We start from the raw sequence: 54,774 nt of genomic DNA, 5'->3' as shown, positions 1-54,774 counted from the left end.
ACTAAAATGTCTAAAGTGATCTAAAGTGCCTAAAGTTAAGGAATTCTGGCAATTAAATGAAAAACCCTGAGGACTATGCCCTAGCGCGGTCTAACCACCGCACCCAAGACACAAAGATCTCTTTTATCCAAAGGCCATTGCCGAATAACGAACGACGGCTCGGCAGAGCCTGCTGTGTTCTGATCCTGAATCTTTCTTTCAGGATCAGAACGAACCCATCAAGACCTCTTCGCGTCCTTTGCGCCTTCGCGGTTCACCAAAACTTCTTCGCACGTTGCGTAGAAGTTACAGTCAAAGAGTCTAAGGCGGCCTAACCGCCGCAACCAAAAAGGTATCGGTGCAACCCCCGGAAACTTTTAAGGGTGCGTGGGGTCTATTTCTCCCGCCCAGGAGGCGGGAGAAAAACCTGCAACAGCTAAGACCGGCCTACGCATGCGTGTGGTGAAAGGGAAGAGCAGCGGGACATTGTGGGTGGCTCGCCCGATAACCGGTTGACAGGGGAGAGCAAAGGGGGGTAAAGGTTCTCTTCTGTGAGAGATGGTTTTTACAAAAGATAAACGGCTGGAGAAGCCGCTATCGGGAGCGATTTTTAAAATTACGGTATGAATAGAGAGGCGGGGCTATGAAGGGCCGGTTGCACATCAGCGGCACGTATGTCTTTGTTTTTTTGCTTGCGGCCGCAGTCGGACTTGCGTGGATATTTCCGGATCCGGGGGCCAGAGGGGGGTGGCTGCATACAGGGGTTACCACGCGGGTGGCGGTCTTCCTCATTTTTATGATGCAGGGGCTGTCGCTCCCGACTCAGGAGGTCAGGAAAGGACTGGCCCGATACCGTCTGCACGCGGCCATTCAGGTGTTTATCTTCGTGTTCATTCCGGTGCTGGTGTATGCCGGTCTGCTGCTCTCACGTCGTCTCTTTCCCTACGATCTTTGTGTGGGATTTCTCTTTCTGGCCGTGGTCCCCACTACCATCTCCACATCCATCGTGTTCACCACCGAGGCCGGCGGCGCCAGTGCCGTGGCCCTGTTCAATGCCTCCCTCTCCAATATCCTGGGCGTATTCATCGTCCCGCTGTGGGTCTCCCTCCAGGTGTCTCAGAAGACGCCGATCCCGCCTCTGGACTCCCTCATTTTCAAGATCATGCTCATTATCCTCCTCCCCTTTGTGTTGGGCCAGGTGGTCAGGAGATGGGTGAAACCCTGGGCCGACGCCCATAAGCGGCACATGTCCAAGGCCAGCATGGGACTGATCCTGCTCATTGTCTATGCGGCCTTCTGCAACTCGGTGAAGAGCGACATATGGCAGTCATTGAAGGCCCACGAAATCTCCCTGGCGTTTTTTTCCACCCTCCTCCTCCTCATCCTGGTGATGCTGGCCGGCCGCATCTGGTGGAAGACGGCCGGATACGAAAGGGCGAACGGCATCGCCTTTTTCTTCAGCGCCACCCAGAAGGCCATCTCCACGGGTGTGCCGATGGCCTATGCCATCTTTGCATCCACCCGGATATCGGTTGCCCTGGTCATCCTCCCGCTCCTCTTTTACCATCCCCTCCAGCTCCTGTTGGGGAGCCTCATTGTGGGGAGGTTCAGCAGGACATCAGCGTCATTGCGTTCGGTGGTCTGAAACAGATAGAAAGAGCGCCTTTGCCCGGGCTTGGTATTCATATGGGGGCAACGTGCTCCGCGGAGTTCCTGAAGTTTACAACGGGGGGGACCAGCGGCTGGTGGCGCCGTCATAGGACCAGCAGCCTGGAAGGGCCTTTCGGGAGGTGTAATGGGGGTTTTCCGCCCATAGCAGCATCTGTTCATGGGCATCATTTAATTTTTTGAACGCTTCTTCGTCTCCTCCCGCATCCGGGTGGTGCACCTTTGCCATCTTCTTATAGGCCGACTTGATCTTGACCATGCGGCCATCATCAGACAAATCGGTCCTCTCGAGTTTTAACATCTCCAGACACTTGGTCTCCTGCCTGGACAACCTCGGAAGGGATTTCCTGCCCGGCCGGATGCTGCTGGGTTGAATACTCTTATTGTGATTCCGGTTCACGAGACAGAGGGATGCATAGCTCCGTGACCCGTTGTTCTTGACGATATCGTGCCACTCCTGGCCGAACTGAAGCACCAGGTTTTTTAAGTCTTCGGCGGGCTTATTCCCTTTGATGCGCCTGGAAATAAATCTGGAGACGCGCTTGGACCAGATCGGAAACACATCCAGGATTACCCTATCGTCTGTGAAGGAAAAGGCCGCATATCTGGCGTTGACCGCCCTGAGCAGTCCCTTTGAAAGGGAGAGAACCCACTGAATGTAGTCCCTGCATTCTTTTGAGCAGTAACGCCTTCGGGCATCTATATTGGGTTTACCGCAGGCCAGGCATGTTTTCGTCCTTACCCGGGTCTGGTCCCTGACCGGTTTCCTGCCGGTTACCTGCGCTGCAGAGGTGGTCATAAGATTAATCCCATACATTCTTGCTTGATCCACGATTCGGTCCCTGTGGTGAAACGCGTTCTCTTTATACCGTAAATCGGGCAGCTGATCAAGGAAATCCTCACGGCGATTCCGGTTGGGAAAGGGTCTGGGATTACGGATTCCCGGACCCCATCTAGGTCTCTTCCGGCGTAAACGATACCACTTGATCAATACGGGAGGCGCCGCAAAATACCATGACCAGCCGATCCACGCCCAGGGCGATACCCGCTGCCTCCGGCATATTCTCGAGGGATTGCAGGAACCGTTCCGGCAAGGGATAGGCCTTTTTCCCCGCCGCCGCCCTCTGTCCCCGCTCCGCCTCAAACCTGGCCCGCTGCTCTCGAGGATCATTCAACTCTGAAAACCCGTTGGCCAGTTCCATCCCGGCAATATAGAGTTCAAACCGCTCGGACAGGGTCGGATCATCGGGGTTGAGCCTGGCCAAAGCGGCCAGAGGTGCGGGATATTCGTACAGGAAGGTGGGCCGAAGGTTTCCCAGACGGGGTTCGATCTCCTCCACCAGCACCTGATCAAAACATCCTTTCTCAAGTGCCTGGTCAGGGGAGAGACGGGCGTATCGATCAAAGGCCGCCCTGACGGATAGACGTTCCCACGGGGGTGAAAGGTCGATGTCTCTTCCCAGGTATGAGAGGTGCGCTTTCCCGCTGAGGCGTTGGGCCAGAAAACGGATCAGGGCCTCGCAGTCATCCATGAGGACCCGGTAGTCGCCCCCGGTCCTGTACCATTCAAGGAGTGTAAATTCAGGGAGGTGGAGATCCCCCCGTTCTCCTTTTCTGAAGCACCTGCTGATCTGGAATATCCGGGGAAGGCCGGCCGCCAGTAACCGCTTCATGCAGAGTTCGGGGGAAGGATGGAGAAAACGACCGTCCGCCTCGACCGCCTCGATATGTATTTCCGGGGCCGGGGCGGAGATGAGCTGGGGAGTTTCTATCTCCAGATAGTCCTGGTCGATAAAAAAGGTCCGGATCCATTGGACCACTTGCGCACGTACCCGGAGATTTTGTATCCGTCCGGCCAGCCTCGTTCCTTCACTGGGCCACGGGTCACTCTTTGACCCGGGTGACATATTCACCGGTCCGGGTATCGATGGTGATCTTCCCCCCCTCCTCGACAAAGGGGGGCACCCTGAGCACATAACCGGTCTCCAATGTCACCGGCTTGGTGTCGCCGGCAACGGAATCTCCCTTGGCCCAGGGGTCTGCCCGGGTAACGGTCAGGTCGACAAAGTTGGGGAGGGTAATCCCGATGGGCCGTTCCCCGAAAAAGAGGATATCCACTTCCAGATTATCTATCAGGTAGTTCTTGGCATCACCGACCTGCTTTTCAGAGAGGACGGACTGTTCGTAATTCTCAACGTCCATGAACCAGTATTCATCTTCCTGGTTGTACAGATACTGCATCCTCCGTTCGCTGAGGTCGGCCTGTTCAAAGGTATCGCCCGAGCGATAGGTGGGGTCGATGATAACCCCGGTGATCATATTCTTCAATTTACAGCGGTACAGGGCCTGACCTTTGCCGGGCTTGACGAACTGAAATTCCGTCACCACATAGGGTTCATGGTCAATCTGTATCTTCAGCCCTTTTCTCAAATCACTGGCAGCGTACATGTTCTGTTTCTCCGATGGTTAATGCTTGAATGCCCTCTGTCCGGTAAAGACCATGGTTACCTGGGGATCGGCCTGGTTGCAGGCCTCGATCACCTCGAAGTCCCTCAAAGACCCGCCGGGCTGGACAATGGCCCGGATTCCCTGCCGGATGGCCACATCCACCCCGTCCCTGAAGGGGAAGAAGGCGTCCGAGATCATGCTGGCGCCCATAAGGCCCCCTTTGGCTTCCCTGGTCTCCTGATTGATCTCCTCTACAAGGGCCCGGTCCTTCTCGCCCGTCTCCGCCATCATTTCCAGTTCCTTGAAGGAGACGCCGTGCCGTTGATGGCATACGGCGTCGGCATACTTGGTGTAGGCCTTGTAAATGGCGATTTCGGCAACCCCTACCCGGTCCTGCTCCCCGGTCCCGATGCCGACCGTGGTCCCGTTCTTGACGTAGATGACCGAGTTGGATGTCACGCCCTGTTCCACCTGCCACCCGAAGAGCATATCGGCCAATTCGCCCTCAGTCGGCGGTCGTTCAATGGCATAGGGCTTCCCCTCATGCTGCGTGGTGGCAAGGGTGAAGTCTTCTGCAGATTGGATCCGATTCAAGGGGGATTGCTGCACGATGATTCCCCCGTCCATGAGGCTCTTGAAATCCACGAACCGCTGCCGGGCGTACTCGGAGATCCGGTCCATCCGGGGAACGCGGAGAATGCGCAGGTTGGCCCGTTTGGACAGGATCGCTACGCTCCCTTCCTCAAAATCGGGGGCTGCCACCACCTCCAGGTAGTTTTCCGATACCCGCTCGGCGGTGGCCCGGTCCATGGGACGGTTAAAGAGGGCGCACCCCCCGAAGGCCGCAATCCGGTCGGCGGTGTCGGCCTTTGTGTAGGCGTCCACAAGGGTCGCGCCATAGGCCACGCCACAGGGATTGTTGTGTTTCACGATCACCACCGCCGGGCCTGAAATCAGGTACTTCATGATATTGAGGGCATTGTCCACATCGGTCAGATTGATCTTTCCGGGATGCTTGCCACTCTGGAGCATATCCGCTTCTGAAATGGCGGACACCAGGCCTTCCCCGGGGCCGATAAACCGGCACCCGGCCATTTCGAGGTTGCCGTCCGAAAGTTCATAGAGGGCCGCCTCCTGGCCGGGGTTCTCCCCATAGCGAAGGCCCTTTTCAATGAGTTGGCCGTTCGGGTCGGGGATCTTCCACGCCCGTTTGCGGTAGGTCAGGGTCTGATCCCCGAAAGAGATCCGCATCTCTGAAGGGAAATGGTCATCCATGACCGTCCGATACATCTTCTTTAATTCATCACTCATGTCTCATCTCATCCTTTGCCCGGGGAGCAGGGAGCAGAGAGCAAGGAGCAGGGGGCCTTTTGATCCCTGGTCTTTGCGCTTCCCTCTGGGCCGTCATCTGTTGCGCTTTTCAATATATGCATAGGCATTATGATTGTGTATGGATTCAAAGTTCTCGGATTCCACGGAAAACCATGTAATATTGGGGTCATTCCCCAGCTTCAGCGAGATTTCCCTGACAATATCCTCGACAAACATCGGGTTCTGGTATGCCTGCTCGGTCACATATTTTTCATCTTCCCGCTTGAGAACAGAGAACACCTCGCTGGATGCAGATTTCTCCACCAGCTGGATCAGGTCCTCTATCCACACGAATTTCTTGAATCTGACCTTGAGCCGGACCTCCCCCCGCTGGTTGTGGGCCCCGAAGTCGCTGATTTCTTTGGAACATGGGCAGAGGGTGGAGATGGGGACATGAACCCCGATCACCAGATCGCTTCCCTTGTTGACGGACCCCTTGAAGGTGCACAGGTATTCCATCAGCCCCTCAGCGCCGGTCACGGGTGCGCGTTTGTTGATAAAGTACGGGAAGCTGATTTCCATATGGGCGCTCTCGGCGTTCAGCCGGGTTTTCACCTCCTCAAGGATATCGGAGAAGTTCTGGAGTGATATCCGCCGGCTGTTCTCATTGAGAATTTCTACAAAGCGGCTCATGTGGGTGCCCTTGTAGTAACGGGGCAGACTCACGTACATGTTTATCCGGGCGACGGTCTGCTGTTCTCCCTGATCCTTGTCGAGCACCGTAATGGGATACCGGATCCCCTTGACGCCGACCTGATCAATATCGATGTTCCTGTAGTCCTTGTGGTTTTGAATGTCTTCCATGATTCGTAATGGTTACCTGACATGCTGCCGACACGGGAAACTCGCTTCTGCAGTTTGCGGGAATTGTCCCTTTCCCCCATCAGGATTGCTGTCCGGAGGAATGCACAAGGATTTAAAGGAATAAGATCCGAATGCCGTGAAGGGCGCACGCCGGTTCTCCGGAGAGCGGAAGCGGTCGCCTTGCAAAAGCCTCGACCTACGCCCCCCATGGTGATTGATATGGGAAAAGGTAAGTCTCACCAAACAGATCGAAAGTGTTTCAGCAGTCATGTACTATAGTGACCCTGAAGACAAAGTCAACAGGAAGTTGACGCTTCTCATGCCAAATAGTCCTTCAACTTTTCCTGGAGCGAATCGGGCCAGACCTCATCAAAGAGAAACGCCCTGATCTCTGCCTTGCTAAGTCCCCGCAGGATTTCCCCGGGCAGTTCCCTCAGTGCCTCCATCCTTCCGGGTAACGGTTCCTTTTGAGTATTATCTTGCTTATCCGCCGGCATTATATCTTCTCCGTTTGCGATCCAGTTAATTCTGAGGGAGTTCCTCCAGCCATACCTTCTCATTGAACCAATGATTCTTGAGGGCATCCAGAACCCCACTGGCCTCTATCATCATCAGAAAGTTTTCCACCCAGTTGATCAGGAGCGCGTCTTCAGGCATGGCAATGCACAACGGCTCAAAGGTGAGACGTACATCCGCTGCGGTGAGGCCGTTATCCTTGTTGCGAAATGCGGTGAGGGCGCAGAAAGGGTAATCCGCCACCACCACATCCACCTGGTCCTTCAAAAGCATTTGAACGGCCGCATCATAGGATTGGGTCGCGATAAACGTGGCCTCGGGTGCCGCCTCTGTAACCATCTCCTGACTGGTGGAGTTTTTGAGCGAGGCGATTTTAATGTTTTTCTGGTTAAGACCCTTGGCATCTTCGATTTTGGCCACTGTTCGTGTCTTGGTGAGGATGCCTTTTCCGGAGACATAGTAGGGTCCTACAAATGCCACTTTCAGATTCCGTTCCGGGGTCACGGTCATGCCCGACATGACCATGTCCACCTTTCCCGCCCGAAGCGCGGGCAACAGCTCAGCAAACGGCATGCTGACCATGTTCAGCGTGACCCCCATGTTGGTGGCGATCAGTTCGGCAAGCGCCGCATCCATGCCGATAATCTCCCCCGCCTTGTTCTTGGCGTTCAGGGGCGGCTGGTTCCCCGTAAGCCCTACGGTGAGTTGGCCCTTCTTCAAGATGCGGTCCAGCGCCGGTCCGGCCAATGCCGTCGCTATCAACGTCAGTGTTAACACCATGGCCAGCGCAACAGCGAAAATACCTCTTTTCATGCGGACTCTCCTTGCTCTTAGGGATTTCGCCCTGATTGGTCACGCCGAGGCGTGATTCATTTCCTTTCTCATCTTCCACTTTTCCATCATTCCAGAACCATGGCCCTGACAGCAGTCCATACCAACAACCTCATGCTTACACGCCTTGGCACAATGGAAATCCGAGACGTGGATGATGCAGGGCTTATCACAGGGATGTCTGCAGGTTCCGGCATGAGGCGCAAGGCATCAGGCAGAAGCACAATATGGAATGGATCCGACACGTGCCGAAAATCCGGGAACCGATACCCGGCAAAGGGCCGGGACCTGGAACTTAACACCAATCCTTTCTGATTGCAATCCCAATAGAGGCGCAAAGCGCAAGACCGGCCGCAAAAGACCCGCGGTCAGGCGTCAGATGTCGGAGGTCGGAACAGCATCCCCCTCGTTCCATCCAGGGCCGGTCCTGCTGAAGACGGAATTTCCGCTTCCCTGCAACAGGTATCCGGCATCCAGTCCCCAGCCTACCCCAGATAGGCCTCTTTCACCCGGTCATTTTGGAGGAGGGCAGCGGCCTTATCCTCCAGCACCACCCGGCCCGTCTCGATGACATACCCGTAATTTCCCAATTCCAGGGCCGCCTGCGCATTCTGTTCCACCAGAAGGATGGTGAGCCCGTCATCCCGTATCTTCTGAATAATGTGCATGATATGGACCACCACCAGGGGGGCCAGTCCCAAGGAAGGCTCATCCAGGAGGAGGAGTGAGGGCGTCCCCATCAAGGCCCTTGCCATGGCAAGCATCTGCTGCTCCCCACCCGACAGGGTCCCGCCCAACTGGTCGCGCCGTTCCCTCAGGATGGGGAAAAGCTGGAAGGCATTTTCCATCGACCTTGCCACCGCTTGCCGGTTGCGGCGGAGATACGCCCCCAGCATCAGGTTTTCCCTTACCGTCAGATCGGCGAAAATGCGCCGGCCTTCCGGGACCTGGACCACCCCTTTTTGTACAATCTCTTCGGGCGGCAGTTTATCGATGGGGTCGTCCCTGAACCGTATCCTGCCGGACGAGACCGGCTGTATTCCACTGATGGTCATGAGAAGGGTCGATTTGCCGGCCCCATTGGCCCCGATGAGACAACAGATGGTTTTTTCGCGAACCCTCAGGGAAACCCCTTTGAGGGCGTGTATCTTCCGGTAATGACTGTGAACGTCTTCAAGCCTCAGCATGGGTCGCGCCCCCGCCTAAATAGGCCTCTATGACCTTTGGATTGCTTCGAATCTCGTCAGGGGTCCCTTGGGCAATAAGCCTGCCGTAATCGAGGACGTAGATATGGTCGGCCAGGTTCATCATGACCCGCATATCGTGTTCGATGATCAGTACGGCAATTCCCTTTGCTCGGATTTGGAGGATCAGATCAATCAAGCGGGCGGATTCCCGCGCGTTCATCCCTGCTGCCGGCTCATCCAGGAGGAGGAGTTTCGGCCGGGATGCCAGGGCCCGGGCGATCTCCAGGCGGCGCTGCTCGCCATAGGCCAGGGCCCCGGCCAGATCAAAGGCCCGCGCTTCCAGGCCCACAAACCGGAGGCATTCAAGTGCCTCTTTTTCGGTGACCGCCTCCTCGTCCCGCATTCCCCTGGTCCTGAAGAGGGCGCCGGGGACACCGGACCGCATTTGAACGTGGCGCCCGATTTTCACGTTGTCCAGGACGCTCAGATTGAAAAAGAGGCGGATATTCTGAAATGTCCTGGCCATCCCCAGGCGGCAGATGGCATCGGGACTCAACCTGAACCCGTAAAGCTGCCGTCCCTGACGCGATCCCAACTGGATCAGGAGGTAGATGCTGAACGTTCCTGCGGCAAGACTCCACGGCCAGGAAAAATAGTCCAGAGGGATGCGGGTCCCCATCAGAAATACCGGGGAAGACGGCCGGGTCAGCCACCAGACGGAAAAGCCCAGGTCCGACAGGAGAAAGACGATCATAAGACTCCAGGCCCATATCTGAAACCGCATGAGCCCTCGAATGAGTAGAAATCGTATGGCCAGAATAAAGAGGCCCAAAAGCACCAGTTCCAGCTTGTACAGGGCATCGGGCAGGAAGAATGACCAGAAAAGGGGAAGCCAGATCACCCCCAATGCCATAAAGAGGATGGCGCATTGCCGGATAAGTTTCGCCTTTGCCTCTGAGACCTGGGGGAGAATAGGTCTGGCCTGAAACTGGATCTGCCCCCGGGTCGGATGATAGAGGCCCGCAAAACAGTTGAACAGGGTCGTCTTTCCGGCCCCGTTGGGCCCGATGATCCCGACGATTTGACCGGGTCGGGCCTCGAGGTTGATATCTCTCAAGGCCGAGAGCCCCCCGAAAGACTTGGACAGGTGTGTGGCCCTGAGCACCGGATTCATATCTTGAGACGCTCCTTTGCGAGCCCTGCCTTTCTGGCCTGGGCCCGCTCAAAGGGGATGAGGCCTTCCGGCCGCCAGCGCATCATGAGGACCAGAACCAGCCCGTAGATCAGATACCGGGCGCTGAACAGGCCCTGGGGCAGGACCGCCCGCAGCACCTCGGAGAGGGGGATCAGTATCAGCGCCCCCAGCATGGTCCCGGCAATGCTCCCCATTCCCCCGAAAACGATCAGGCAAAGGATCAATATCGATTCCCAGAACTTGAACATGTCCGGGTGGATGAATTTGAACCATTTGGCATAAAAGGCCCCGCCCATGGCGCCGATAGAGGCGCTGATGGCAAAGGCCGTGACCTTGTACCGGATTAGATTGACGCCGCAGCACTGGGCCGCGATCTCATCCTCCCGTATGGCGAACCATGCCCGTCCGAGCCGGGAATCCTGGAGCCGCGTCACCACCACCAGGACGATCATGAGCAGAAACAGGATGAGATAGAAAAACTCCCAGTCGCGGGTGAGGAGATGGCCGAAGATGGAAGGGGGAGAGATGCCGGGAAGACCCATGGGGCCCCGGGTGAGCCAGAGTTCGTTCCGGATGACCAGCACCACCAGTTCGGAAAACCCGAAGGTGACGATGGCGAAGTAGTCTCCGGTAAGGCGGAGGGTGGGTGCGCCCAGGAGGATCCCCCAGATCGCCCCGTTGAGCGCGGCCAGCGGGAGGATCGCCCACAGGCCCAGATCAAAGTGGATGGCCAGAAGTCCTGAGGTATAGGCCCCGATCCCGTAAAAACCGACGTATCCCAGATCCAGGAGCCCGGTGAATCCGGGGACGATGTTCAGACCGAGTGCCAGGATCATGTAGAGGACCGCTGTGGTCAATATCCTGACGATGTAATTGGTCGACCCGCCCAGGGGGAGCCAGGGGAGGAGAACGGCCAAAAGGACCAGGGCCAGGAAGAAAAGGCGGGGCTTTTGTGCGGGAAGTCCAAGACCCATCACACCTTCTCCCTGATCTGCCTGCCGATAAGGCCGGACGGCTTAAAGAGGATGACCGCTATCATGACCGCGTAGGAGATGCCGTCGCGGTATTCCGATGAGATATACCCGGCCCCGATCACCTCGGCAATGCCCAAGACGCCCCCCCCCAACATGGCGCCCGGAACGCTGCCGATTCCCCCTAAAACAGCGGCTGCAAAGGCCTTGATGCCGGCGATGTAGCCCATGGTCGGGAAGATGGCGTTGTAGTAGAGGCCCACCAGTATCCCGGCCATTCCGCCCATGGCCGAACCGATGGCAAAGGTAAAGGAGATCACCCGGTTGACACTGATCCCCATAAGGGCCGCGGTGGTCTTGTCCTGGGAAACGGCCCGCATGGCCGTGCCGATCCTGGTCCTGCGAATGGTAAAATGGAGAATCGCCATGCACACCACGGTGATCGAAAGGATGAACACCTGAAGCCAGGACACGGTGACATCCCCTATGCTCCATGCAGCCTTGGAAAATACGCCGGGGAGCACCTCCCGGGGATAGGATTTGATCTGGGAGCCCCAGATCATGAGGGCCAGATTCTGAAGAAATATGGACATCCCGATGGCCGTGATGAGGGCAGCCAGGCGCGGGGCCTTTCGCAGGGGGCGGTAGGCGACCACATCCAGGATAATCCCGAAACAGGCGCAGATCATGAGGGTCAGGACAAATGCGGCAAAAAAGGGGAGACCGAGGATGGTCACCAGGGTATAGGCCAAGAAAGCGCCCAGCATGTAGATCTCGCCGTGGGCGAAGTTGATCAGCTGGATGACCCCATAGACCATGGTGTATCCCACGGCAATGAGGGCATACACCCCGCCCAGGGTAATGCCGTTCACTAGCTGCTGGAGAAAAAGACTCGACTGATCGAGAAGATTTTCCACCGCATATCCCCTGGCAACGGCCTTCAGGTCATGCTAAAAAGGAATACTGAATAAGGAATACTGAATGCTGAAAAAAGGGCAGGTCGCTGCCAACCTGCCCCCTGAAGTGTACCATGTACGGATCACTGTAACTGCTTTTCAGCGCTGACCCATTTTCCGTTCTTGATTTCCTTGACAAATGCATCCTTGAGACAGTCGCCGTTCTCGTCAAAATAGGTGTTGCCGGCAACGCCCTGATATGCCTTTTCCTTTGAATCGATACCGGCCAGGTAATCCCGGATCTTGACCCTGTCCGGACCTACAGCCGCTATGGCCTGGGCCGCAATCCCCACCCCGTCGTAGGCGTTGGCGGCAAACCAGTTGGGCTCCTTGCCATACTTCTTCTTATAGGCCTCGATAAAACCGGCGGCCCGGGGCCCTGCCTTATCCGGTAAAAAGGGCGTTGTGACAAAAAGGCCTTCTGCATCCGGATTTTTCAGCATCAGGTCGTCATCGAGCCCGTCGGCCCCGAAAAAGGCCACATCCTTCATGCCGAGGCCCCTCGCCTGTGAGACAATGAGCGTTCCCTGGGGGGCATACCCGGGGATAAAGATGGCATCGGGCTTCATCCTTTTGAACTTGGTGAGCTGGGGCTTGAAATCGGTGGTGTCCGATGTGTAGGCCTCTGTGCCCAGGATCTTGATGCCCAGACGCTTGGCCTCCTTCATAAAGGCCTGCATCAACCCCATGGAGTAGTCGTTGACCTCGTAAAAGACCGCCATTTTCTCGAACCCTCTGGCCAGATGGGCATATTTGGCCAGAAAGAGTCCCTGGAAATCATCCTTGTAGACATTCCGGAAATAGAACGGGCTCATTTTTCCGATGCTGATATTGGTGGAGGCGGGCGATATGGCAGGAAGTTTTGCGTCCCGGTATATGGGAAGGGCCGCCAGGGTGGCGGAACTGCAAAGATGCCCGATGACGATCGGGACCTGCGGGTCATTGGCCAATTTGGTGGCCACGGTGGCCGCCTCCTTGGGATCGCACAGCTCATCCTCCAATACGATGTCGACCTTCTTGCCGTTAATGCCTCCCGCCGCATTGATTTCTTCCCCCTTCAAAATCGCCGCATTCTTGATCCCCTCGCCAAATGAGGCCAACTGGCCGGTAAAGGCCGCGGCAACGGGGATTTTTATGGAATCCGCCCACGCGACCCCGGTCAACAGGAACCAGGCGATTAAAAAACAGACGCATCTTTTCATGGTATCCTCCTCTTGGGATTTTGGATTGGCATCGACAGTTGGAAACAAACCCAAAAACAGTCATTCGTCTACGCTTTTCTCTTACGCACGCTATCCTTGATCCGGTTGATATGACCTCGGCCCATGCCCTTGACCTCGCACCCCAACTCGAAATACCGTTCGATTTTAGCGTCGTCCAGGATTCCGAAGCAGTCCACCACCGCCAGGGGACCGCCGGCCATTTTGACCACCTCTTCCGGTTGGAGTTCCAGATAGGGCCGGTGCCTGACCGCCAGGACCACTGCATCGGATCCCTTGAGCGCGGTTTCCAGGTCAGGCGTCATGGAGAAGTCGGCCAGGTGTTCCTGGTTGCGGAAAAAACGCGACCAACTGGCGCCCACGGCCGGGTAAGATTCCTGTTTTTCCAATTCCCACCAATGTGTTACATAGGGGTCATGGGCCCGGACATCAGCCCCCATTTCGGTCAGTTTTCGAGCTACGATCTCGGAGCCGCTGTATCGGGTATCCCCTACATCCTCCCGGTAGGACACCCCGAGAAGGGCGATCTGGGAGGCGGCCACGATGCGTCCCATGTTTCTCAGGGCGTCGCGCACCAGCTGGGCCGCATGGAGGGCCCTGGTGTCGTTGATATTGATGGCCTCAGGCGTGATTTTGAAGATGTCGTTCTCGAACCCCATCAGGTGCTTATAGGCCCAGAGACCCAGCCCTCCGTCCTTGGGAAGGCAGTACCCGCCGATGCCGGGTCCTGGAAAGAGGATGTTGTTGTGGGTGGGCCGGACCTTGATGGCATCGATGACCTTGACAATATCCACCCCGTTGGTCTCTGCAAAGAGGCTCCACTCGTTGAGAAAGGCCAGTATGGTGGCCCGGTAGCTGTTTTCCACGATCTTGCAGGTCTCGCTCTCAATGGGCCGGTCGAGTACGGTCAGGGGGAATTTTTCCACATTGAGAACATCGGAGAGAAAGCGGGTCACCCGTTCCCTGCTCTCCGGGTCGATGCCGCTGCATACACGCCAGAAGTCCCTCACCGACCGGACATATTCCTTGCCCGGCATAACCCTTTCGAAACTGTGGGCCAGCCGCGGTTCTTCATTGATTCCCCGGGCCTTGAATCCCTTCTTGATCAGGGGATAGGCCACATATTCGGTGGTCCCCGGGGGCACGGTGGTCTCTATGAGGACCAGGCAATGGGGAGAAATCCGTTTGCCGATAATCTTGAAGCTGTCTTCAAGGGCCCCTATCTCTGCATAGCCCTTTCTCAGATTGCCCAACTCCTCCTTGAGAAAATCGCATTGCACATCCACGATCAAGACGTCCGCCATTTCGAGGGCATCATAGGTGAAGGTGGCGGTGAGGGTTTTCTTCCGGGTGACGCATCGTTCGATCAGCGGGGCCACCTCAGGGTCCTCTGCCTTCACCGGAGAGACGCCGCGATTGAAGAGCGGGATTTTCCAGAAACTTCGAGGACTCGGCCGCTGCATGCCGATGACGAATTTGTTGGGGTTTCCGGTTTTGCCGTCTACTGAATCGGCCACCACGCCTGCCATGACCGCCCCCACGAACCCGAGGCCCATGACCACCACGATCTCGAAACCCTCCTGGCGCCGGGCATCCACGATCGCTTTCAGTCTATCGTGTTCCAGCGCATAATCTTCTTCCTGGGGAAGCTTGAATCGCTCCCCTTCCGGGCTGACGGAATATTCCATGAAACAGCTGCCTCCTTATGCTCCATCGTCTCAAAAACCGTTACCAAAGATGTGCGACATCCGGGCTCGTACGGGTGGCTCGTTGCGGACCGGCCTTCTTACCTTCCCACCCTCTCCACCCTCTTCATTCCTCTTAACCCGGATCGACCTCGCCTTGTGTGCGGACATTACCCGCGGATCAGCGGGATGGCGTGACGATTACTCGGCCTCTCTGACCAGCCGAAAACCGGTGGTCTGGTACCTGCTGGCGGGGTGACTGAAATTCCTGTTGGCACATCGGCATCTCTCCCAGTGCCCGTACCAGCTCCCGCCTCTTCGCACCCTTACAGATCCTGACCGGGGTCCCTGGGGATCCACCACCGACCCTTGGGGGTACGGGCCGTACCAGTCCTGACACCATTCCCAGGCATTTCCCGGCAGGTCGTAGAGACCCCACGCATTGGGGGCATAACTCCTGACAGGCGCAGGATCGTCTGTGGACAATCCCCTTGATTTTACATATTTTAAGCAGTCGCCCGCTTTCAGGCTGTTATTGGCATACATGGCTTTACTGCAATCGATGGTGTCGCCCCAGCCATAGACCGAGTCGCTCCCGCCTCTGCATGCATATTCCCATTCCGCCTCTGTGGGGAGCCGGTAGACGCCTTCCTTGCGGGCATTCAATTTCTCCAAAAATGCCATGCAGTCATCCCACGAGATTTTTACCACCGGCATGTCGTCGGAACCCTTCTTCTTGAAAAATAATGGACTTCCCATAATGGCCCGCCATTGTTTCACGGTCACTTCGGTCGTCTGCATGTAAAAGGGTCTGCTGAGGGTCACCTCGTGGGGTGTCTCGTTATCCTTTCGGCCCTCTTCATCCGGGGGGCTTCCCATGGTGAAGGTTCCTGCCGGTATCCGCACAAAGTTCATTCCCAGAGAATTGGTAATGCTTTTCTCCATTGCAGAAACATGGCAGGGTAACAGGGAAACCAGGATGCCGGCAAGAACCGGTATCCAGACTTTTTCCGCATATTTCAAAATCACAGCCATGACCTGTAACCCCCTTAATGTTGAAGCTTGAACCCGCGAGCCCCGCCCCAGGGACCGGGCAAAGGCAGGTCGGAGACGAAGTGCCTTCAAAGACCGCGCGCAAGGAAGACCGGATGAATGCAATAATCCCTTTGAGTAGAATAAGATAGCAAAAAAAGCCGACAAGGGGAAGTGAAAAATAGCCGGCTAGAGCATCCTTGCGATGTCATCGAAGCATTGCCGGATGCGGTCCCTGGTCCGTGCGAGATTTTCCCAAAGGATCCTCACGGTTCCCGGTTCGATAAACAGGCTCTGGTTGATCTCCATCTGAACCGCGAATTTTCCCCTTTGCGCCAATGTGCGACCGTAGTGGGTGGTGATGAACCCGGCGGTATAGGGATCGTTCAAAGCGACGGAAAATCCGGCGCTCACAAAGATCCGTCTCATCAGGTGCAGGATCTCCACAGGGCAGGTCGTCGGTCCCAGGGACGGGGTCCCTTCGCCGTTATGATCCCCGTTGTTGCTGAGCACAATGTCTTTCCGCTTCCGGCCTGCGTCCGGGGCCTCGGAAGGACCTATGCCGTTGAGGGAATGACCGTCCAACAAACCTCTGATATGATCCTGCTCCAGGGCCTCTTTCAACCGGAGGTGATACGGCCGGTAGTATTTGTTGAGGCGCTCATCTATTTGTGCTGCATGGGGGGCCATGCCCGGGCGATAGACCTGCCGGCCGGAATAGTCGATCCTTGCAACGACCCCTTTGGCATCCATCCGCGAGGGGTCCCGGTTCAGATCCACCACCAGCCTGCTCCAGCGGGCCCACAGGATATCCGTGGCGTCCAAAGATCCAAAAATCTCTCGCGTTCCTGAGTCCACGGAATCCTCGATGTCCTCTTGGTTGAGGGCAAGGGCCGGTTTTATCTCATCGGGAATCCGGTCGGAGCAGTGGGGGATGGATATGACAAATGGGAGGCTCATTACATATCTCCTTTCTGGATGCCGGAGCCTGATACCCGCAGCAGATGTCAAGCGCATGTCGGATAAACAGATTAAGGGCAAATTTCTTGATATCCGGCTGGAGCGATTATCTAACCGAAAATCCGGACCGGCTCAACAATAATCATTCATTGAGATGATCTTTGTCTACTTTCCCATCGCTTTGCAATACTAAAATTATGACGGGATTTTTGGGGGCATCTGACGCCCCTTTTTTAGACTTCGCCGGTCCTTTTGCTTTTCTTGACAGAATATTACGCATGATTTATCTTTTTAACCAGTGCGTTTCTCTGATTAAGACGCTGTTATTGCTGTTTATTCTAAGGCGGCCTGACGACCGCAACCAAAACGGCTGCGTACTGTCCCGTCATTCCGGCATGCCCTTAGCCGGAATCCAGTCCGCCGTATCTCCGGATTCCGGCTGGAATCGTGCCGGAATGACGGAAGGCTAAACGTGCAAAAGAAGGATGGCCACATTTTCTTGTTTTTCATGACAGAAGACCAGGTACTGATGTGCCGAAATTGATCGTTGGGGCCGGGAGGGCTTCCCGGCGCTGAATTGCTGCGGACATCTTTACGCTGCTCTGTAGATCGGCAGTAATGATGGACAGATGAATTTTCCCTTGCCTTAACAACCGGATGGAAAGGAGAGGATGTGATGTCAGATGACTATTACACCGCTTTGGGGGTTAGTAAGGGGGCCGACCTCAAGAAGATCAAGAAGGCGTACCGGGAAGTGATAAAGAGGTATCATCCGGATGCGACCGGTTCCACGGAGAATGTGGAACGGTTCCTGGAGATCAGAGAGGCCTATGAGACACTGGGCGACGAGGCCAAACGAAAGCGTTACGATCTGGAGTTGGGAAAAGAACCTTCCCGCAGGGGAAGTGAAAGGACCGCCGGGATCATTCATCACAGGCGATCCTTTTTTGATGAAATGGAGACACATTTCTCTTCCACCGATGAGTTCTTTGAAGGATTCATCCCCGGGTTCTTCCACCCGGAAAGAGGGAAAACAAGAGGCAAGGATCTCTATTTTGAGGCCGTTCTCTCCTCGGAAGAGGCGAGAAGAGGGGGACTTTTTCCCATAACCGTTCCTGTTACCGAACCCTGCCCGAGGTGCATGAAAACAGGATATGTGGATGCCTTTTTCTGCCCGGTGTGTTCAGGCGTGGGGCGGGTGACGTCTGAAAGGACGTTTTCTTTGAACATCCCCCCCAATGTGCAACATGGAACCGAGTTAAGTGTGTCCATGGAAGACATCGGATTAAAGGATGCGGTTCTGTATATCCGGGCGGTCATCGATCCTTTTATGTAACCTTCGGGGGGGGCGGGTAACCGGCCGCCCTCAACCCCGCGCGTTCAGCAGCCCGCAGACCGCGTTCCTTGCCGGGCCCAGGCTTATTTCCGGGCTCCCCGGGTCTCTTTGGTAAAGAAATAGAGGAGTCCTGCCAGGAGGCAACAGCAGGCACACAGGACAAAGGAGGTCATGAAGGCCTCCGGTCCCCGGGATGCCTCAGGGTAGAGGGCCTGCATGAACATCCCCAACCCCTGAAGAAAGAAGGCCGGGCCGATCATGGTAAAAAAATTGATCCCGGTCATGGCGGTCCCGGCCATGTCTATCGGCATGTTCTCCCTGATGTGCACGTACATCAGCAATCCGGAGGCCCTGATCAGCCCGAACGCAAAGAACAGGATCAGAAGGACCCCGAATCCCGTTCCCACCGGAAGTCCCGCCAGGATGAACAGGATTAACACGAGTGTCAGAAGACCCCCGGTGACCACCCATTTTCGGGTCTTCAGGATCCTGTCGGACATCGCCCCCCACAACGGCCCCCCGGCAATGGCCCCCAGGTTCATGAGAAAAATCAGATGTCCCGTGTCCATATCGCTCTGGCCCATCACCTCCATGAGATAGGGACCGGCCCAGAGGGTCTGAAAGGCGCCATAGACCCCGTAGCTCACAAAGGCCCCGATGGAGATGATCCAGTAGTCCCGTGTCTTCAAAAGGAGGGTCAACCCGGAGAAGACCTTGTCCGGGCCGGAGGGCGGAAGGTCATGGTGTGCGGAAGGCGCATCCTGAGGCATATCCCTTACCACCAGATACAGGGCCATGACGAGAACCAGGTTTATTGCCGCAATGATCATAAACGAGTGCCGCCAGCCGATGGCATTGACCAGGAAGACCAGGGGGGAGGTGGCCGCCATGTTCCCCAGGGTGCCGATGGAAAATACCACACCGGTGAGGGTGGCAAAGGAGGACGGAGCGAACCAGACCGTCAGAAGCTTGAGGGTCCCCATGAGATTGCAGGCCATGCCCACGCCCAGGAGGATGCGGCCCGCCGCACCCATCCCCTGCGAATGGGCTGCGGAGAAGAGGAGGGCGCCCCCGATCCCCACTAAAGAAAGCCCGGTCATCATCCGCCTGGGGCCGAGCCTGTCTAAAAGGATGCTGATCGGAATCTGGGTCAGGGCAAAGGCATAGAAAAAGGCGGCGCTGATGGTCCCCAGACCCTGCGTGTCTAATGAAAGGTCTCTTAGAAGATCGTCGGCAATGACTGCATTGGTGGCCCGGTAGAACTGGGAAAGGAAGAAATTAGCAGAGGTAATCAGGAAAATCAGCCAGCGACGGGACATCGGTGTCCTCAATATTTACCATGCAGAAAGCAGGAATTTTCCGGATTAGTGCCGGGGCTGACAAGAGAGGGCAAAATATTCCAAGGCCAGAATATAGCTTAAATATCCGAACCCGACGATGGATCCGGCGCATACCGGGGCAAGATAGGAATGATGACGGAACCCTTCCCGATTGTATACATTCGATATATGGACCTCGATCACAGGGACGGAAATAGTTGAAACGGCGTCACGGATGGCAATGCTGGTATGTGAATAGGCCCCGGCATTAAGGATGATCCCGGAAAACCGGCCCGGGGCGTCCTGGATGCGGTTGACCAGCTCGCCTTCGGAGTTGCTCTGGAAAAAATCCACCGGAATATGTTTTTGCTCCCCATGGGCTTTGATTTTCCGGCAGATGTCCTCCAGGGTCATCTTCCCGTACTGATCCGGTTCCCTTTGGCCCAGCATATTCAAGTTGGGTCCGTTTATCACCAAAACAGATGTCTTATCCATTGATCTTCTCCCGAAGTTTCTTGGACGGCTTGAACCGGACGGTTCTGCTGGATCTGAGAATAATCATCTCCCCTGTCTGCGGATTTCTCCCCTTCCTGGCCCACTTGAATTTTACCCGGAATCTGCCGAAGCCGGCGATGCGGACGTCTTCACCCCGGGCCAGGGCATCCTTAATTTTACCGAAGAGGGAGTCGACGATTTTACCGGCGCGGTTCCTGCTCAGGAATATACGATCCAGCTCTGGGAAGAGGAACAGCTGGAGGCTTTTACGGCGCGGTTTAAAACCGACATGTTCCATTACGCTGGTGACAATACGGGCCTTGTTCAACGTCATGACGCGGTGCCCCCCCTTTTTTTGCCTATGCCCTATGCGCTAGGGGCCATCCCCTCAGCGCTCCGCGCTCCATGCTCTTTGCCGAACTGCATGTCATGAAGCTGTCTGAACCTTCCATTCAATTTCAAAAGCTCTTGGAGGGTCCCCGATTCCACGATCCTGCCCGCCTCCAAAACGAAGATACGGTCTGCCCGCATGATGGTGCTCAGGCGGTGGGCAACGATCACAATCGTCCGGGTCCCTTTCAATCCTTCGATGGCCTTTTGTACCCGCCCTTCGCTCTCTGCGTCGAGGGCCGAGGCCGCCTCGTCCAGCATCAGCACGGCCGGGTCGATCAGTATGGCCCTTGCAATGGCGATCCGCTGTCTTTGACCGCCTGAGAGAAGGCTTCCCTGGTCCCCCACCATGGTCTGATACCCATCGGGTTGGGCCATAATGAAGTCGTGGGCATGGGCGGCCTTTGCCGCGGCGATGATCGCCTCCATCCCTTTTTCCGGATCCCCGTAGCCGATGTTATACTGGATGGTTTCATTAAAAAGGAGGATCTCCTGGTTCACAACGCCTATCTGCCGGCGCAGGGATTTCAGGGTGACATACCGGATATCCATCCCATCGATGGAAATCTTTCCCTCGGTGACGTCGTAAAAACGGGGGATGAGAGAGAGGAGCGTGCTCTTGCCTGCCCCGGTGGATCCTACAAAGGCCACCATCTCCCCCTGCCTGAGGCAGAAGGAGACATCCTTGAGCACCGGGTCGCCGGGAGAATAGCCGAAACTCACCTTGTCAAATGCGATGGTTTCCCTGTGGCGCGGGAGCGGTGCGGCTCCGGGAAGGTCCCGAATGTCGGAGACGGTTCCCATAATCCCGAAGACCCGCTGGGTGGCCCCCTGAAGAGTCTTGATCTGATTGTTCACCAGGGCCAAGCGCTTGACCGGTCTGTAGACCCGTGAAAAGGCATAGGCCATTGCCATGAGTTCACCGAGACTGTGATGAAAATAGACCTTTCCTACGATCAATACCCCGGGCATGACCAGAAAGACAACAGAATCCATCATCGGACCGAGGCCCAACTGCCATCGGTTCCAGTGCATGATCCGATGGTAGAGGTTTTCGGCAAGCGCACTGAACCGCTTAACCTCCCTCTTCCCCATAAAAAACCCATGCACCAGTTTGATGCAGAGGAGGGTTTCATGATAGGCGGACGTGACCTCTGCAGTGGCCTCCTGGACCCTGAAGGAATGTTTCTTGACCTTCTTCCCGAAGATCCTGACCAGGAGGGCGATCAGGGGTACCACAAAAAAGACCAGCAAGGTCAGTTTGAGGTTCATCACGAAGAGATAGATCAGGAACACCAGGGCCGAGAGCGGGTACTCGATCAGGCCCAGGAGCACCTCGGCGATCAGCCCCTGCAATACGGCGAGATCCGCCGTGGACCTGGCAATCAACTCCCCTGCTTTTCTTTTGTGATAGAACCCCGGCGAAAGGGAGATAAACTGGGCGAAGAGGTCTATCCTGAGGGACTTGACCGCCCGGTTGGAAAATGCCGCAGCCGAGAGGCCGCCCAGATAGGTGGTGATGGATTTGATGAACACCGAGACAAAGGCCACCAGCGTGAGGAGTACGAGGAGACGATTCGGGGTGATCCCCTCCACAATGGTCAGTTCCGTCTTTTTAAAGGAGAACCATGATCCGGCTTCCAACTGGATCCAGGGAATTTTCCAGGCCACGGGTGCCGATCCTGTCTTCATCCCTTCATCGACAAAGGGCTGCAGAAGGTAGGCGGGAACCACCACGAACACTGAGGATATGGCCATCAGCACCACTGCGCAGATGACCATCCCCCGATGACGCCGGACATAGGCGGCAATCTCTTTACCTAAGATAAGATCTATCATGAAAATCGGGTGCTGGATACTGGATGCTGGAGACTGGAGACCGGTTAGTACCTTATTTCCAATAACCCTGTAACAAAAAACAAGAAAATCTGTTTGTATCTCAGTACGCCTTATTTTATAGACTCACACGGAGCCACAAAGAACACGGAGAAAAGGGCATGTTCCCGTTTATTTTCAAAAAAAATCCTTTGTGTGCTTTGTGTCTTTGTGTGAGTCCCGCCGCGGGATTGATTGCGGGTATCCGCTTTAGTGGATACGGGATTTCGGATACGGATCCGTCATTCAATCACGTTTGGGTCATGCGGGGCAGTGATGCCCTCCAATCCGGGATTCAGAGGTTATAATGCGCCGATAAGCCTGGAGATGACGATCCGCTGCACCTCGGAGGTCCCTTCTCCGATCTCCAGGAGCTTCTGGTCCCGGTAGAATCGTTCCACGTCATATTCTTTCATCAATCCATAACCGCCGTGGAGTTGGACAGCATGGTTGGCGCATCGATACATGACCTCGGAACAGTGGAGCTTGGCCATGGCCGCTTCTTTGGAAAAGGGCTTTTTATTGTCTCTCAGCCAGCAGGCCTTATAGAGGATGAGCCGGGCGCATTCGATCTCGAGGGCCATGTCGGCCAGTTTGAATGCATTCACCTGGAAGTTGGATATCGGTTTGCCGAACTGTTCCCGTTCCTTGCTGTATTTCAGGGAGAGATCAAGGCACCCCTGTGCCCCCCCCAGACCCATGGCGCCGATGGAGAGGCGTCCCCCGTCCAATGTCTGCAACATCTGGTAAAATCCATGACCTCTTGGACCCAGGAGATTTTCCTGGGGGACGCGGCAATCGTCAAAATAGAGTTCACTGGTATTGGACGCGCGCCACATCAGCTTGCCATGCATCTCCCTGGCCTCGAACCCGGGGGTCCCCGATTCCACAAGTATGCACGAAAGCTCGGGCCGGCCGTCTTCACGGGTCCCGGTGCGGCACAGGGCCGTCACCCCCGATGTGATCCTGGTGGAGGCATTGGTGATGAAGATCTTGCTTCCGTTAACCACCCACTCATTGCCGTCCAAGGCCCCCGTGGTCTTGGAATTGCCGGCATCGGAACCTGCGTTGGGTTCGGTAAGACCAAACCCCCAAAGGGCCTCCCCGCTGCACAATGCGGGCAGATATTTTTCCTTTTGTTCCTCATTCCCAAAGTAGTAGAGGGGCCCGATCCCCAAGGAATTGCCCGCGGCCACCGTCGCCGCATGGGAGCCGTCCACCCTGGCGATCTCTTCGGTGGCGATGATGTAAGAGACGTAATCCATCCCCTGGCCGCCGTATTTTTCCGGGACAAACATCCCGAAAAGGCCCAGATCAGCCATTTTCCGCATGGTGTCATAGGAAAACTCCTCTTTTTCATCCAGCTCCCTTGCAACCGGTTTGATCTCCTTTTCGGCAAAGTCACGGACTGAATTGCGCAGAATTTCCTGTTCCATCGAAAGGCTGAAGTCCATAATCACTCCTTCAATTGACAATTGAGGAATCGCGAATTCAGGAATTCAGGGTAAAAACAGCTATTTTGATTCCATCCGCAAGATTCCTTCATAGGGTTCACCTGTCTCATTCAACCGTTTCTTCGTCCAAAAAGCACGTTCTCAGGCCCTTAATCCCTCGTCCCCGCAATGTTTTCTCCTCCATAAACCACCCAGTTTATAGGCGTGCATTTACACTTTGTCAATTAGAAAAGCGGCCGGTGCCGAATATCCCCGGTTGTCGGAATTGCTTGATTCGGTATGCTTTTTATTATATTAAATTGTCATTTATCCACCAACTTCACACCGTAAGGAGGCGTATCATGAAAGGACCCGTACGAGTGGTTCGGTCCGACACCATAGCGGGGTGCAAAAATCTGGGGCCGATCTATGAATGGTCGGAGAAAAAAGCATATCTTGCCATCGACAGGGTGTCTTTCAATGGAAAGACCGGCGCCATCCTCTGTTACTGTAATCCCCCGGTGCATCAGGTGGGAAACCCCGGTCTGGATGCCTATCTCGAGGGGTTGGGAAAAGTCTATGAACAGGGAGACGATCTCAGTTTCCTGATCCTTTACGGCGCCAACGATCCCGTGCATGCGGGGGGGGATCTCAAGGAAAGCCTTGACCGGCTGGAGACCACGCTCAGGGCCAAGGAGGAGAAGGCATCCGCCGGCGCATCTGCAGAAGATATCGACCGGCTTTTCGAGTGGGCCGACAATAGGTTGAAAAAAGGAATTTCCCTTCACGGAACTATCCGGAAGATTGCCCGGGACATGCGGGTGGTGGCCGTGTGTGGAGGTGGAACACGGTTCGGCGGATCCGCGGAGATCCCCCTTATGGCCGATTATCTGGTGGGCGATTCCAGGAGCGGCATGTGTTTCAGCGAGGCCATGATCGGGTTGATACCGGGCTGGGCAGGGATCGCCCGAACCCTGATCAAGGCGGGTCCGGTCAATGCGGTCTGTATGGCCATGACCTCCCGAGAGGTAAAGGCCGATGAACTCAAGGCCATCGGGATCTATAATGAGATCGTCCATATCCCCTTTCCATTTCCCAGGAGGGGAAAGACCGCTGATCCCGATGCGGACAAGGCCCATTATCTGGCGGCCCTGGAGACCCATAACGATGAAACAGGACTCCTTCTTCTCCCCAAGGCCCTGGATATGGCGACCTGTCCGGAAGACGCCATCCCCGTGATAAGTGAGGATGAAAGAGGGGTCCTGGCCACCCGGGAGGAGGTCTCCCGAGAGGTCGCCAGGAGAAAAGCCCCTGAAAATTACGCCCATCTCCGGGGGAAATCCTTGAGAGCGGTGAACGATGAGATCAAGCGACTGGGAAGGCCCCTGGCCCCCCAGTCCATAGAGGCCCTGACCAGACTTCTAAAAGCGTATGATCCATCTGGATTTGATGAGCATCTCTTTGTGGAAAAGGAGATGAAGGCGGATGCCGGGCTGTACCGCAATCCCCGGTTCCGTGCAGGTCTGATCGCCACACTGGAGCAAACCGTCGCAGATTACAGGGAGGCAGACTGACATGAAAGACTATTTTGAAAAGATGACGCCCATCGGAAAGCCGATCAACGAAAAAGATCGTGAACAGAACCGGGAAAACGCCCGTGAGATAGCCGGGGTGGATATGGAGATCGCCGAGGCCGTGGAGAAGAGAAAACAGGCCGGGATCCCCCTGGAAAAGATCTATAAAAGGGGCGAAAAAGCGGCCTGGGAACGGATCGGTCTTCTGGTGGACCCGGGGTCCTTTCTCCCCTTGAACAGTCTCTACGATCCCGAGTTCAACCAGGAGGGAAGCACCGGCGTCTGGACCGGATTGGGCAGGATATCCGGCCGATACGCGGTGATTATTGCGTCCGACAACAAGGTCCTGGCCGGGGCGTGGATCCCCGGGCAGCGGGAACATGTGTTCCGGGCCCAGGATATGGCCGAACAACTCAACATCCCCTTGGTCTGGGTGCTCAACTGCAGCGGCGTCAAATTGACCGAACAGGAGAAGGTATATGCGGGCCGGCGATCCGGAGGGAGGACCTTTTTCAGGCATGCCGAACTGGCGGAAAAGGGGATCCCGGTGATCGTCGGCATGTTCGGCACCAATCCGGCAGGCGGCGGCTATCATGCCATCAGCCCGGCCATCATCTTTGCCCACGAAAAGTCCAATATGGCCGTGGGCGGCGGCGGCATTGTCAGCGGCATGTCCCCAAAGGGGCATTTTGACCTGGAAGGCGCCGAGACCCTGATCGAGGCGACCCGGCAGTTCAAAGAGGTCCCGCCCGGCGGCGTTGGAATCCACCACAACAAGACCGGGTTCATGAGAGAGGTCTTTGATACGGAAGAGGGGGTGCTGGATGCGGTCAAAAAGTGCATGGCCGGCATGCCCCTGTATGATCCCGCCACCTTCAGGGTGGCCGAACCGGCCGATCCGTTGTATTCGCCGGAGGACCTTAACTTTGTGGTCCCTTATAATCAGAAAAGGACCTACAGCACGGAACAGGTCCTGGCAAGGCTTTTTGACGGCAGCGAACACATGGAATACCGGCCGGACTACGGTCCCGAGGTCTATTGCGGCCTGGCCAAGATAGACGGCTTTCCCATCGGCGTCATTGCCAACCGACAGGGATTCCTGGGAAAGGGCTATCCAAAATATGCAGAGGGCAAATACCTCGGCATCGGGGGCAAGCTCTACCGCGAGGGCCTCATCAAGATGAATGAACTGGTCATGTACTGCGGCAGGGACAAACTCCCCCTCATCTGGTTTCAGGATACGAGCGGCATCGATGTGGGCGATATCGCTGAGCAGGCAGAGCTTCTGGGTCTGGGCCAGTCCCTGATCTACTCCATTGAAAGCTCCCACGTCCCGATGATGTGCGTTGTCCTGAGAAAGGGAACGGCTGCGGCCCACTACATCATGGGAGGGCCCCAGGCCACCCGGAACAACGCCTTTACCCTGGGTGTGGGCACGACGGAGATATATGTGATGCACGGGGAGACCGCTGCGGCCGCGGCCTTTGCCAGGCGCCTGGTCAAGGAAAAGGATGCCGGACATCCCCTCGATCCGGTGATCGAGAAGATGAACGCCCTGGCCAAGCAGTATTATGATCAGTCCAGGCCCATATACTGCGCAAAGGCGGGGCTGGTGGATGAGATTGCCCCGATGGCGGCGTTAAGGGACTATTTCGTTGGATTTGCCAGGTGCTGCTATCAGAACCCGAAGCGCATCTGCCCTCAGCATCAGATGCTGCTGCCGAGATCCGTCAGGGGATAGTAATGGATACTGGTTTCTGGACACTTGGATACTTGATAGGTAGAGCGCGGCACTATAGGAAACCGGCTCGAGGAAAAGGAGGAGACAATGAGCGAGCATGATATGTTTAAGGTCAATTCGAGGATGCCCAGGAAGGTGAGACTGGGCGATATCACCATCAGGGACGGATTCCAGCATGAAGAGGAATGGATCCCCACAGAGGCCAAGATATACTATCTTCAGGAGCTGGCCTTTGCCGGTGTCAAACGGATGGAGGTGACCAATCTGGGAAACCCCAGGATCATGCCCCAGTTCAAGGATGCCGAGGAGGTCCTCAAGGGGGTGCACGACGACATATTTAAAAAGCGGCTGGCCAGGAAGGGGCTGAGCCATGAGGATATCGAATGGACGTGCGTCACCATTCGCGAACCTGCCGTGGACCAGGCCATCCGGCTCAGGGAAAAGGGCTATGGCCCGGACAGGGTCCTGATGATGGTATCCACCGATGAAGAACACCATTTTGCCAACAGCGGCACCACACTTCCCGATTACTGGAAAGAGGCCGAGCGCTGCATCAAGAAGTGCAAGGCGGCCGGTATCAAGATGTGCGGCACGGTCAGCACCATCTGGGGAAGCCCCATATCAGGGCCTACCCGATTTGAGGACGCCCTGGAATTTACCAAGCGATGGCTCAGCATCGGGGCCGATGATATCGAACATGCGGATCACGACGGCTCTGCCCCGCCCAATCAGGTGCACCGCTATTTTTCCATGGTACTGGATGAACTCCCCAATACGGACCTCCATATCGCCCATTTTCACGTGACCCGGGGATGGGGTCTGGCCAATGTCCTGGCGGCCCTCCAGGCCGGGGTCGATATCTTTGAGGGCACCATCGGCGGGATGGGCGGTCAGCCCGCCAACTTCCTGGGCAAGGTCCCGGTCCCGGGCACAGGGTCGTATTATTACAAGGACCCAAATGTGGTGGGGCTGGTCACCCTTGAGGATACGTGCGTCATGCTGGATGAGATGGGGATTGATATCGACGGGATCAACATCGACCGGATCCTGGAGATCGGACGGATGATGGAACGAACGGCCGGGAGGAGGCTCCGCTCGGAATCGATCCTGAACGGTCGGATCCCCAAGGCACCGCGGGAGGATTTCAAGCGGCCCGGCCTCCCTATAGCCAAGGAAAGGCTGGGCGAGAAACCGGGTCAGCTCATCCCCGAGGGATGGCCCGAACAGGCCGAGGTGCCCCCGGAAGTCAGAGAAAAGAAATAGAGACTTTCTCCAGATCCTTCCCCCCGGCGCCGTTGTCGCGGGGGAGGGATCGAGGGAGGGGAATCCTTTCAAAGAGGTCCCTCCTCACCCTTTCAGCCAGGGCGGTCACGCCCTCTTCATCGATCCCGGTCTTTATCCCTGACCTATTGAAAAAACGAATCAGCCCCTCGGTGGGCTGATTTCCCGGGGCCCCGGTGATGCAGCCCCCGGTCCCCCCGAGGGAGGCGTCGAAGCGCCGGATCCCCAGATCAAAGGCGATCCGGGAATTGGCCAGGGCCTGAGCCCCTGATATGTGGTGCGGGTGGTATCCGATGCGATGGCGGTCTCTTCCTTTCCTCAGTTCCAGGAGTGTTTCCAGGATCTGTGCGGTCTCATCATTTCCCGCCACCCCCTGGAGGTCCGAGAGGGTTACGGTGCGGGCCCCCAGATCGAAAAGGAGGTCCATGTGCCGGCTTATCTCGTTCAGGTCCGCTCCAGTGAACATCGCTTTTTCCAAGTCCATATATCCGAATGCAGCAGAGATGTAGGCCACGACCCGGATATGCCGCAAAGAGGCGTCCTTCAGAATGGTTTTGTACTCATCCACCGTCTCGGTTACGGATCTTCCCAGGTTGGCCAGGTTGTGGGCCTCCACCGCGGAAAAAAATATCCCCATGGTGTGATTGAAGCCGTCCGGGCCCAGGTCGAGGCGGAGAAAAGACCTGTAGCCAATGAGATTGGGGACCAGGGTGATGATATGGGCCCGGTCGACTCTCCCCAGATCCGAGGAGATCTTTTTGAGGGCCTCTTCATGCATGGCCGGGGCGATTTTGGGGTGGATGCAGGAAAGGACTTCCAGACCGGGAAAGCCGAGATCCACCAGCTCCGACGCTATCTTGATCCTTATCTCGGGTGTAAATATATGCAGATGGGTCCCCGGCACATTCTGACCGAACTCCCTCAATGTGACATCGGTGATAACGGCCTTTTCCACAGCAATCATGCTATGCTCCATGCGCCATGACGTTCGAAGCGAGCGGTCCCCTTAAGGAGCCGACAATCGCCTCCAGCTCTGACAACGGGACGATTTTGAGGAAAGCCCTTCGCGTCCATATCCAACTATCTGACACAGGCGCCTGTTGTGGAAAGGGTCATGCGTCGGGTGTCCAGATGCGCGGGCATGCCGATGGGAAGGGTCAGATTGTCTTGGCCGTGCCCTGCGGGGAACCCGGTAATCAGGGGGATATCGAGCTCGGACGCCATCGCCATGAGGAGACGATCCGTTGATGAGGTGTCGCCGCAGTCTACGAATTCCCCGGCGATCAGGCCGGCGATGGTGTTCAGTTGACCTGCCAGGGAGAGATGGGTCAGCATCCGGTCGATGCGGTACAGGGGTTCCCCCCTGTCCTCCACAAAAAGAATGGCGCCCTTCAAAGAGGGGAGATAACGGGTCCCCACCAGGTGACAGAGAAGACTCAGGTTGCCCCCCAGCAACGGCCCTTCGGCACTCCCCGTAAGGAGAGGGGTTCCTCCCTTGAGATCGAAGGAAACCGGCTCTTCCGACGACAGTATCTTGAAGAGGCCCTCCAGGCTGCTGTCGGAGATGGAGCAAAGCCCCTGCACCATGGGGCCGTGAAAAACGACCAGCCCGGTCATTTTATAAACCGCCATGAGGAGGGCGGTGATATCGCTGTACCCCACGATGATCTTGGGGTGTTGGCGGATCAGGTCGTAATCAAGCCTCTCAAGGAGTCTGAGGCTGCCGTATCCGCCGCGGGCGCAGAAGACGGCCGTGACCTCACTATCCAGGAACATGGCGTTAAGATCGGAAAGCCGGGCTTCGTCATGGCCCGCCAGGTAATCGTGCCGGTCATAGAGGTGCGCGGCCTCACGAACCCTGAAGCCTCTGGACATCAGCAGGTCAAGCCCCGGCTTCACGCCGGAGGCATCCACCGGACCCGCCGGTGAAATGACGCCGATAAGGTCCCCCGGCCTCAGCCGGGGAGGGATGATGAGGGGAGGGTTCTGGGGTCTGGAAGGCGACATCGGTTTCAGAGGTTTCTGTTGAAGAGGATAATGAGTCCCTGGAGGGTGAGAAATTCCTCCACATGATGGATGGTCTCCGAGACTTCGGCCACCAGCGGGGCCAGACCTCCTGTGGCAATCACCATGGATGTCTCCCCGGATTCTTTCCAGATCCGGTGGACAATGCCGTCCACCAGGCCGGCGTACCCGAAGATAATGCCGGCGTTCATGCTGCTGACCGTGTCCTTGGCAATGACCGTCTTGGGCCGGGAAAATATCTCCACCCTCGGAAGCTTGGAGGCCTCCTGAAAAAGGGCCTCGCAGGATATGATGACCCCCGGGGCGATGGCCCCTCCGATGTACGCCCCTTGTTTGGATATGCAATCGAATGTGGTGGCGGTGCCGAAATCGACCACCACCAATGCGGTGCGATAAGTTTCAAAGGCGGCCACGGCATTGACGATCCGGTCCGCGCCCACTTCCCTCGGGTTGTCATATAGGATGGGCATCCCCGTCTTTATGCCGGGACCCACGATTACGGGCTTTACCTGAAAATAGCGGCGGGAAAACTCCTCTACCGTGTTGAGCAGCGGGGGGACCACACACGAAATAATCGTATTGCGGATGTCCTCAAAGCGGATCCCCTTCCACTGGAACAGGGTGCCCACGAGGATGCCCAATTCATCGGCGGTCGTTTCCTTTTCGGTCCGGATCCGCCAGTGATGGAGTATGCGCTCCCCCTCGGTCACGCCCAGGACAATATTCGTATTGCCGATATCCATGCAGAACAGCATGATGTTCAGACCCTCCTCACTCCCCGACCTTTCCCCTCTTGATCGCATCGATGATTCGAACGGTCTCCACGGCCTTTGCTACATGGTGCACCCGCACGATGTGGGCGCCGTTCATGACGCCTGCGGCCACCGCGGCCATGGAACCGGTGTCCCTCTCATGGGGCGCCTTATCCAGGATATGACCGATAAACGCCTTGTTGGACGGTCCTAAGAGAACGGGCCGTTCAAGACCCAGGAAGTGGTGGAGTTCTTTGATAATCCGGAGATTGTGATCAAAGGTTTTTCCGAAACCGATGCCCGGATCCACGATTGTCAGGTCCCTTCGAATGCCGGCAGCCTCGCAGCGATCAACGGCCTCCCCCAAGAACTCCAGGATTTCATTGATCAGGTCCTCATAGACAGGGTTTTTCTGCATGTCGCCGGGGGTTCCCTTCATGTGCATCAGGATGACGGGAACCCCCGCCCGGGCCGCGGTCCCGGCCATCTCCGGATCGAACCGGAGGGCGCTGATGTCATTGATGATAGACGCCCCGGCCCTGAGGGCCTCCCGGACTACCTCGGCTTTGCACGTGTCAATGCTGATGTGGGCGGTGACCTCTTTACGAACTCCCTCTATGACCGGGATGACGCGGTCCATCTCTTCGGCAGCGGAAATGGACTCGGAATAGGGCCGCGTGGACTCGCCCCCGATATCGATGATATCGGCCCCGTCCCGGTCCATCTGGATGCCATGGGCAACGGCCTTTCCTGTTTCAAAATAATGACCCCCGTCTGAAAAGGAATCCGGGGTCACATTCAGGACCCCCATAACGTGGGTTCTCTTATCCAGGTCCAGGATGTGTCCGTTCCATTTCAGCGCCATGCCCATATCTATTCTTTCTCTTCTTCGGGTGCTTCGGCTTCCGATTCTTCTGCATCGGATGCCACAGGGGCCTCCACATCTCTTGCCTGGACGGGTTTCTTCTTTCGAACGATCTTTTTCTTGGGCCTGGGCCCCTTTTCGCCTGCCATGATCGCGTCCACATCGTCGCTGGTCAGGCTCTCCTTTTCGAGGAGGGCCTCGGCGATCTTGTGCATGGTGTCCAGATTGTCCCGAATGAGTTTGGAGGTCTTTTCATAGGCGGTGGTAACGATGTTTCTCACCTCTTCATCGATTTTGCGCGCGGTGTCTTCCCCGTAATCCCTGTGCTGGGAGAGTTCCCTCCCCAGGAAGATCTGCTCGTCTTTCCTCCCAAAGCTTAAAGGCCCCAGTTCCTTGCTCATGCCGAAATCGCAGACCATCTTACGGGCAAGGTCCGATGCCCTTTGAATGTCATTGCCGGCGCCCGTGGTCTCTGTCTGGAGAACGATTTCCTCAGCGGCCCTCCCGCCCATGAGTATGGCAATATTGTTCAGGAGGTATTCCTTGGGATAGGTATGCTTCTCATTGATCGGAAGCTGCTGGGTCAGCCCCAGGGCGCGGCCTCTCGGTATGATGGTTACCTTGTGAATCGGGTCGGCGCCGGGAAGGAGCTTGGCGGCCAGGGTATGGCCCGCCTCATGATAGGCGGTAATGCGCTTCTCTTCCTCGCTGATAATCATGCTCTTCCGTTCGGTGCCCATCAGGACCTTGTCTTTGGCGTCTTCGAAGTCATCCATCTCCACCCGGTCCTTGCCCCGTCGCGCCGCCATCAGGGCGGCCTCGTTGACCATGTTTTCCAGGTCCGCGCCGGTAAACCCGGGGGTTCCCCTGGCCAGCACGGAGACGTCCACGTTATCGGATACCAGTTTCTTTCTGAAGTGCACCTTTAAGATGCCCTCGCGTCCCCCCAGATCCGGGACCGGCACCACCACCTGCCGGTCAAACCGCCCTGGCCTCAGGAGGGCCGGGTCGAGCACGTCGGGCCGGTTGGTCGCTGAAATAAGGATGACCCCCTCGTTGGATTCGAAACCGTCCATCTCCACCAGGAGCTGGTTGAGGGTCTGTTCCCGTTCATCATGGCCCCCGCCCAGGCCCGCCCCACGGTGCCGGCCCACCGCGTCGATCTCATCGATGAAGATGATGCAGGGCGCGTTCTTCTTGCCCTGGTTAAAGAGGTCTCTGACCCGGGAGGCCCCCACCCCTACGAACATCTCCACGAAATCGGACCCGCTGATGCTGAAAAAGGGAACCCCTGCCTCGCCTGCAATGGCCCTTGCCAGGAGCGTTTTCCCTGTTCCCGGCGATCCCACCAGGAGGACCCCCTTGGGGATTCTGCCCCCGAGACGGGTGAATTTTTTGGGATCGCTGAGGAACTCAACGATCTCCCCCAGTTCTTCCTTGGCCTCGTCGATCCCTGCCACGTCCTGGAAGGTCACCTTCTCCTGGGAGTCGGTCATAAGCCTGGCGCGACTCTTTCCGAAGGAGAGGGCCTTCCCTCCGCCGGCCTGCATCTGCCGCATGAAAAAAATCCAAACGCCGATCAGCAAGAGCATCGGGACCCACGAAAGAAATACCTGAAACCACGATGAGTCCTCCTGAGGCCTTGCGCTGATCTGTACCCCTTTGCTCCTGAGGAGACTGATGAGTTCCGGATCTTTGGGGGCGTAGGTTTTGAAAGGGCCCTGGGTGGACATCCCCGAGATATTTTCCCCCTGGATCGTCACCTGATTGACGCTCCCATTGTCCACCATAGTCAGAAAATCACTGTAGCTGATACCCGTTCTGGCCCGGTCGGGCTGTTTGAATATCTGAAAAAGCATCACCATCATGAGGCTGATGACCAGCCACAGTGCAAGATTCTTATAGAAAGGATTCAATTTAATATGACCTCCATGGACCGGGTTGGCTGATTGCGTGTTGACAACTGAGTCCCGACAATCCGATAGTTAGTGCCTGAACAAAAATCACGCCTTGGCGTGATTCAGGCACAATTGAATATTCGAGAATTGAAAATTGAAAACTGATGGAACAAAATTTACATTAACAGAACCTCTTCTCATATTTCACTGTTTCTTGATTTTCCGGGGTTGCGTTCGGGTACCAGTTAACTCAAATTCTCAGTCTTCACAATTGAAAACCAGCACTGTTTTAACGAATTCTGATAATGGGAATTTGGACCAGATGACTCGCTTCGATTGAAACAGGACTAAGTTGATGTGAAAACATTATTATTATAGTTATAATTTTTTTAAATTCCATATAAATTTGAACATGCATCCATATCAACGGATCCCCCGGCTGTTTATGGGATCTGCCTGATGATCGTAAGATGGGAAAGGTTGACAGCGGCCCCACTTTCTTTGTTGACAATCTAAGTACCTGGCCATCAAGATGAAACAGGAGGGTCGGCATTTTGCAGATTCAGCGTCCCGGTGCCTGCACCGGACGTGATGGGCCGACACTCCGGATTATGAAAGGGGTTGATAAACCCATTGAAGGGAGGCGAGGATGGAACCATATGCATTCAGTGAACAGGACCTCAAACAGATGGAGGACTGGGGTCTCACGTCAGCGGAGGTAAACCGGCAACTGGAGATTTTCAACAGGCCCGCCTCTTTTCTGAAGCTGACAGCCCCCTGTACCGTCGAAGACGGCATCCGGACCTTTGACCGGGAAAAGAGGGACACCCTGGCCGCTGTCTATGAGAGCAAGGGCCCCGGCCGTGACTGCGTCAAGTTTGTGCCCGCATCCGGGGCCGCCTCCCGGATGTTCAAGGTCCTTCTCCGCTATTTTCACCGGGATGGGGAGATCACGAGGTCGATGGTTGCCGGGGAGGCGGCCGCAGGGAGTCCGGATGCGGAGCAATTCCTCATTTTTGCAGACGGGCTGAAAAGGTTTGCATTTTTCAGGGATCTTCAATCTGTTATGGAAGATCACAATCTCAGGGTGGATGCCCTCCTGAAGGAGGGGCGCTTCAGGGACATCCTCGGGTTCCTCCTCACCGATAAGGGACTCGATTATGCGGATCTGCCCAAGGGGCTCCTCAAGTTTCATGAATATCCCACAGGGAGCCGGACGGCCTTTGAAGAGCATCTGGTGGAGGCCGCATCCTATGTGACCCGGAGAGATGGGCGGTGTGTCCTCGGCTTTACGGTCTCACCGGAGCACATGGACAGGTTTAACGCTACTCTCCAAGAGGCCAAAGGGGTATATGAGGAGAAATTCAAAGTTCAGTATGCCGTCTCTTTTTCCGTTCAGGACCCTTCCACAGACACCATCGCCGTAGACCTGGACAATGCCCCTTTCCGGCAGGAGGACGGGAGCCTGTTGTTCCGTCCGGGGGGCCATGGCGCACTCCTGAGAAACCTCCACCTTATTGACGGGGAAATCATTTTTATTAAAAATATCGATAATGTGGTTCCGGATCATCTCAAACCCGAAACCTCCCTGTGGAAAAAGATTACCGCCGGGTATCTCCTGGAGATGCAGGGTCGGATCTTTGGCTTTATGGAGAAACTGGCCTCCGGGAATACAGATCCCCGGCTTCTGGACCAGGCAGCCGATTTTCTGGAAAAGGAACTCCTGATTTCCGTGCCGGGGCATATGAAACAGGGGCCCCCTGAAGAGAGAAGGGCCTATCTTGCGGAAAGACTCGATCGCCCGATCAGGGTGTGCGGCATGGTAAGGAATGTGGGCGAGCCCGGGGGAGGGCCTTTCTGGGTTGAGGACGGGTCCGGCCAGCGATCAATCCAGATCGTGGAAACCGCCCAGATCGATTTCGATTCCGCTCAACAGCGGGAGATCTTTGACGCCTCCACCCATTTCAATCCGGTGGACCTGGTCTGCGGGGTCAAGGACTGGCAGGGGAGGCCGTTCGATCTGACCCGGTTTGTCGATCCCGATGCCGTCTTCATCTCCCGTAAATTTAAGGATGGAAAGGACCTCAAGGCACTGGAACACCCGGGTCTCTGGAACGGATCGATGTCCGGTTGGATCACCCAGCTGGTGGAGGTCCCGGATATCACATTCAACCCGGTGAAGACGGTCAACGACCTTCTGCGGAAAGGGCACCAGCCCGCCGGATAGCAGGGGCGGCGGCCGAGCCTTATGGCCCCTTAAGGGTTGCAGCTCATTTAAATGAGACCCCCTGCCGGGTCTTTTGCCATATTTCCAGAAGCCTGAAGGGTTATTGAGCGGGCATGCGATTCGCTGAATGAGAGAAGATGAGTGAAATGATGCAGAAACGTGAAAACAAGACCATGGCCACCTACTCCTCCTGGTTCGTGATCGTGGTGGCGGTATTCATCACGAGCCTCCTTACCGCCAACATCACGTCGGTCAAACTGATCAGCCTCTGGGGTCTGGTGCTGCCCGCGGGCATTGTCATCTTCCCGGTGAGTTATATCGCGGGTGATGTCCTGACGGAGGTGTACGGGTACGGCCGGGCGCGGCGGGTTATCTGGCTCGGGTTTTCCTGCAATCTCCTGATGGTGATCGTTATCTGGCTGGGCCAGGTCATGCCTCCGGTCGCATTCTGGGACGGACAGACGGCCTACGAGCGGATATTGGGCTATGCCCCAAGACTCCTGTGCGCCTCCTTCCTGGCATACCTTGCAGGGGAATTTCTTAACGCCTATGTCATGGCAAAGATGAAAATCGCCACAAAGGGACGCTGGTTGTGGACGCGCACCATAACCTCCACACTGGTGGGGCAGGGGGTCGACTCCCTGATATTCATTACCATCGCCTTTGCCGGGACCCTCCCCATCGGGGCCATGGCCCTCGGCATCATCACCCAATGGCTGGTTAAATCCGCCTATGAGGCGGTTGCCACCCCGGTTACATATAAGGTGGTGGGATTTTTAAAGCGACAGGAAGGACTGGATGCCTTTGATCATGATACCCGTTTCAACCCGCTTCTGATCAGAGAACAGCCATAATCCTTTCTTGTATTCGCCGTGTATAAATGATAAGAGAATCTGTCCGGCGAAGGCGTGAGCGCGACGGAGTCTTGAACCCTGAACCTTCGACCCTGAAGACACCATGTTATGAATCTATTCGATGTGCTGATCCTCGCCTGTATGATTTTCCTGATCGTTCGGGGCATATTCCGCGGATTTGTCAGGGAATTGGGGTCGCTCGCAGGCATTTTCCTGGGTATCTGGGCGGCCTATGTGTATCACCCGGAGATGACCGGTGTTCTTGGGTCCTTTTTACCGGCCTGGAAATACCTCCCCCTGCTCAGCGTTGTCCTGATAGTGGTCATACTCCTTGTTCTCTGCAATGTGTTTGCCTGGTTGCTCCATAAGTTCCTTAGAAAGGTGTTTCTGGGCTGGGCTGACAGGACACTGGGGGCGGGCCTTGCCATCCTCAAGGGGGTGGTCATTATCTATTTTGCAATTGTCCTGATGACCTATTTTGTCCCCTCCAAGTCGCCTTTCATCACCGACTCAAAACTGGCGCCGGTGATCGTCCATTCCTATCAGTCTGTGGTGGGACTCTTATCTCCAGGGACCTATGAAAATCTGAAGAAGCGGTTTACAGGACAGAAGGAACGGATCCCCGGCGCGCTCTCAGGGCCGAGGAGGGATCCTGCCGGAGACCATGACCGGAGATAGACTATCCGTTGCGATTCGATCCCTGGTGGATCTGGTGGCCCGGCTCAGGGGGCCAGGAGGCTGCCCATGGGATGCCAAACAGACCGATGATACCCTGAAGATCTATCTGATCGAGGAGGCGTACGAGGTCCTGGATGCCATTGAGGGCGCATCTCCCCGGGAGGTCTGCTCGGAATTGGGGGACCTCCTGTTTCAGATCGTATTTCTGGCCCATCTGGCGTCTGAGCGGAAAGAGTTTGATCTTGCGGATGTGATGGAGACGATCGCAAAAAAGATGATTCGCAGGCACCCCCATGTCTTCGGTAATGTACAGGTGGAAAATGCCGAGGATGTCGCGTCCAACTGGGCCAGGATCAAACAGAGGGAAACCGGGATGCCGGAGGATATTTCCGCTTCGCTGAAAAAGGTTCCCTCGGGTTCGCCGGCCCTTCTGAGGGGCCACAGGATGGGCGAACGGGCCGCCAAGGCAGGATTCGACTGGGCCAATGCAGATGACGTCTGGGCCAAGGTCGATGAAGAGTTGAAAGAGTTGAGGACGGCCATGGATGACGGGAATCCGGAGGCCATGGCCTCGGAATTGGGGGATCTCCTCTTCACCCTTACGAACCTGGCGCGGCACTGGGGTGAAAATGCCGAGAATCTGATGCGAGACGCGAACCAGAAGTTCCTGAGGCGATTTGAGAAGATGGAAAGACGATTGACGGATTCGGGTGTTGGGTTGGAAGAGGCTACCCCGGATCAGATGAACTCGGCGTGGGAAGCGATAAAAGAGCGCGAGGGATAAAGGTGGGGTGTGCCGAGAGCGAAGCGGAAAAAGAGGGTCTTTCGCGGGATTCTGAAATGGATCTGCGCAATACTCTTTGTCTGTTTTGTCCTGAGCGTCCTGGAGGTGGCGCTCTTGAAGTGGGTGAATCCGCGGGTTACCGTCATGTCGGCCCGTCAATGGATCCGCCATCTGGCAGGGGATGGGGAAGAAGCGCCCCGAATGCATTGGCGGCCGCTGGAGGAGATGTCCCCCTATATTCGAAAAGCGGTTCTCGCAGGCGAGGATCAACGGTTTTTGTCCCATAGCGGGTTCGATTTTACAGAGATCAACAAAGCCGTGAAGGACATGGCCTCGAGCAGGGGGGTGAGAGGGGCCAGCACCATTACCATGCAGACGGCGCGGACCGTTTTTCTATGGCCGGCCAGGAGCCTGTTCAGGAAGGCCCTGGAGGCATACTATACGGTGCTCATCGAACTCTTCTGGGGAAAGGACAGGATCCTTGAGATCTATCTGAACACGGTGGACTGGGGAAAAGGGATCATGGGGATCGAAGCGGCTTCACAGCGCTATTTCCATGTCTCGTCAGCGCACCTGACCCGGGGCCAGGCAGCGCTCCTGGCGGCCATCCTCCCGAGCCCGCACCGATGGTCGCCGACCCGCCCCGGCCCCCATACCCTCAGGAGGCAGGAACGGATACTCAGGGATTTGGACAGAATGCCCCTGGTTGTCCCCCTGAATGGAGCATCCAACCGGTAAAGAACGCAGATGAACGCTAACCTCAGGCACTTCGTCAACCGCATATCCGACTTCTTGTTCAGGATCCAGGGGATCAGTCTGAAATGGAAGCTCCTGATCCCCTTTCTTCTCTTCTCCTTCATCGGCACCGTGGTGCTGGCATACATCGGATTAAGCTCCCAGCAGGAACTGATCCGGCAGGAAGAGCGAAGAGGGATCCGTGATTTCTACAGCCTGTTTCTAACAGCGATTAGTCACAAGGGAGAACAGGCCCTTTCCATGGCAACGATCGTCGCGCAAGACCACCGCGTGCAGGAATTGCTGGCACAAGGAGACCTTGACGCCCTCCGGGAATACACCCGGCCCCTGTATCAACAATTGAAAATGAATTTCGGAATTCAGCAGTTTCATTTTCATATCCCTCCGGGGAAATCCTTTCTGCGCATGCATGCATTGAGTCCGGCGGGCGAAATGATCTCCTACAGAAGGGCGATTATGGACGTCATGAAGAGCGGCATCGGCATTGCGACCTTTGAATGGGGATTGACGGGTCTGGGGATGCGAGGGATCGTTCCCATATACCACAACGACGTACTGGCCGGCAGCTTTGAAATCGGTTTCCCTTTTGGAACCCCTTTTCTGGAAGATCTCAAAACCACCTGGGGCCCTGACGTTTCGGTGTTTGAAAAAAGGAGTGAAAACAAATTTCTCCTTGTCGCCACCACCAAGAAAGAGGTCTCGCCATCCTGTCCGCTGGGACACCTGACCCCGCCCCTGGACGGTGAACCGGTTATCCTCATCGCACCTGCCGGTCATCCTGCCAGTTCCATCCTGGTCGGCCCCATCAGGGACCACTACGGCGAGGTCATGGCGATAGTTGAAGTTGAAGCCGACCGCACCGAGATCATCCGGCGGTTGGCCCGGACCCTGAATCTCATGATTGTTGTGGGGGCAACAGGGATCCTGATCTCCTTTGCGTTGATCTGGGTGGTGGCCATTCTTTTTACCCGGCCCATAGAGGTGATTGTCAACCGGGCCAGGGAAATCGCAGAAGGAAGACGGGAGGCCCGTTTGAAGCCGAGGCCTGACGATGAAATCGGACGGCTGACCCAATCCCTCAATATCATGCTCGATTCTCTCAAGGAACGGAGGCGAAGGATACAGGAGTATGCAAGAACCCTGGAAAGAAAGGTGGAGGAAAGGACTGCAGACCTGGTTTTCTCGGAGGAGAAATATCGTACCCTGGTGGACAATCTCCCCCTCTGCGTATACCGGATTCTTTATGACGGGACCACCGAGTTCGTGAATCCCTATTTCACGGAAAAACTGGGCTACACCCCCGAAGAGGTGGTGAGCGACAAGGGCTTCTGGGCAAAACATATCTGGGAGTGCGACAGGGAGGAGGCGGAAAAAATCTGGGAAGAGTTGAGGAGGGACGCCAAGGGATTCCGGGTGGAACGGGTGGTGAAGGACAGGGAAGGACGCAGTTACACCTTTATCGATCATGCCATTCCCGCAAGGGACGATAAGGGGGATCTCAAGTGGCTTGACGGCATCATGATGGACATCACCATGCTCAAACGTCTGCAGGACATGGCCCTGCAGACCGAAGAGATCAAGGTTCTGGGCGAAATATCCGCCCGGTTTGCCCACGAAATGAGGAATCCCCTGGTGACCGCCGGCGGGTTTGCCCGCCGGCTCCGGGATGACCTTCCCAAGGACGATAAGCACCGGCAGTTTGCAGATATCATCGTAGAAGAGGTGGCCAGGCTGGAATACATTGTCAAGGTCATCCTTTCTTCCATCGAGCCGTTTACCCTCTCCATGGCCGAAGTGGATCTGAATCCCATTCTCCGCGCTTCGCTTCAGTCGTTGAAAGACGAAATGATTGCAAGGGGAGTCCATCTCCAGGAGACGATGTTGCCTTTTACTGCAAAGATCCAGGGCGACGCCGACATGCTGGGAAGGGCCTTTGACAATATTCTGAAGCACGCGGTCCTGTCCATGTACGAGGGGGATACCCTCTTTGTCTCCACCCGGATGGAGCACGATCATCTGTTGATAACCGTCCGCTACAGGGCTGAAACTCTGGCGGAAGAGGATCTGGAGCAGTTCTTTTTTCCCCGGTTTACCGGAAAGGATGTGTCCGTTGTGCACGACCTCCCCCTTACCAAGATTATCATCCACCGACATGGGGGGAAGATCGACGTGTCTCGCAAGGGAGAAGACGTGGTCTTGAATATCCAACTCCCTCTGGCACGCCAGATGTGATACGGGAATCGAGAGGGCCGTATCAGGAGCAGTCGTTATGATCAGGTATGTGAGTCTGAACGCATTTATCGGCTTATGGTCAATCCTCATGTGCTTGTGGGGCCTGGCCATATCGGTGGTTGACAAGAACGGCAGGAAGGTCCATTTCCATTGCGCAGTGCCGTGGGCCAGGACCATACTCCGGGTGTGCGGGATCAGGGTGAATGTGCAGGGACTCGAAAACGTGGATCCGAACGTGCCGCGCATCTACATGACCAATCACCAGAGTTTCTTTGACATCTTCGCCCTCCTGGCATGCCTGCCGGTGAATTTTAAATTCATCCTGAAACAGGAACTGATGAAGATTCCCTTTCTGGGGCCTGCCATGAAAAAGGCCGGGTACATCGGGATCGAAAGGGAAGATCCGAGAAAGGCGGTTCTGAGCATGAAACAGGCCGCCGACCGCATCAGGAACGGGGCCTCGGTGGTGATTTTTCCGGAGGGGACCCGGAGTTCGGATGGAAGGCTTCAGGAATTCAAGCGGGGGGGGTTTAACCTGGCGATCAAGGCGGGGTGTGACATCGTCCCCATCGGCATTCAAGACAGTTTCCGGATCGCGCCCAAGGGGAGTCTCAGGATACGGAGAGGGTCTTTCGGATTGCGTATCGGAAGGCCGGTGTCGCTTTCAGGCCTGGGCAAGAGGGATATCCCTCTGCTCATGGAACGGGTGAGAACGGAGATGGTGACACAGATGGAAGCACAAGGTTCTGAAACAGGTGCAAAGAGAAATGCCGCCGTCAAGGCACGGCTCATCCTCCTCTGGCTCTTCTCATGCCTGTTGTGGGCCGTGCCCGGCGGTTCGGAAGGGTATGTCCTCCCGGTTGAGGAGTTGATCCACAAGATGACGGACCGGTTTTCCGGGTTTCATGCATTGATTGTGGATCAGACCGCTCAGGTCATCCCCCCCCGGGAGGGGGAGACCCCCAAGGTGGTGCAGGAGAGGGTATGGCTCAAATTGCCGCGATACTGCCGATCGCAGATCATCGGCAGGGGAAAGACCCCGGAGGCAGAACCCCTTGCTTCGGAGGCCCGGTCTGAAGGGCCGTACCGTGACACCACCTTCAGATGGCTCCTGATGGCCGATGAATCGGATCAAATCTTGGACTTCTTGTCCCGACAGGGGGTCAATATCGAGGTGGTGGCCCTGGCCCGGCTGGACGGAAAGGTGGTCTACCGCATCGGCGACGCCTTTCTTAAAAGTCCGAAACTCCTGATCCAGAGGGAGACCTATCTGCCGCTTCTGTTTTCTTATGTGCAGCCGGGGAGCGAGAACCTGGTGTCGGTCCGATTCGACAATTTCAAGGAGGTGGGCTCAGGAGGGTACTACCCCTACAGAATCGATTATGCTGTGGAACAAGAGGCGCCCGAACGTCTTTTTCTCCTCAACCTCCGCGTCAACCCGCCCATCCAGATCTCCTTTTTCGAGATTGCGGCAGAGGATGCCGGGTCGCCGGAACCTGAAACCGCACCTGACAAAGAAGCGGAAGAACGCCTGGAAGCGGTCCTCCAGGGCCTTCAGAAGAAGTACGGGAAGTAATTCTTTTACAGAAGGGAAGGAAAAAAATTCTAAGGCTTTTGCCCAACAAACCCAACTCACCCAACAAAGCCGGTGAGCCCCAGGAATCAGGAAATGTACTTTGATTTTCCAGATGTGAGCGACGCGGATATCCGGCGCGAGAAGGAAAAGGCCAGGCGGCTCAGAAAAACCCACTGGTGGAACAGCCGGATCGAGAAGGGTGTTTGCTATTACTGCCGGCGCCGGGTGGGCCGTGAAACCCTGACCATGGACCATGTGGTCCCCCTGGCCAGGGGGGGGCGGAGCAGTAAGGGAAATATCGTTGCTGCCTGCAAGGAATGCAACAACAAAAAAAACTACCTCCTGCCGGTGGAGTGGGAGGAATACCTGAAGTCACTGGACGCCCTTCAGGACTGATGTGAATCCCCCTGGACCCGGCTCACCTCCACCTCCCTACCGATAATTTCCGTTGGGTCGATCCCTGTGCGATCCGCGGCCCGGCCCCTGTTGACCGCGATCTCAAGATAACCGGAGCTCCCCAACAGGGCCAGGGCCTCTCCCGGGGCGGTTTGGGCATAGGTCCGTCGTATCCCTTCAATACGCAGATCCCCGATACGGACGATCAAAACGCTCCCTGCTGAGAATTCCGCGATGTCCGCGGCCCGGATGTTGGTGATCAGGTTCCCGAAACGATCGATCCGGACGACCAGGCCGTAAAGGGACCCTCCTTTCCGGTAAGGCGCAGGGAATTTCAAATGGATGGGATCGTGGATGACCGGACCCATGTCCAGGGGATCGATCCCCTGGGAGAGATGGGCTGCCACCGGGGCAAAGATGTCGCGGCCGTGAAATGTGTTGCTGACATGCTCCAGAAAGTATCGGGTCTTGGAAAGATGGATGACCTCGGCCTCCGGGCAGGCCTCCATGATGGGCGAGAAAGTGCCGTTGTCCGGACCCACAAAAAGATGGGATCGGGCGAGTAAAACAATGGCCCGGCGGTCAGTGCCCACCCCCGGATCCACCACGGCCACATGGACGGTTCCCTCCGGGAAATAGGGATAGGTTTCCTGCAACATCTGTGCGGCCTGGCCGACGGCCCCCGGCGTGACATGATGGCTGATGTCGATGATGCGGGCGGCGGGATTGATGGAAAGGATAACGCCTTTCATCATGCACACATAGGGGTCTTCCAGCCCGAAATCGGTGAGAAGGGTCACCACCCCTGACGGCTTTACGCCCACCCCTCCACCAGCCCGGGAAGGATCTCCCCGGCCTTTCCCGTGAGCACAATATCCATCAGGTCGGAGTTGGGGGTCCTCTCGAGATTGATTTCCGCCACCGGCGCCCCCCCTGACTTGGCCGTATAGGCCAGGGACGCGGCCGGCTGAACCACGCTGGACGTCCCGATCACCAGCATGACCTGGCATTTTTCCGCGGAAACGCCGGCCCCTGTCAGGACAGCGACCCTCTCGGAATTCCTGAGTGCCTCTTTCAGTCTATTGATCGATGTTTCCATACGTGGTAGGGTAGCTGAAAAGAGCTGTTCAAGTCAAGGGTTGAAGGGGAGCGGCGTTTCAGCCGCGAACGTGAAACATGAAGACCGGAACAAAAATTATTCTGATCGTCTCCCTTTTTCTTCTCCTCTCCATTATCGCATCTGCCGGCGCAGTGCTCTACTATTACACCCATCCCTCCGCAACAAAGGACCTGGTGGAGGCCTCCCTTTCCCGGGCCATGGGGGCATCCGTGTCCATCGGGCGGCTTTCCTACGGCCGCGATCCCTTACACCTCTCGGCAGAGGGAATCACGGTCAAACCGGGAAAAGAGGTGCATGGCATTTTTCTGGATGTTCCGGATCTCGATGCAGCGTTTTCCGTGGAGGGTTCTTTTGGCCGCAAATCCCTTGTGGTCACCCGCCTTGAGGTCAAGGGCCTGTGGTTCCGCATTCTCAAAGCTCCCTCTGTATCCAGCATGGCCCGGGGGCCGAAGCCCCCATCTTTTATAAGCGGGATCCTGAAGAGGGTGTTTGCAGCCTTGGTGTTCAGGGACCTCAGGCTTGAGGACGCAACCCTTACCCATGGCGCCGCAAGGGTCCAATTGGACGACCAGACCCTTCTCTTCAATGACCTTGAGGCCAGGCTGAGCATCGATCATCGGGTCGAGATCTCCTCCAGTGTCCGATTTGAATGGCCTTCAAGAAAGATGCATCTCCTGGCGCCCCGGCTTCAGATGAAGACGGACGGGGCCTTATCCCTGGTAGATACCCGGATCGGGGTCTCCGTCACCATGGATGATGTCCGGTTCCAAAGCCCTTTTCTGGATTTCAAACATCTCAAAGGGGACACGCGTCTGGGATACCGGCCGGACAAGGGAACAGTGGTGTTTGAGGACTTGAATGTCACCCTCGAGGAGGCGGATATCCGGACGAATGGGCAAAAGGAGCCTGTCCGGCTGGACCTTAAGGTCACTGCAGACGGCGCCTTCAGCCTGAAAGATCGCCAAGTGACGGTTCATCCCCTCCATCTCACCCTTGGCCAGCGGCTGCAATTGGAAGGGGAACTGGATGGAGGGGTGGGGGTCGGGAAAACCATGGACCTCAAGGTGGCGGACTGCCGCCTAACGCCCCAGGAGCTGGTCCCGCTTCTTCCCGCCGGATTGAGAAACACGACGGAACCCGTAAAACTGGGCGGGCCGATCCATGTCGCCGGGAGGATCAAGGGCGCAGAGAAAGAGGCGGGATGGGTATGGGATACGGATCTCAATGCCCGTTTGGAGCGGAATCAGGTCTCTTTCACGCGTGGGGATCTCAAATTGAGAGGGACCCTTTCCGGCAGCATCGAGGCCCGGGGGGAGGTCCCCGGCATGGAGATCTCCGCCGACCTGAAGGCGGAAGATGTCATATATCGAGGAAATGGAATCGCAATGGAACCCCTTGAGGCGGCCGTCTCCTTTTCAGGGAGATACCCGCTCCTCGATCTGAAAGCGCTGTCCGCCCGGATACCGCGGGTAACCGGGCGGTTTAGGGACAGGGCCGTCCAGGTGGAGGATATCCATCTGGAGGCCGGCAAGGGCCGGATGAACGCCGCCACCCGGGAAATGTCCCTGCCGGAGATCCGGTTTGGGTCTTCCCTGTTGAAAAACATCACCGCGTCTTTGGAGCTTGAGAATGGAACGTTCAAAAAGATCCATATCCAGGGCCAAGAGACCGGGCTGGCCAAAGGTGCCGTCGGTCTGGGCCTTCTTGCTTCAGGCTGGCAGGTGGACGTGAAGGATGGGCTTCAGGTCCGGGTCCGGTTTGATGAAGAAAAGGGGATGGCGGTTACCTCTGAATGGACCTTTCAGGAAGCGGGCTTTCAGGACCCGGATGGGACCATTATGGGAGAGAATCTCTCTCTCAAGGCGACCCTTAACGCCAAGACAGACCCTTCAGGCCATGTGGTCAGTGGGGATGTGGCCGTGGATGCGGGGGAGGGCGAGGTCCTCTACGACAGGTTCTACGTAAACTTGAAAACACATCCCATGGCTTCCCGTTGTACGGGAACGTACAATATGCAGGAGAGAGAACTGCAACTTTCACGTCTCAACCTCGGATTAAAGGATCTCCTGACCTGTGCGGTGAAGGGCCGTATTGTTGAAAGAAAACCTGCCTGGCAACTGGATCTCACCGCGGATATCCCCGAGATTCCGTTGAAGCCGCTGTTCAGATTCCTTGTTGTGGAGCCGTATCAGGCGGAAAAGCCGTTCCTTGGGACCCTTCAACTGGAAGGGGCAATCTCCGCAGGTGTGAGCGTCACAGGGACCTCGTCCGCCTGGACAACCAGGGGATCGCTCCGATGGAGGGAGGGGAGGATCTCGTCTGAAGAGAGGGGAGTGGGGCTCGCAGGGATCCAATTTGCGCTCCCCCTCTGGGTTCAAAACCACGACAGGGAGGGTGGGGGGACTGCGATGGAGGGGGGCCTGTCCATAGATTCATTGAGGGTTCCGTTCATCCCTGAACAGGCCCTGGCTGTTTTGCTTCGAGCAGGCCCCAATCGATTGTCCGTGGTATCCCCGACCATTGTCAAGATCCCCGGAGGAGAAGTCCGGCTGGGGCCGGTGATGATCGATCATCTGCCAGCCGCCGCCACAATCAGCACAGACCTTGCCATGGACAGGGTGGACCTGGGGCCGCTCCTGGCTTCGGTATGGCCCCGTCCGGTACAAGGAACCGTCAGCGGGACCCTCAATCCCGTACGCGTGGAAGGGGGACGGCTCACCAGCAGCGGGGCCTTGACCGCAAGGGTGTTTGACGGCGAGGTCATCCTTACCGATCCCGGTGTGTCCGGACTTTCTTCCGGAACCCCGGTCGTTCAACTGAATGCCCGGTGGAAGGACCTGAACCTGTCGAAACTTACGGCAGACACGGCCTTCGGAAGGATCGAGGGGGTGTTGAAGGGGCATGCCAAAGAGGTGGAGATCGCCCAGGGCCAGGTCCAGAAATTCGACCTTCTGGTGGAGACCGTCAAAAAGGAGGGGACGTCCCAGCGGATCAGCGTCAAGGCCGTGGAAAATATCGCCCAGATCGGCGGGGGCCAGAGTCCCTTTGTGGGGATGGCAGGTATGTTTGCCTCCATTTTCAAGGAGTTCCCCTATGAAAAGATCGGCGTGCACGCCACCCTGGAGAACGATGTCTTCCGAATCAACGGCACCATCAAGGAGGGGGAGACCGAGTATCTGGTAAAAAGGGGTTTATTATCGGGGGTGAACGTGGTAAATCAGAACCCTGATAATCGGGTCAGTTTCAAGGATATGATCAAGCGCATCCGGCGAATAAAGACCTCCCAAGGCGGACCGGTTATCAAATAGGGATTTTTACAGAAGAAACCGAAGGGAACGAAGAACAGGCATTAACAAAGCCAAAGCGATAACCGCAACCAAAACGGCTGGTGCTGCCCCGTCATTCCGGCATGCCCTTAGCCGGAATCCAGTCCGGCGTATTCCTGGATTCCGGCCAAAACCGTGCCGGAATGACGGAAGGGTAAGTGTGCGGTGGAAGGATGGCCATATTTTCTTGTTTTTCATGACACAAGACCAGGAAGTAAGGTACTAAAACCTTTATGTGAGCTTTCTTTTGGCCGTTGGAGATATGCATATTTAAGGAGGGGAATGATGAACACCTATCGAAAGGCTTTATGGATAACAACGTCGGTCTTTTTATCGTTGATCGTTGCCTGCGTGACCATCAACATTTACTTTCCGGCGGAGAAGGTGGAATCGGTTGCCGGAGAGATTGTGGATGAGATCAGAAGTCAGACGCCGGACGGAAAAGGGAGCTTTTTCTGGAAGGGGAGGGGCCTCCATCTGAGGGAAACCCTGATGGCCCTGGCGTGCGCCCCTGCGTGGGCCGACGAGCTGAGCGTATCCAATCCCACCATCCGGAGCCTCAAGGCGCAAATGAAGGCCCGGTATGCCCAGATGAAACCCTTTTATGAAAAGGGGATGCTCAAGGAGGGGAATGACGGCTATGTCTCCTTAGGCAATGCCGCGGGGTTGGGGCTCAAGGAGAAGCGGGATCTCAACAGCCTTGTCAGCGCCGAGAACAACGACAGGCGGCAGCTCTATCTGGAGGTGGCCAAGGCCCTCAAGATCGATCCGAGCCAGGTCAACCGGGTGGCTGAGATCTTTGCCAAGGAATGGCAAAAGCCGGTCCGGTAAAAAAACTGGAATTTATCTTACAGAAGAAAACGAAGACTGATTTTTTTAAAGGAAGAATCTTTGTGCCTCTGAGGCTCTGTGTGAGATCTCTTTTGGGCCATTCAGAATTTTGCGGAAGATAAGGATGATGTGGCCTCAGTGCCCATTCCCGCGCCATGGCGTGGTCACTCGAGTCACAGAGGTCGCGGAGCATACTTTTTTTATGAGCCGTTTGCCGAAGGCATGGCGGTTTTGTTTGCGGCCTCCCAGCGACAGAAGGACAGCTTTTTTTAAAGCATGAAACCTTTGTGCCTCTGGTCTCTGTGTGAGACTTCTTTTAGGCCGTTGGAATTTTACAGAAGATAGCGAAGGAAACGAAGGACAGCCTTTTTACAAAAGAAAGAATCTTGGTGGCGTTGCGTCTTTGTGCGGGAAATTTTTGTTTCGGCTGTGCCGAGTCAGAGGCAGTGACGTCATGACACCCGCCAATCCCTTCTGCTTTGATGCGATCGCCTCGGGCGAGAACTTCTGTGACCGGGAAAGCGATTGAGAAAGCCCGCCGAGCATCACAGAAAGGCCCACGGTTTTGCCATGTCACATGAAGGTTTTGACCAAGGCGCTTCCGGCTGGTTCTTGTCAGAGGCTCACCGATTGGAATCTCAACAATAATATGGAATCAAAGCAATTAAATGGATCTCTTACAAAGCGGATCTCGGGAATTAAATGGAGGGAATTAAATACTTACAACATAAGTAAGGCATATCTGTACTTTTTGGTTGCCCGAAATCCATGAGGTTTCCAGAAGATTTGTCAACAGTTCCGATAGCTGATTAAGGAGTCAACCTCAGACCTCACTCAATGTATTCGAATCGAGGATATCACAAGTCGTTAACTTCTTTCTAATAGAACAACGATGACCCGAAAATCTTCTCACCCCAAAATCACCGTGGTGATACCTGCCCTCAACGAGCAAGGCACAATCGGATCCGTTATCAGAGGTTGTCAGCCATATGCTGATGAACTCATCCTGATAGATGGTAATTCAGTTGATAAAACCCGTAAGGTGGCAGAGGCCTTAGGGGTCAAGGTCATCCTTGACCACAAGAAAGGCAAAGGCGAGGCATTGCGTTGTTCCTTATCTCATGTGACTGGTGACATTGTTGTCTTCATAGATGCCGACGGTTCCCACAATCCCGATGACATTCCTAAATTGATTCAGCCTATAGTCGATGGTGAAGCCGATCATGTATCAGGTTCACGCCTGATGGGGGGTTCGAGTGAGCTTCACGGCGGATTTGACGAGTGTTTTCGTTTAATGGGTAGTTCCTTCATAACCGCCTGCATCAACTGGAAATTCAATGTCAGACTGAGCGAAAGCCAAAACGGATTCCGAGCCATAAAGACCCACGTAATCAAAAAGTTGAATCTTGAGGAAGACATCACCACCATAGAACAAGAAATGATCATCAAGACCCTGAAAAATGGATTTCAAATGGCTGAGGTCCCCTCGCATGAGCACAAACGGGTGGCTGGTTATTCTAAGATCAGCTTGAGGAGGGTATGGTTCAGATATGTTTTCAGCCTGATTAAGTATATGTTCTTTTAACCGATCTTGCAGGTCCTAAGATGAAAATACTCCTGTTAAACCCCCCTACTTACGACAATCGGGCATTCATCAGAGAAGGTCGCTGCAATCAGGAACAGGGTGTCTGGAGCACTCTGTGGCCGCCCATAACTTTGGCCTCTGCCGGGGCCATCCTTGAAGCGTCTGGTCACTGTGTGGATATACTGGATTGTGCGGCTCAAGGGATCCGGTTAAAAGAGCTTCTGGCGAGAATCAAAAAGGGCAATTATTATCTTGTTGCCTGGGCCACAGCGACTCCGTCGATTAACAGCGATCTGGCCCTGGCAGGAGAAATCAAGGCAGTTGCTTCCGGCGTAAAGACCGGCGTTTTTGGAACACATGTCACCGCCCTTGCCGACGAGTGCCTGGATGATTCGCATCACCTTGATTTCATTGTTAGAAATGAGCCTGAGGAATCCCTGAAAGGCCTCGCAGAGGCACTGGAGAAAGGCAAGGGGTTAGAAGGTGTCATGGGAATCAGCTACAGGGATACAAGGGGGCATGTGTGCCATAATAACAGACGTCCCTTTATCAACAACCTTGACAATCTTCCCTTTCCAGCCTGGCATCTGTTGAATTTGGATCCATATCGCCTGCCTCTGACAGGGGAAAAATTTTTGATCCTCGCCCCCTTACGGGGCTGTCCCTATCAATGTAATTTCTGCACAGCCCAGACCTACTACGGTAGAAAGATCAGAAAGAAGACAGTGCCCAGGGTTATAGCCGAGATCGAATATGTAATGAGTGCCTTCGACATAAAACAGTTCTTCATGTGGGCCGATACATTCACATCCGATCGCGAATACGTACTTGAGTTTTGCCAACACATTTTGAAGCGCAGACTCCATGTCGGCTGGACATGTAACAGCAGGGTGGATACGGTAGATGGAAGTCTGCTCAACACAATGAAACGGGCGGGATGCTGGATGATCAGCTATGGTATTGAATCCGGGGATCAGAAGGTTCTGGACAAGGCCCGCAAAAATACTACAGTTGATCAATGTCGGGAAGCAGTGAGGTTCGCCAAGGATGCCCGGATAAAGGTGGCAGCGCATTTTGTCCTAGGACTTCCTGGAGAAACAGCGGAGACGCTTGAAAAAACAATTAAATTGGCTTTGGATCTGGACCCGGATGTAGCGCAGTTCTACTGTGCTGTGCCTTTCCCTGGATCATCGCTCTACGAACTTGCAGAAAAACAAGGATGGATAGAAAATAGGAATTTTGATGACTTTCGACAGGACAACGCTATCATGAACATGCCTGGAGCTCCCCCTTCGGTAGTAAACTATTACAGGAGATTGGGATTTCGCAAATTTTACCTCAGACCGAGCCGCTTCGTCAGCTTTTCCAAACTATTGCGAGCAGCTGGCATTCTTCAGAACATTAAAGGTGGTGCCAAATTTGTTCGATGGATGGCGAATTCATCTTGAAAAGCAGCTTTTAGCCCTATGAAAATACTTGGCATATGGGACGGCCACGATTCAGGAGCGGCCTTGATCGAAGGCGATAAAATCCTTTTCGCCATTAACGAGGAACGACTGTCTCGAAGAAAGCTGGAAGTCGCGTTCCCCGAAATGTCCATTCGGGCTTGTCTCGAGTATACTGGGACCGAGATCTCGCAACTATCCGAGATCGCTATTTCCACATCGGATTTTGCAAAAACGCTAACCCGTGTTTTTCCCTCGCTTAAGGAGGAATATTATCTTATCCGCAGAAGAAAGAAAGGCCCGGCCGGGACCTCTCCCTTCAAGAAAAGAATGAAATACCGACTGACAGAATATGGCCCCTCCCTCCCCACGAACTGGATCAGTTCCAGTACACTTCAGAAACGCCTTAAAAGTATTGGATTTAAACAGTTTAGGTTGCATCTGGTGGACCACCATCACGCCCACGCTGCGGCAGCGGCATTTTGCAGCGGATTTTCGCAATCTCTGGTTCTCACTCTTGACGGTGTGGGAGATGGCTTGTCAGGCTCTGTGTATCGTTTTGAAAATGGGCGGCTTGAAAAAATGGCCTCCCTCTCAGCTCGTCACTCCCTCGGCATCTTTTTTGAACATGTGACTAATTTGTTGAATATGCGGGAGTTGGAGGATGAGGGAAAGGTGATGGCACTCGCCAACTATGCACATCCAATAGCCGACGCTGAAAATCCTTTGCTCAATCTAATCGCTGTGGAAGGCATGTCAGTGCACTGCCGCCATTCCTCACTGGGAATGTACGAGGCGCTGAGAAAGATCCTCTGGCGTTATCCGTCGGAGCAGTTTGCCTATATGGCTCAGCGCACCCTGGAGGTCAAGTGCATGCAATTGGTGCAGAACGCCATCGCTATTACTGGGCAAGAGCACATCTGCCTTTCCGGAGGGGTATTTTCAAACGTGAAGGTAAACCGGCGTCTGAGGACCTTGCCTCAAGTAAAACGGTGCTTCATTTTCCCGCATATGGGCGATGGGGGTTTAGCGCTGGGAGCCGCATTGGTGGCAAATTTCCGGTTGAACAGCACAAATCGGGTCCTCCTGAATCACCTTTCTCTCGGCCCGGAATACGATGATGTGGAGATAGAGCATACCCTTAGACAAAACGGGCTTTCTTACAGAAAATCTACTGATATTGTTAGAGAAGTTGCCCGGCTAATCGCCGCTGGCGAGATCGTTCTATGGTTTCAGGGGCGTATGGAACTGGGTCCCAGGACCTTAGGGGCGCGATCCATCCTTGCGCGGCCCGACTCCACCGACGTCAAAGATGCCCTTAACTTGAAGCTCAAGAAACGGGTCTGGTACCAGCCCTTCTGTCCTGCCATGCTTGAGGAGGATGCGGAAGAAATCTTGGAAGACTATGATGGGCGCCCAAATGAGTTCATGACAATGGCCTATATGGTTCGGGAAGATAAGAAGCCCCTTGTACGGGGGGTGATAAACGTGGACGGCACATGCCGTCCTCAGATTATCAAGAAACAGGACACCATTTTTCACAGCCTGCTCATGGAACTCAAAAACCTGACGGGTAACGGTATCGTGCTTAATACAAGCTTAAACATTCACGGGGAACCGATCGTCTGTTCCCCTGAAGATGCTGTCTCCACTTTTAAAAGAACAGGAAGCCGATACATGGCTATACAAAAATATCTGGCACATTGTAATGGCCCCTAATGATTGATGATTCCAAAAATTTGACGCAAATTTCAAGATCTTAGTCCTTATAGACGGATAGTCACAAAATAGGATGTTTACCAAAAAACACCACATTTCCCTCTCTGTATTTTTCCCATGCTTCAATGAAGCGTTGAACATCGAGGATCTGGTTCTTGAAGCGACCGAAATTTTGGATAATCTTGTTCAAGAATATGAAATTTTGATAATAAATGATGGAAGCACCGACAATACCGGTCTTGTGACTGAAAAGCTGGCCGTTAAACATAAAAACGTCCGGGTCATTCACCATCAAAAAAATAGAGGGTATGGGGCAGCCCTTATCTCTGGATTTAGCAGTTCTGCACATGAATGGATTTTTTTTACAGACGGGGATCACCAGTTCCATATGCACGAGATCGAAATGCTTCTAAAAGAAATTGATCATTACGATTTAATCCTTGGATTTAGAAAAAAAAGACAAGACCCCTGGCATAGGACTCTTTATGCATGGTCATGGAATCGGCTTGTTCGAATCCTATTTAGCCTGAAGATAAGGGATCTGAATTGTGCCTTCAAGTTAATCAGGAAAAAAGCATTGGAGGGCATTTCATTGAATTCCTCAGGAGCAACAATCAGCACAGAACTCTTGGTAAAGATGAAACTTTCGGGGGCTCATATCAAACAGGTTGGAGTCTCACATATCCCGCGGAGGTTCGGAACACAGACAGGGAGCAATTTGAAGGTTATTCTTAAGGCATTTGTAGAGCTATTCCTCTTGTACAAAGAATCAAAACTCAGGAGCTGAGGGATATGGTTTTTCTTGAGAACTTCTTTTCGATCCTTTTGCATGTCCCGATTCTTGCGATGATTCTCTTTGTTGTTTACCTGAATATCAAGTGCCTGTATCAAATATTTCATGCCGACGTTAATAATACGTCAACGTAATCAGGTGGTATTTAAGGGCGAATTTGGGTTCTGGTACGAACCAGAGGGAGAAAAGACCGTACCGAAGTCGATCGGGGTTACTGCAAAATCAGATACGACAAGTCTAGAGTTAGAATTCATACCCCATTCAGGAGCAGAGACAGTTCTACGGATCTGGGTGATCAGCGGCGGAGGCATGGGACATAAAGATTTATCACAAATCCAATCATGATCCTGCCAGGTTTTCGGCACGCTACCCTGTTAGGCTGAGGTTTTAAGGGATGCTAAGCGTTGTTTTTATAATACTGTCCATGTGGCTCGGCTTCATCCTGGAAGAAAAGTACGATTTGTTAGGGGGCAACCTTTGGGTAAAATTCGCTTTCAGTATTATCGTGGGGACATCCTATAATGGTCCTGTCAAGGAAAAATTTGCCTCAAAAAAAGTATTGTAAAATCAAGGTGTTAAAAATCTGCGATTTTTTGGATATAGCTCCCCATTAAGCCCCTGGCAGCTTTTTGTCATTTGTTCGGT

At 55.2% G+C, this 54,774-nt stretch carries 46 protein-coding genes and 1 pseudogene; 19 read left to right on the top strand and 28 right to left on the bottom strand.

Features of this window, described 5'->3' with window-relative positions:
- Nucleotides 1-622: 622 nt before the first annotated feature.
- Entirely contained in the window at nucleotides 623-1,624 is a 1,002-nt protein-coding gene (locus tag K9N21_16940) for a bile acid:sodium symporter (GenBank protein MCF8145601.1), read from the top strand.
- Between the two features lie 75 nt (nucleotides 1,625-1,699).
- Here the strand turns inward: K9N21_16940 and K9N21_16935 are convergent, their stop codons facing one another.
- The 16 genes and pseudogenes from K9N21_16935 to K9N21_16860 form a co-directional block, all read right to left on the bottom strand.
- A complete protein-coding gene (locus tag K9N21_16935) occupies nucleotides 1,700-1,948 on the bottom strand; it encodes a DnaJ domain-containing protein (protein ID MCF8145600.1) in 249 nt (82 codons plus the stop codon).
- A gap of 652 nt (nucleotides 1,949-2,600) precedes the next feature.
- Nucleotides 2,601-3,554 carry an EF-P lysine aminoacylase GenX gene (gene genX, locus K9N21_16930; GenBank protein ID MCF8145599.1) on the bottom strand — a complete coding sequence of 318 codons (954 nt, stop codon included), beginning with the start codon at nucleotides 3,552-3,554 and terminating at the stop codon, nucleotides 2,601-2,603.
- Nucleotides 3,532-4,095 carry an elongation factor P gene (efp, locus tag K9N21_16925; protein MCF8145598.1) on the bottom strand — a complete coding sequence of 188 codons (564 nt, stop codon included), beginning with the start codon at nucleotides 4,093-4,095 and terminating at the stop codon, nucleotides 3,532-3,534. The genes genX and efp overlap by 23 nt, the downstream gene beginning before the upstream one ends.
- Before the next feature lie 18 nt (nucleotides 4,096-4,113).
- A complete protein-coding gene (locus K9N21_16920; protein MCF8145597.1) occupies nucleotides 4,114-5,406 on the bottom strand; it encodes an IMP cyclohydrolase in 1,293 nt (430 codons plus the stop codon).
- Between the two features lie 93 nt (nucleotides 5,407-5,499).
- Nucleotides 5,500-6,270 (bottom strand): GTP cyclohydrolase FolE2, encoded by a 771-nt coding sequence (gene folE2 / locus K9N21_16915; protein MCF8145596.1) that lies wholly within the window; start codon nucleotides 6,268-6,270, stop codon nucleotides 5,500-5,502.
- 317 nt (nucleotides 6,271-6,587) lie between these two features.
- Nucleotides 6,588-6,767: a hypothetical protein gene (locus K9N21_16910; protein MCF8145595.1), complete on the bottom strand. Its 180-nt coding sequence runs from the start codon at nucleotides 6,765-6,767 to the stop codon at nucleotides 6,588-6,590.
- Between the two features lie 25 nt (nucleotides 6,768-6,792).
- The gene (locus K9N21_16905; GenBank protein ID MCF8145594.1) at nucleotides 6,793-7,599 is read right to left on the bottom strand and encodes a transporter substrate-binding domain-containing protein; all 807 of its coding nucleotides are present in this window, start codon (nucleotides 7,597-7,599) and stop codon (nucleotides 6,793-6,795) included.
- A 503-nt stretch (nucleotides 7,600-8,102) separates the two neighbouring features.
- Nucleotides 8,103-8,804, bottom strand: coding sequence for an ABC transporter ATP-binding protein (locus K9N21_16900; protein ID MCF8145593.1), 702 nt, complete (start codon nucleotides 8,802-8,804; stop codon nucleotides 8,103-8,105).
- Nucleotides 8,791-9,558, bottom strand: coding sequence for an ABC transporter ATP-binding protein (locus K9N21_16895; GenBank protein ID MCF8145592.1), 768 nt, complete (start codon nucleotides 9,556-9,558; stop codon nucleotides 8,791-8,793). The genes K9N21_16900 and K9N21_16895 overlap by 14 nt, the downstream gene beginning before the upstream one ends.
- A gap of 237 nt (nucleotides 9,559-9,795) precedes the next feature.
- Nucleotides 9,796-9,978 (bottom strand): annotated as a pseudogene (locus K9N21_16890) (ATP-binding cassette domain-containing protein).
- Nucleotides 9,975-10,973, bottom strand: coding sequence for a branched-chain amino acid ABC transporter permease (locus K9N21_16885; GenBank protein ID MCF8145591.1), 999 nt, complete (start codon nucleotides 10,971-10,973; stop codon nucleotides 9,975-9,977). Before K9N21_16885 ends, K9N21_16890 begins: the two are co-directional and overlap by 4 nt.
- On the bottom strand, nucleotides 10,973-11,887 hold the full coding sequence (locus tag K9N21_16880; protein MCF8145590.1) for a branched-chain amino acid ABC transporter permease: 915 nt from the start codon (nucleotides 11,885-11,887) through the stop codon (nucleotides 10,973-10,975). The genes K9N21_16885 and K9N21_16880 overlap by 1 nt, the downstream gene beginning before the upstream one ends.
- Before the next feature lie 122 nt (nucleotides 11,888-12,009).
- Complete coding sequence (locus K9N21_16875; protein ID MCF8145589.1) at nucleotides 12,010-13,128, bottom strand: ABC transporter substrate-binding protein; 1,119 nt, start codon at nucleotides 13,126-13,128, stop codon at nucleotides 12,010-12,012.
- Between the two features lie 68 nt (nucleotides 13,129-13,196).
- Nucleotides 13,197-14,834, bottom strand: a complete 1,638-nt coding sequence (locus tag K9N21_16870; GenBank protein MCF8145588.1) for a nucleotide sugar dehydrogenase — start codon at nucleotides 14,832-14,834, stop codon at nucleotides 13,197-13,199.
- A gap of 198 nt (nucleotides 14,835-15,032) precedes the next feature.
- On the bottom strand, nucleotides 15,033-15,866 hold the full coding sequence (locus tag K9N21_16865) for a formylglycine-generating enzyme family protein (protein ID MCF8145587.1): 834 nt from the start codon (nucleotides 15,864-15,866) through the stop codon (nucleotides 15,033-15,035).
- 186 nt (nucleotides 15,867-16,052) lie between these two features.
- Nucleotides 16,053-16,823 carry an N-formylglutamate amidohydrolase gene (locus tag K9N21_16860; protein ID MCF8145586.1) on the bottom strand — a complete coding sequence of 257 codons (771 nt, stop codon included), beginning with the start codon at nucleotides 16,821-16,823 and terminating at the stop codon, nucleotides 16,053-16,055.
- Nucleotides 16,824-17,499: 676 nt separating this feature from the next.
- Between K9N21_16860 and K9N21_16855 the strand changes: the two genes are divergently transcribed.
- A complete protein-coding gene (locus tag K9N21_16855; protein ID MCF8145585.1) occupies nucleotides 17,500-18,159 on the top strand; it encodes a DnaJ domain-containing protein in 660 nt (219 codons plus the stop codon).
- An 83-nt stretch (nucleotides 18,160-18,242) separates the two neighbouring features.
- Here K9N21_16855 and K9N21_16850 read toward each other — a convergent pair whose 3' ends face one another.
- The 5 genes from K9N21_16850 to K9N21_16830 form a co-directional block, all read right to left on the bottom strand.
- Nucleotides 18,243-19,478 carry an MFS transporter gene (locus K9N21_16850; protein MCF8145584.1) on the bottom strand — a complete coding sequence of 412 codons (1,236 nt, stop codon included), beginning with the start codon at nucleotides 19,476-19,478 and terminating at the stop codon, nucleotides 18,243-18,245.
- A 45-nt stretch (nucleotides 19,479-19,523) separates the two neighbouring features.
- The gene (gene aroQ, locus K9N21_16845) at nucleotides 19,524-19,973 is read right to left on the bottom strand and encodes a type II 3-dehydroquinate dehydratase (GenBank protein MCF8145583.1); all 450 of its coding nucleotides are present in this window, start codon (nucleotides 19,971-19,973) and stop codon (nucleotides 19,524-19,526) included.
- A complete protein-coding gene (locus tag K9N21_16840) occupies nucleotides 19,966-20,307 on the bottom strand; it encodes an HU family DNA-binding protein (GenBank protein ID MCF8145582.1) in 342 nt (113 codons plus the stop codon). The genes aroQ and K9N21_16840 overlap by 8 nt, the downstream gene beginning before the upstream one ends.
- Before the next feature lie 32 nt (nucleotides 20,308-20,339).
- A complete protein-coding gene (locus K9N21_16835; protein ID MCF8145581.1) occupies nucleotides 20,340-22,202 on the bottom strand; it encodes an ABC transporter ATP-binding protein/permease in 1,863 nt (620 codons plus the stop codon).
- 338 nt (nucleotides 22,203-22,540) lie between these two features.
- Nucleotides 22,541-23,692: an acyl-CoA dehydrogenase family protein gene (locus K9N21_16830; protein MCF8145580.1), complete on the bottom strand. Its 1,152-nt coding sequence runs from the start codon at nucleotides 23,690-23,692 to the stop codon at nucleotides 22,541-22,543.
- A 341-nt stretch (nucleotides 23,693-24,033) separates the two neighbouring features.
- Here K9N21_16830 and K9N21_16825 point away from each other — a divergent pair, with 341 nt between their 5' ends.
- The 3 genes from K9N21_16825 to K9N21_16815 all read left to right on the top strand — a co-directional run bounded on the left by K9N21_16825 (nucleotide 24,034) and on the right by K9N21_16815 (nucleotide 28,249).
- Nucleotides 24,034-25,245, top strand: coding sequence for an enoyl-CoA hydratase/isomerase family protein (locus tag K9N21_16825; GenBank protein MCF8145579.1), 1,212 nt, complete (start codon nucleotides 24,034-24,036; stop codon nucleotides 25,243-25,245).
- Nucleotide 25,246: 1 nt separating this feature from the next.
- Nucleotides 25,247-26,986 carry a glutaconyl-CoA decarboxylase subunit alpha gene (locus tag K9N21_16820; protein MCF8145578.1) on the top strand — a complete coding sequence of 580 codons (1,740 nt, stop codon included), beginning with the start codon at nucleotides 25,247-25,249 and terminating at the stop codon, nucleotides 26,984-26,986.
- Between the two features lie 87 nt (nucleotides 26,987-27,073).
- The gene (locus tag K9N21_16815; protein MCF8145577.1) at nucleotides 27,074-28,249 is read left to right on the top strand and encodes a pyruvate carboxyltransferase; all 1,176 of its coding nucleotides are present in this window, start codon (nucleotides 27,074-27,076) and stop codon (nucleotides 28,247-28,249) included.
- On the opposite strand, the gene K9N21_16810 is transcribed toward K9N21_16815, so the two are convergent.
- The 5 genes from K9N21_16810 to ftsH all read right to left on the bottom strand — a co-directional run bounded on the left by K9N21_16810 (nucleotide 28,233) and on the right by ftsH (nucleotide 33,825).
- Complete coding sequence (locus K9N21_16810) at nucleotides 28,233-29,231, bottom strand: hypothetical protein (protein ID MCF8145576.1); 999 nt, start codon at nucleotides 29,229-29,231, stop codon at nucleotides 28,233-28,235. The genes K9N21_16815 and K9N21_16810 overlap by 17 nt on opposite strands.
- A gap of 116 nt (nucleotides 29,232-29,347) precedes the next feature.
- On the bottom strand, nucleotides 29,348-30,274 hold the full coding sequence (locus K9N21_16805) for an LD-carboxypeptidase (protein MCF8145575.1): 927 nt from the start codon (nucleotides 30,272-30,274) through the stop codon (nucleotides 29,348-29,350).
- Between the two features lie 5 nt (nucleotides 30,275-30,279).
- Nucleotides 30,280-31,047: a type III pantothenate kinase gene (locus K9N21_16800; GenBank protein MCF8145574.1), complete on the bottom strand. Its 768-nt coding sequence runs from the start codon at nucleotides 31,045-31,047 to the stop codon at nucleotides 30,280-30,282.
- A gap of 16 nt (nucleotides 31,048-31,063) precedes the next feature.
- Nucleotides 31,064-31,915 carry a dihydropteroate synthase gene (folP, locus tag K9N21_16795; GenBank protein MCF8145573.1) on the bottom strand — a complete coding sequence of 284 codons (852 nt, stop codon included), beginning with the start codon at nucleotides 31,913-31,915 and terminating at the stop codon, nucleotides 31,064-31,066.
- 2 nt (nucleotides 31,916-31,917) lie between these two features.
- Nucleotides 31,918-33,825: an ATP-dependent zinc metalloprotease FtsH gene (gene ftsH, locus K9N21_16790; GenBank protein MCF8145572.1), complete on the bottom strand. Its 1,908-nt coding sequence runs from the start codon at nucleotides 33,823-33,825 to the stop codon at nucleotides 31,918-31,920.
- Between the two features lie 631 nt (nucleotides 33,826-34,456).
- Here ftsH and K9N21_16785 point away from each other — a divergent pair.
- The 8 genes from K9N21_16785 (at nucleotide 34,457) to K9N21_16750 (ending at nucleotide 43,310) form a co-directional block, all read left to right on the top strand.
- Complete coding sequence (locus tag K9N21_16785) at nucleotides 34,457-36,034, top strand: DUF4301 family protein (protein MCF8145571.1); 1,578 nt, start codon at nucleotides 34,457-34,459, stop codon at nucleotides 36,032-36,034.
- Nucleotides 36,035-36,183: 149 nt separating this feature from the next.
- On the top strand, nucleotides 36,184-36,888 hold the full coding sequence (locus K9N21_16780) for a queuosine precursor transporter (GenBank protein ID MCF8145570.1): 705 nt from the start codon (nucleotides 36,184-36,186) through the stop codon (nucleotides 36,886-36,888).
- Nucleotides 36,889-36,996: 108 nt separating this feature from the next.
- Nucleotides 36,997-37,566: a CvpA family protein gene (locus tag K9N21_16775; protein MCF8145569.1), complete on the top strand. Its 570-nt coding sequence runs from the start codon at nucleotides 36,997-36,999 to the stop codon at nucleotides 37,564-37,566.
- Nucleotides 37,553-38,350: a nucleoside triphosphate pyrophosphohydrolase gene (gene mazG / locus K9N21_16770; GenBank protein ID MCF8145568.1), complete on the top strand. Its 798-nt coding sequence runs from the start codon at nucleotides 37,553-37,555 to the stop codon at nucleotides 38,348-38,350. The genes K9N21_16775 and mazG overlap by 14 nt, the downstream gene beginning before the upstream one ends.
- Nucleotides 38,351-38,398: 48 nt before the next feature.
- The gene (mtgA, locus tag K9N21_16765; protein ID MCF8145567.1) at nucleotides 38,399-39,088 is read left to right on the top strand and encodes a monofunctional biosynthetic peptidoglycan transglycosylase; all 690 of its coding nucleotides are present in this window, start codon (nucleotides 38,399-38,401) and stop codon (nucleotides 39,086-39,088) included.
- Nucleotides 39,089-39,097: 9 nt separating this feature from the next.
- Nucleotides 39,098-41,338, top strand: coding sequence for a PAS domain S-box protein (locus K9N21_16760; GenBank protein ID MCF8145566.1), 2,241 nt, complete (start codon nucleotides 39,098-39,100; stop codon nucleotides 41,336-41,338).
- A gap of 37 nt (nucleotides 41,339-41,375) precedes the next feature.
- Nucleotides 41,376-42,914, top strand: coding sequence for a 1-acyl-sn-glycerol-3-phosphate acyltransferase (locus tag K9N21_16755; protein MCF8145565.1), 1,539 nt, complete (start codon nucleotides 41,376-41,378; stop codon nucleotides 42,912-42,914).
- Between the two features lie 93 nt (nucleotides 42,915-43,007).
- Nucleotides 43,008-43,310 carry an HNH endonuclease gene (locus K9N21_16750; GenBank protein ID MCF8145564.1) on the top strand — a complete coding sequence of 101 codons (303 nt, stop codon included), beginning with the start codon at nucleotides 43,008-43,010 and terminating at the stop codon, nucleotides 43,308-43,310.
- On the opposite strand, the gene K9N21_16745 is transcribed toward K9N21_16750, so the two are convergent.
- The gene (locus K9N21_16745; protein MCF8145563.1) at nucleotides 43,301-44,113 is read right to left on the bottom strand and encodes an SAM-dependent chlorinase/fluorinase; all 813 of its coding nucleotides are present in this window, start codon (nucleotides 44,111-44,113) and stop codon (nucleotides 43,301-43,303) included. The two genes, K9N21_16750 and K9N21_16745, sit on opposite strands and share 10 nt — an antisense overlap.
- An 11-nt stretch (nucleotides 44,114-44,124) precedes the next feature.
- Complete coding sequence (locus K9N21_16740; GenBank protein MCF8145562.1) at nucleotides 44,125-44,409, bottom strand: hypothetical protein; 285 nt, start codon at nucleotides 44,407-44,409, stop codon at nucleotides 44,125-44,127.
- Between the two features lie 77 nt (nucleotides 44,410-44,486).
- On the opposite strand from K9N21_16740, the gene K9N21_16735 reads away from it, so the two are divergent.
- From K9N21_16735 to K9N21_16710, 6 genes are all read left to right on the top strand, one after another.
- A complete protein-coding gene (locus K9N21_16735) occupies nucleotides 44,487-47,738 on the top strand; it encodes a hypothetical protein (protein ID MCF8145561.1) in 3,252 nt (1,083 codons plus the stop codon).
- 300 nt (nucleotides 47,739-48,038) lie between these two features.
- On the top strand, nucleotides 48,039-48,587 hold the full coding sequence (locus tag K9N21_16730; GenBank protein ID MCF8145560.1) for a YdbL family protein: 549 nt from the start codon (nucleotides 48,039-48,041) through the stop codon (nucleotides 48,585-48,587).
- A gap of 892 nt (nucleotides 48,588-49,479) precedes the next feature.
- Complete coding sequence (locus K9N21_16725) at nucleotides 49,480-50,172, top strand: glycosyltransferase family 2 protein (protein MCF8145559.1); 693 nt, start codon at nucleotides 49,480-49,482, stop codon at nucleotides 50,170-50,172.
- Nucleotides 50,173-50,192: 20 nt separating this feature from the next.
- Nucleotides 50,193-51,620, top strand: a complete 1,428-nt coding sequence (locus K9N21_16720; GenBank protein MCF8145558.1) for a B12-binding domain-containing radical SAM protein — start codon at nucleotides 50,193-50,195, stop codon at nucleotides 51,618-51,620.
- A gap of 18 nt (nucleotides 51,621-51,638) precedes the next feature.
- Nucleotides 51,639-53,336, top strand: a complete 1,698-nt coding sequence (locus tag K9N21_16715; protein ID MCF8145557.1) for a hypothetical protein — start codon at nucleotides 51,639-51,641, stop codon at nucleotides 53,334-53,336.
- Nucleotides 53,337-53,409: 73 nt separating this feature from the next.
- Nucleotides 53,410-54,123 (top strand): glycosyltransferase family 2 protein, encoded by a 714-nt coding sequence (locus tag K9N21_16710; protein ID MCF8145556.1) that lies wholly within the window; start codon nucleotides 53,410-53,412, stop codon nucleotides 54,121-54,123.
- Nucleotides 54,124-54,774: the final 651 nt, after the last annotated feature.

It is taken from the genome of Deltaproteobacteria bacterium (assembly GCA_021737785.1).
Lineage (GTDB): Bacteria > Desulfobacterota > DSM-4660 > Desulfatiglandales > Desulfatiglandaceae > AUK324.
Note: the sequence above shows the minus strand (reverse complement) of the source record. Positions and strands in the feature narration are given on the sequence as shown.

What these genes read in the sequence shown, in the direction of transcription:
- K9N21_16940 (MCF8145601.1), top strand. Translation starts at nt 623, where the DNA reads ATGAAGGGCCGGTTGCACATCAGCGGCACGTATGTCTTTGTTTTTTTG.
- K9N21_16935 (MCF8145600.1), bottom strand. Translation starts at nt 1,948, where the DNA reads ATGTTAAAACTCGAGAGGACCGATTTGTCTGATGATGGCCGCATGGTC.
- genX (MCF8145599.1), bottom strand. Translation starts at nt 3,554, where the DNA reads ATGTCACCCGGGTCAAAGAGTGACCCGTGGCCCAGTGAAGGAACGAGG.
- efp (MCF8145598.1), bottom strand. Translation starts at nt 4,095, where the DNA reads ATGTACGCTGCCAGTGATTTGAGAAAAGGGCTGAAGATACAGATTGAC.
- K9N21_16920 (MCF8145597.1), bottom strand. Translation starts at nt 5,406, where the DNA reads ATGAGTGATGAATTAAAGAAGATGTATCGGACGGTCATGGATGACCAT.
- folE2 (MCF8145596.1), bottom strand. Translation starts at nt 6,270, where the DNA reads ATGGAAGACATTCAAAACCACAAGGACTACAGGAACATCGATATTGAT.
- K9N21_16910 (MCF8145595.1), bottom strand. Translation starts at nt 6,767, where the DNA reads ATGCCGGCGGATAAGCAAGATAATACTCAAAAGGAACCGTTACCCGGA.
- K9N21_16905 (MCF8145594.1), bottom strand. Translation starts at nt 7,599, where the DNA reads ATGAAAAGAGGTATTTTCGCTGTTGCGCTGGCCATGGTGTTAACACTG.
- K9N21_16900 (MCF8145593.1), bottom strand. Translation starts at nt 8,804, where the DNA reads ATGCTGAGGCTTGAAGACGTTCACAGTCATTACCGGAAGATACACGCC.
- K9N21_16895 (MCF8145592.1), bottom strand. Translation starts at nt 9,558, where the DNA reads ATGATCGTCTTTCTCCTGTCGGACCTGGGCTTTTCCGTCTGGTGGCTG.
- K9N21_16885 (MCF8145591.1), bottom strand. Translation starts at nt 10,973, where the DNA reads ATGGGTCTTGGACTTCCCGCACAAAAGCCCCGCCTTTTCTTCCTGGCC.
- K9N21_16875 (MCF8145589.1), bottom strand. Translation starts at nt 13,128, where the DNA reads ATGAAAAGATGCGTCTGTTTTTTAATCGCCTGGTTCCTGTTGACCGGG.
- K9N21_16870 (MCF8145588.1), bottom strand. Translation starts at nt 14,834, where the DNA reads ATGGAATATTCCGTCAGCCCGGAAGGGGAGCGATTCAAGCTTCCCCAG.
- K9N21_16865 (MCF8145587.1), bottom strand. Translation starts at nt 15,866, where the DNA reads ATGGCTGTGATTTTGAAATATGCGGAAAAAGTCTGGATACCGGTTCTT.
- K9N21_16860 (MCF8145586.1), bottom strand. Translation starts at nt 16,823, where the DNA reads ATGAGCCTCCCATTTGTCATATCCATCCCCCACTGCTCCGACCGGATT.
- K9N21_16855 (MCF8145585.1), top strand. Translation starts at nt 17,500, where the DNA reads ATGTCAGATGACTATTACACCGCTTTGGGGGTTAGTAAGGGGGCCGAC.
- K9N21_16850 (MCF8145584.1), bottom strand. Translation starts at nt 19,478, where the DNA reads ATGTCCCGTCGCTGGCTGATTTTCCTGATTACCTCTGCTAATTTCTTC.
- aroQ (MCF8145583.1), bottom strand. Translation starts at nt 19,973, where the DNA reads ATGGATAAGACATCTGTTTTGGTGATAAACGGACCCAACTTGAATATG.
- K9N21_16840 (MCF8145582.1), bottom strand. Translation starts at nt 20,307, where the DNA reads ATGACGTTGAACAAGGCCCGTATTGTCACCAGCGTAATGGAACATGTC.
- K9N21_16835 (MCF8145581.1), bottom strand. Translation starts at nt 22,202, where the DNA reads ATGATAGATCTTATCTTAGGTAAAGAGATTGCCGCCTATGTCCGGCGT.
- K9N21_16830 (MCF8145580.1), bottom strand. Translation starts at nt 23,692, where the DNA reads ATGGACTTCAGCCTTTCGATGGAACAGGAAATTCTGCGCAATTCAGTC.
- K9N21_16825 (MCF8145579.1), top strand. Translation starts at nt 24,034, where the DNA reads ATGAAAGGACCCGTACGAGTGGTTCGGTCCGACACCATAGCGGGGTGC.
- K9N21_16820 (MCF8145578.1), top strand. Translation starts at nt 25,247, where the DNA reads ATGAAAGACTATTTTGAAAAGATGACGCCCATCGGAAAGCCGATCAAC.
- K9N21_16815 (MCF8145577.1), top strand. Translation starts at nt 27,074, where the DNA reads ATGAGCGAGCATGATATGTTTAAGGTCAATTCGAGGATGCCCAGGAAG.
- K9N21_16810 (MCF8145576.1), bottom strand. Translation starts at nt 29,231, where the DNA reads ATGATTGCTGTGGAAAAGGCCGTTATCACCGATGTCACATTGAGGGAG.
- K9N21_16805 (MCF8145575.1), bottom strand. Translation starts at nt 30,274, where the DNA reads ATGTCGCCTTCCAGACCCCAGAACCCTCCCCTCATCATCCCTCCCCGG.
- K9N21_16800 (MCF8145574.1), bottom strand. Translation starts at nt 31,047, where the DNA reads ATGCTGTTCTGCATGGATATCGGCAATACGAATATTGTCCTGGGCGTG.
- folP (MCF8145573.1), bottom strand. Translation starts at nt 31,915, where the DNA reads ATGGGCATGGCGCTGAAATGGAACGGACACATCCTGGACCTGGATAAG.
- K9N21_16785 (MCF8145571.1), top strand. Translation starts at nt 34,457, where the DNA reads ATGGAACCATATGCATTCAGTGAACAGGACCTCAAACAGATGGAGGAC.
- K9N21_16780 (MCF8145570.1), top strand. Translation starts at nt 36,184, where the DNA reads ATGCAGAAACGTGAAAACAAGACCATGGCCACCTACTCCTCCTGGTTC.
- K9N21_16775 (MCF8145569.1), top strand. Translation starts at nt 36,997, where the DNA reads ATGAATCTATTCGATGTGCTGATCCTCGCCTGTATGATTTTCCTGATC.
- mazG (MCF8145568.1), top strand. Translation starts at nt 37,553, where the DNA reads ATGACCGGAGATAGACTATCCGTTGCGATTCGATCCCTGGTGGATCTG.
- K9N21_16760 (MCF8145566.1), top strand. Translation starts at nt 39,098, where the DNA reads ATGAACGCTAACCTCAGGCACTTCGTCAACCGCATATCCGACTTCTTG.
- K9N21_16755 (MCF8145565.1), top strand. Translation starts at nt 41,376, where the DNA reads ATGATCAGGTATGTGAGTCTGAACGCATTTATCGGCTTATGGTCAATC.
- K9N21_16750 (MCF8145564.1), top strand. Translation starts at nt 43,008, where the DNA reads ATGTACTTTGATTTTCCAGATGTGAGCGACGCGGATATCCGGCGCGAG.
- K9N21_16740 (MCF8145562.1), bottom strand. Translation starts at nt 44,409, where the DNA reads ATGGAAACATCGATCAATAGACTGAAAGAGGCACTCAGGAATTCCGAG.
- K9N21_16735 (MCF8145561.1), top strand. Translation starts at nt 44,487, where the DNA reads ATGAAGACCGGAACAAAAATTATTCTGATCGTCTCCCTTTTTCTTCTC.
- K9N21_16730 (MCF8145560.1), top strand. Translation starts at nt 48,039, where the DNA reads ATGATGAACACCTATCGAAAGGCTTTATGGATAACAACGTCGGTCTTT.
- K9N21_16725 (MCF8145559.1), top strand. Translation starts at nt 49,480, where the DNA reads ATGACCCGAAAATCTTCTCACCCCAAAATCACCGTGGTGATACCTGCC.
- K9N21_16720 (MCF8145558.1), top strand. Translation starts at nt 50,193, where the DNA reads ATGAAAATACTCCTGTTAAACCCCCCTACTTACGACAATCGGGCATTC.
- K9N21_16715 (MCF8145557.1), top strand. Translation starts at nt 51,639, where the DNA reads ATGAAAATACTTGGCATATGGGACGGCCACGATTCAGGAGCGGCCTTG.
- K9N21_16710 (MCF8145556.1), top strand. Translation starts at nt 53,410, where the DNA reads ATGTTTACCAAAAAACACCACATTTCCCTCTCTGTATTTTTCCCATGC.